This is a genomic window from Pseudoalteromonas sp. McH1-7 (assembly GCF_013366255.1).
GTDB lineage: Bacteria > Pseudomonadota > Gammaproteobacteria > Enterobacterales > Alteromonadaceae > Pseudoalteromonas > Pseudoalteromonas peptidolytica.
This window is the reverse complement of the sequence record NZ_JABWPQ010000038.1, coordinates 1-45,472: the sequence shown is the minus strand read 5'-3', so window position 1 is coordinate 45,472 and position 45,472 is coordinate 1. Positions and strand designations below refer to the sequence as shown.

Here is a 45,472-nt window from a genome sequence, read left to right as displayed (position 1 = left end):
TCCCGCTAGAGGTTATACATAATATGTAGGAGCGGTTTTATACCGCGATTTAATAAAATCTCACCACATAAAGTGGCGCCAACCTGAGTTTATACACTGCATGTGGGAGCGATTTTACATCGCGATATTTAGTAAAGTCTTGCCACATAAAGCAGCTTCCCGCTAGAGGTTATACATAATATGTAGGAGCGGTTTTATACCGCGATTTAATAAAATCTCACCACATAAAGTGGCTCCTACCAGAGTTTATACACTGCATGTAAGCGGTTTTATATCGCGATTTAATAAAATCTCACCACATAAAGTGGCGCCGACCTGAGTTACATACTGCATGTAGGAGCGATTTTATATCGCGATATAGCACAAAATCTCACCACATAAAGTGGCGCCGACCTGAGTTTATACACTGCATGTGGGAGCGATTTTACATCGCGATATAGCACAAAAGCTCGTCGCATAAAGCAGCTTCCCGCCAGAGGTTATACATAATATGTAGGAGCGATTTTACATCGCGACAGGCGCAACACCGCAACTATAAAAAGTTGCGTTCAAACCGTTTAAGCACAATAGGTTTGACCTTTGCAGTGGTCAATATTAGTACAATAAAAGCGATGATAAACCAGATAGGGCGATTACCATGCTCTGCATACCAGCTCACTCCATTAATTAGCTTCACATCAGTTTTCAGTGTATTCGCTTCGAATTGTGGAATGACATGCTGAACTTTACTAAGTGGATCGTACACACCAGTTATACCATTGTTCGTTACCCGGACTAATGGACGCTGCAGTTCTAAGGCACGCATGCGAGCGATCTGCATATGCTGATGTGGACCATGGGAGTCACCAAACCAAGCATCATTACTCACAGTAAAAAGGATATCTGACTCCGCTGTAAAGTTGCCCCTTACCAACTCGCTAAACGCAATTTCGTAGCAAATTGCGGGTAGTACATGTAAGCCATTTGCAAGTAAATTAGGCTGTACCGCTTCACCTCGAGTAAACGACGACATCGCTAAGTTAAACAGAGGTGCGATAGGACGTAGTAGGTCTTCAAATGGTACAAACTCACCAATAGGTAGCAGCTGATGCTTTTGATAGCGGTTTTTGTGCAGATAGTGATATTGCCCTTCGCTATCTTCTTTTTCTTTTTTACCAAGCGTTATCAGCGTATTGTACGCAGTTCTAGTATCAAATTGATAATCGGGAATACCAGTAATCAAGGCTGTGCCGTTGAAGGCTGCGGCTTTGTCTAGATTTTCTAAAAATGGATAGGCTATATCTTCAAATTCAGGAATAGCAGCTTCCGGCCACACAACTAGGTCAACGCCTTGCCAATTTGGCCTAGTCATATCTCGGTATTTAGACATGGTTGGCCAAAACTGCTCAGGCTCCCAACGTAGGCTTTGTTTGATATTACCTTGCACAAGCAAAGTGGTGACCTCGTCTCCTGAATATTTTAATGTGCCCTGAATTAAAGGAACACTGTAAAGCGCTGAAATACCCAAAAAACTTACAATAGCTAGATATATAGCGCGTTGTTTAAGTAAGTAATACAGGCTAGTTACCACTAGAATAATTAATAATGTCAGGCCAAACTCACCAACCCAAGGAGCTAAAGTATTCAGTGGTGAGTCTGTTAAGGTGTAGCCAAATCTAAGCCACGGAAAGCCCGTTAATAGGTGAGCACGTAACCATTCAGTAATCGCAAAGCCAGCAATAAGGGCGAGCACCCGTTGCCATGGTGTGTGAGTAAAGTAGCTGGCAAAAATAAATGCTAATGTTGGGTAGAGCGCCAAGTAAGCACAAAGTAGCGCCATTAACAGTACAGAGATCGCTAAAGGAAGACCTCCAAATTCGGCAATAGAGACATGTACCCAGCTGATACCAAGGGCAAACCAGCCAAAACCAAATAGAAAGCCATATTTAGCCGCAAGTTTTGGATCAGGCTTATCGGTAAGCCAAACAGCGATAAGCAAGCTCGCAAAGACAACGGGCCAAACACCAAAAGGGGAGTAAGCAAAAGTAAGTGCACAGCCAGAAAAGAGTGCTAGCCATGCGAACTTATCTTTTGCGAGGTTACTCAGGTCAGATACTAGAGTCTTCAACATGTTCAGATTTAGGGACACTTACTTGAATTTGTAAGATCCTCCGGTTGTCGGAGTTAGTAACCTTAAACTGAAGGGGATCTATGTCTATGGTTTCACCGCGGCTTGGCATGTGGCCAAACGCATGAAGAATGATACCACCAATGGTATCTGCTTCTTGGGTATCGTAGCTGGTTTTGAAGAACTCGTTAAATTCATCCAAAGGTGTAAGAGCTTGTACGGTATAAACATGTTTGGATAGCTGACGAATATCCTGTTGTTCTTCGTCGTCATCATGCTCATCTTCTATTTCACCAACAATGGTCTCAAGAATATCTTCAATGGTAACCAGCCCAGATACACCGCCGTATTCATCAATCACGATAGCCATATGGTAGCGCTTTTGACGAAATTCGTTGAGTAACGTATCAACACGTTTACTTTCAGGCACGACTACGGCTGGACGCAGATAATCACGGAGACTTGGCAAATCGCTCTGTTCACGCAAAATCAAAGGTAAGAGATCTTTGGCAAGTAAGATGCCCTCCACGTGGTCTTTATCCTCACAGATCACCGGGAAACGTGAATGTGAAGATTCTACCATCATAGGCAGTTGAGCACCGAGCGGCTCATCCACATCTAGTGTAATCATTTGTGAACGCGGGATCATGATATCGCGCACTTTCAGCTCTGATACACTGAGTACACCTTCCATCATGTCCTTGGTTTCTGGATCAATCAGCTGGCGCTCTTGCGCATCAGCAATGACCTCAGCCAGTTCTTCTTTATTTTGGGGTTCCCCTTGCAGCATCTGCGTGATGCGTCCCAGCCAGGTCTTGCCAGAAGAACCCTGACTACTTTGCGAGTTATCGTCGCTCATTAGTTGTGTCTGCTCCGTTATTTTAACAATCGTCTCTGTATGGATCTGCGATATGCAAAGAAGCGAGAATCTGCTTCTCTATTGTTTCCATTTCTACCGCGTCTTGTTCATTTATATGGTCAAATCCAAGTAAATGCAAGCAACCATGGATAACCATATGGGCGAAATGGTCATGAAAGGTTTTTTCTTGCTCTACGGATTCTTGGTATACCACTTGGGGACAGATAATTAAATCACCAATAAGTGGTAACTCGATCCCAGGTGGTGCATCAAATGGAAAAGATAATACATTAGTTGGCTTATCTTTGCCCCTGTACTGGCTATTTAGTTCTTGGCTTTCCTGCTCGTCAGCGATGCGAATCGTTAATTCTGCTTCTTCGCGAAATTGCGTTAATGCGTGTTCAGCCCATACTTGGAATTGTGCTTCGGATGGCAAGTTGTCAAACTCACAAGCCACTTGCAAATCTAGCATTAAGTCCATGGTTTATTCCTCAGAAGATTGCTGTTTTGCTTGTTGCTTTTCAGCTTTAGCAAAACGTTCTTGCTCTTCTTTCTTCTCATATGCTTCTACGATGCGAGCTACCACTGGGTGTCTAACTACATCGTGAGATTTGAAGAAATTAAATGAAATCTCCTCTACGTCATTGAGTACTTCAATGGCATGACGAAGACCAGAGCGCGCGCCGCGAGGTAAATCTATCTGCGTGATATCGCCGGTTATTACCGCCTTTGAATTGAATCCAATCCGAGTTAGAAACATTTTCATTTGCTCTGAGGTGGTATTTTGACTCTCATCTAAGATAATAAAAGCATCATTAAGTGTTCGACCACGCATATATGCCAAAGGTGCAACTTCGATGACGTTTTTTTCAATTAAACGCTCCACTTTTTCAAAGCCAAGCATCTCGAATAGTGCGTCATAGAGTGGACGAAGGTAAGGGTCGATTTTTTGTGTTAAATCACCTGGTAAGAAGCCTAACTTTTCACCTGCTTCAACCGCAGGGCGAGTAAGTAGAATACGACGGATCTCTTGTCGCTCTAACGCATCAACCGCTGCTGCAACCGCAAGGTAGGTTTTACCCGTACCGGCAGGGCCGACACCGAAGGTTATATCGTGTGTTAAGATATTAGCGACGTACTGGCTTTGATTTGGATTACGGGGCTTAACTACACCGCGACGAGTCTTAATATAGACTTCTTTATCCCACACGGTTGGAGCGTCTTGTTCCAGTACATTCGCTTCTGTGATTGCCAGATGAACCTGATCTGGCTCGATTTCTGTCATTTTTCCTTTCACAGGCTGAGTATCAACATATAGAGACTTTAGAATATCCACAGCAGCTTTTGCTGTTACTGCTTGCCCGGTCACTTTAAACCAATTGTCACGGTGGGCGATTTCAACTCCAAGGCGACGCTCTATTTGTTTTAAATTTTCGTCGAACGGACCACAAAGAGAGGAAAGGCGGTGGTTATCTGCGGGTTCTAAGTAAATTTCTATATTCTTAATCTGATTACTCAAAATGTCTTCCTATAAAAATGGCGCTAGCCGAAGCTAGCGCGCAATTTAAAAATGCTAGGGGGTAAAAGTACCAACACCTAATTCATTAATTTCAGGCTCTTGTGGCGCTTTGTTTAAGATATCCGCAGGTTTTACGTCACGACGTAAATCCATTTCAGCTTCAGTTCGGATAAGCTCACCACGTAACGAGTTTGGTAACGCCTCAGTAATACGTACATCGACGAATTGGCCGATCACAGAATGCGGGCCTTCGAAGTTTACAACGCGGTTATTTTCGGTTCTACCACGAAGCTCCATAGGGTTCTTCTTCGATGGACCTTCAACCAAGATACGTTGCTCGGTATCGTGCATTTTGCGGCTAATATCTTGCGCCATTTGGTTGATACGATTTTGTAGAATATACAGGCGCTCTTTCTTTTCAGACTCAGCAACGTCATCTGGTAAATCCGCGGCAGGTGTACCTGGGCGTGCCGAGTAGATGAAACTAAAGCTCATATCAAAACCAATATCATTGATAAGGTTCATCGTTGCTTCGAAGTCTGCGTTTGATTCACCCGGGAAACCAATAATGAAATCTGAGGACATGCTTAAATTTGGACGGATTTTACGTAGCTTACGAATGGTTGATTTGTATTCAAGTGCGGTGTGACCACGCTTCATCAGGTTCAAAATACGGTCTGAGCCGCTTTGTACTGGCAAGTGTAAATGGTCAACAAGTTCAGGCACATCAGCGTACGCTTCAATAATATCCGGCGTAAATTCTACTGGGTGAGAAGTGGTATAACGAATACGATCGATACCGTCAATTGCAGCAACATAGCGTAGCAAGTCAGAGAAATAGCAGATTTCACCATCGTGCATTTCACCACGATACGCATTTACGTTTTGGCCTAATAGGTTTACCTCTCGCACGCCTTGTTCTGCAAGCTGAGCAACTTCTAAAATAACATCGTCTAACGGACGGCTAACCTCTTCACCGCGGGTATAGGGTACAACGCAGAACGTACAGTACTTAGAACACCCTTCCATTATCGACACAAATGCCGATGGACCTTCAGCTTTTGGCTCAGGTAAACGGTCAAACTTTTCAATTTCAGGGAACGAAATGTCGACAACAGAGCCTTCTTTACTCTGCACCTGCTTAATCATTTCCGGCAAGCGGTGTAAGGTTTGAGGACCAAACACGATATCAACAAATGGAGCACGTTGTCGAATTGTGTCACCTTCTTGCGATGCGACACAGCCACCTACGCCGATAACGAGATCTGGATTTGTGTCTTTTAATAGTTTCCAACGACCAAGTTGGTGAAATACTTTTTCCTGCGCCTTCTCACGAATCGAACAAGTATTGAGTAGGATCACATCAGCTTGTTCAGCTTCTTCTGTGAGCTGATAGCCATTTGTTGAATCCAAAAGATCCGCCATTTTCTGGGAGTCGTACTCATTCATTTGACAACCCCAGGTTTTAATATGCAGTTTTTTACTCATTTAAATATTGCCTCGTTTACAACTCGGTGTTTAGCACTACGCTTTCTCGGGCAGACGATACTGAAAGTGATATCATTATGCCTAAAGGACGCGTATTTTATATGACCTATCTTGTCAAGCCAAGTATAGATTTTAACTTTCAAAATGTGGATCAATACAGTGCGTTTTAAGCAAACATCTGTTTTTATATGCGTTACAATGCGCAAAGACTCTAATAACGGGAATATGGCATGAAAAACAAGGCTCTGATAGTGGGAGGCGGCATGGTAGGTGCTGCTTGTGCGGTGAAGTTAGCTAAGCAAGGTGTTGACGTTACCCTGATTGAACATGCACCGATATCACCTGACGTAGTGTTGGCAAGTGATAAGGTCGATATTCGGGTGTCGGCAATCAACCGTTTTTCGGAGCATTTATTAGATGAACTTGGCGCTATGCCGCTACTAAGAAATACCAGAGCAGCCGTTTACAAGCAGTTAGAAGCCTACGAGGATAAGCCTGGGCAATTACTCTTTGATTGTGAAGAATTAAATGCGTCACATTTAGGGCATTTAATTGAAAATAACTTGATCCAGGCTGCACTTTGGCAGCAGTTTGACGAATTTAATATTAAAGTAGTGTCGCCAGAGGGACTCCCTACTCACATAACCCGAGACAATGATTCAATTACAATCCATTATTCACAACAAAACTATACTGCTGATTTATTGATCGCAGCAGATGGTGGTCGCTCGGTCGTACGTCAATTGAGTGGCATTGGCGTTACTGGGTGGCAATATGATCAACATTGCATGGGGTTGCTCATTAAATTAGATGCGCCACAGCAAGAAAAAACATGGCAGCAATTTAAGCCATCTGGGCCTATTGCATTTCTGCCCATGCAGTACCCCTATGCCAATTTAATTTGGTATGACAATGGCAATAAACTCAAGATGTTGAAGCAATTAGACAAGCAAGCGTTAAAACAAGAAGTACAGTCCGCATTTTTTGAATTACCGGGTGATTTTGAGATTGAAGATGTCGCTGTGTTTCCACTTGCCAGACAGCACGCCAATGCTTATGTTGCCGAGCGAATAGTGTTAGTTGGCGATGCGGCGCACACTATTAACCCATTAGCGGGGCAGGGCGTAAACCTTGGCTTCAAAGACGTTGTAGCGCTTGCCCAAGCGTTGGATCCTAGTGAAGATATAGGTGACAGCAGTGCACTTAATCATTACGAATCTAAGCGTAGAAAAGACAATCTCTTGATGATGAGTATGATGGATGCGTGTTATTTTGGATTTTCAAATCAAGTCACACCACTAAAGCATCTACGAAACCTCGCGTTGAATGTAGCGAATAAAGCAGGGCCGCTAAAAAAAGAAGTACTTAAGCACGCCATGGGGGGCGTGGGCTTTTAATTTGTTTGTAAACATCCTAAGAAAAGGGCAAACAGGGATAAGAGCGGTCGCACAATCTTTCGCTTTGCCTTTAAATTCTACATCTTTGTCAAACCCTCTGGCTAGACAAGGAAACAACTAAGTTGTGCTTTAGTAACAATGAGTTGGAACATCCCTTATCGAAACCTCAGGTTAAAACGAGTTTATCGCGATGATAGTTTCATATTGCTCAGCAGTAACAATAGTTCTTAGGTTAGCAATAGCAGAATATTCGACATTATCGATGCAGTATTGATTGGATATATTATGAAGGGTATAAAAGATGATATAAATGGTGCGGAAAGAGAGACTTGAACTCTCACATCCGAAGATACTGGAACCTAAATCCAGCGCGTCTACCAATTCCGCCACTTCCGCACATTACATTTTTCTTAGCTGCATCTCAAAGAGATGGCTGGAGTACCAGGATTTGAACCTGGGAATGGCGGGATCAAAACCCGCTGCCTTACCGCTTGGCGATACTCCAGCAATAGAGGTAAGTTCAAGTGTTTTTAATTCTACTTGAAAGAATATGGTGCGGAAAGAGAGACTTGAACTCTCACATCCGAAGATACTGGAACCTAAATCCAGCGCGTCTACCAATTCCGCCACTTCCGCAAATCTTTTAGCATTAGTTATTAGAACCTAAATCCAGCGTCTATATCAAGACAACTGCCAATTCCGTAACTTTCGCATTGTATTATCTGGAGTATTTGAAACGTAAATCCAGCGTCTATTTCAAGACATCTGCCAATTTCTCAACTTCAGAATGTTGGCTGGAGTACCAGGATTTGAACCTGGGAATGGCGGGATCAAAACCCGCTGCCTTACCGCTTGGCGATACTCCAACGAAATAAAATCTTTTTTAGTTCTGACTTAAAAGAACATGGTGCGGAAAGAGAGACTTGAACTCTCACATCCGAAGATACTGGAACCTAAATCCAGCGCGTCTACCAATTCCGCCACTTCCGCAAATCTTTTTGCATTGGTTATTGGAACCTAAATCAAGAGTCTACATCTAGACAACTGCTAATTCCGCTACTTCTGCATTTAAAGAATGGTGGCTATGCCCTGATTTGAACAGGGGACCCCATCATTATGAGTGATGTGCTCTAACCAGCTGAGCTACATAGCCATTGGCTGGAGTACCAGGATTTGAACCTGGGAATGGCGGGATCAAAACCCGCTGCCTTACCGCTTGGCGATACTCCAACGAAAACTTGATTATTTTAGTTCTAATCGAGAACATGGTGCGGAAAGAGAGACTTGAACTCTCACACCCGAAGGTACTGGAACCTAAATCCAGCGCGTCTACCAATTCCGCCACTTCCGCATTGTTGGCTGGAGTACCAGGATTTGAACCTGGGAATGGCGGGATCAAAACCCGCTGCCTTACCGCTTGGCGATACTCCAACGAAAACTCAAATCTAACTTAAATTGTTGAACCCAGGATTTGAATCTGGGGGGGATGAGTGAGGGATCAAAACCTCTCTCTTCTCTGCCTTACCGCTTGGCGATACTCCAACGAAATAAAATCTCTTTTAGTTCTGATTTAAAAGAACATGGTGCGGAAAGAGAGACTTGAACTCTCACATCCGAAGATACTGGAACCTAAATCCAGCGCGTCTACCAATTCCGCCACTTCCGCACATCTTTTTGCATTAGCTATTGGAACCTAAATCCAGCGTCTATATATAGACAACTGCCAATTCCGAAACTTTTGCACATCTTTTTTCTAGCTAGATGAGTTTTGGTAGTAGTTAAAATATGGTGGCTATGCCCTGATTTGAACAGGGGACCCCATCATTATGAGTGATGTGCTCTAACCAGCTGAGCTACATAGCCATCTTTTTAACTTCTCATCATCGCTGATGCGGGGCGTATTATGCGTATATGCCCCCAAGCCGTCAACACCTTTTTTGCAAAAAATCAGTTATCACAGTTTGTTTGCAGATAAATTAAGCGAAACGGCCTGTTTTTATATCAAATCCTAAGGGGGGATTGCAAATCTTTAACAATGCCGATTGAATTTTAAGCTAGGGTATTGTGTAAAACAGGTTGCGAGAAAGACATCAATTACCCAAAGCAGTAGTTATTTAGCGAGATAGTCTGATCTCACATTAATTTTTTCGGGTTTAGGAAACAAAAAAGGAGCCGAAGCTCCTTTTTATGGTATGTCGTATCGCTAAAACGTTTACACGTTAAATAAGAAGTTCATCACATCGCCATCTTTAACGATGTATTCTTTACCTTCTTGACGCATTTTACCTGCATCTTTTGCACCAGACTCACCACGGAATTCGATGTAGTCATCAAAACCGATAGTTTGTGCACGGATGAAGCCACGTTCAAAGTCTGTATGGATCTTACCTGCGGCTTGTGGTGCTGTTGCACCAACGGGGATAGTCCATGCACGCACTTCTTTAACACCTGCTGTAAAGTAAGTTTGCAGCTTCAATAGTTCATAACCACCACGGATAACGCGGTTAAGACCTGGCTCGTCAAGGCCTAAGTCGTCCATAAACTCTTTCTTGTCTTCTTCGTCAAGCTCAGACAATTCAGCTTCAATCGCAGCACACACAGGAATGACAACGGCATCTTCAGCAGCTGCTATTTCACGTACTTTGTCAAGGAAAGGGTTGTTTTCAAAACCATCTTCATTAACGTTTGCAATATACATGGTTGGCTTGATAGTCAAGAAGTTTAAGTAGCTGATTGCTGCCGCTTCTTCCTTAGTTAACTCTAACGAACGAAGTGTTAGGCCCTCATCCAAGTGTGCTTTTACTTTTTCAAGTACCACAAGCTCAAACTTTGCGTCTTTGTCGCCACCTTTGGCTTTCTTAGCGTTACGCAATACAGCGCGGTCAGCCGCATCCATGTCCGCAAGCACCAACTCAGTATTGATAACGTCAATATCTTCAGCTGGATCAATTTGACCTGCTACATGTACGATATTTTCGTTTTCGAAACAGCGTACAACGTGACCGATAGCATCGGTTTCACGAATGTTTGCTAAAAATTGGTTACCTAAACCTTCACCTTTGGATGCACCTTTAACCAAACCTGCAATATCCACAAACTCCATAGAGGTTGGGATAGTACGCTGAGGGTTGACGATTTCAGCTAGCTGATCAAGACGAGAATCTGGTACAGGTACTACGCCGGTATTCGGTTCGATAGTACAAAAAGGAAAGTTTGCGGCCTCAATGCCCGCTTTAGTCAACGCATTAAATAAAGTAGATTTACCTACGTTCGGTAAACCAACAATGCCACATTTAAAACCCATAGTGTTTATTCCTAAATTTCTACCGTATTATCTCAATCCACATTCGCGAACCGAGAAGCTTAGGTATGACTCAATTAAGTCGCAGCAGTGAACTGTTACGGTTTAAATGAATGTAGTCTATTTTGCGCCTTTAACACACCGTCTTTTGCGAGTATTTCCATACATCTGACTGCTTCATCAACAGCGGCCTCAATTTTTTCTTGATCCGCTTGTGGGGCTTTGCCTAAGACCCAACCAGTTACCTTGTCTCTGTGTCCTGGATGGCCAATTCCAACACGTAGTCGCATAAACTCTTTGTTGTTTGCCATTTTTGCTATGATGTCTTTTAGACCATTATGACCACCATGGCCGCCACCTTTTTTAAGTTTGGCAATACCGGGTTCAATATCCATTTCATCATGAGCAACGAGAATACTCTCAACGGGGATTTTATAAAAATTGGCAAGACTCGAGACTGCTTTACCACTCAAATTCATATAAGTAGTAGGGATCAGTAATTTAAACTCTTGATTGTTGATGAGCACTTTGCCAGTAAGGCCATGGTGCTTAGAGTCTGGTTTAAGGAGGCAGTTGTATCGTCTGGCTAGTTCTTCAATAAACCATGCGCCAGCATTATGACGGGTGTTTGCGTATTCGGGGCCTGGATTTGCCAGGCCCACAAGCATTTGAATATTATTCAAGGTGCTAACACCTGAATAATTACTCAGCTGCGTCTTCAGCAGACTCTTCAGCAGGAGCTGCTTTAGGAGCGTTTACTGAAACTACTGCTTGGTCGTGATCTGCACCTTTAGCAAGCTCAACTGACACAACACCTGCTGGAAGTGTGATATCAGATAGGTGTAGAGTTTCACCAGCAGCTACATTCGCTACGTCAACTTCGATGAACTCAGGAAGTCTTGCTGGTAGGCAAGTGATTTCGATTTCAGTTAGTTGGTGAACGATAGTGTTACCGCCTTTCGCTGCTTTTTCTTCATTGATGAAGTGAACAGGGATCTTAGTGTGTAGCTTCTGTGAAGCATCAACGCGTTGGAAGTCTAAGTGAGTGATCTTAGGCTTGTACGGGTGACGTTGGATATCTTTAAGAATTGCTTCAACAGACTCACCGCCGATGTTTAGCGTAAGGATGTGAGTGTAGAAACCTTCGTCTTCTTGCGCTTTTAATACTTTGTTGTGGTCAAGAGTTAGTGAAACTGCATCTTTACCAGCACCGTATAGGATTGCAGGAACTTTGTCAGCGCGACGTAGGCGGCGGCTCGCACCAGTACCTAGGTCAGAACGTACTTCAGCGTCTAATTTGTATACAGACATGGATGTCTCCAAAATAATTTAAGTTAATATGTCAGAGAGCTCGCGACCAAGCTCCCTGCCTAAAAAAGGCGCGCCAATATACCACTAACGCACCTGCAATGAAACCTATAAAACAAAAAAAGCACCAGAGGTGCTTTTTGACTAATCAGTTTTATTGCTAATTAGTGTTGAAACATCGCAGAGATAGACTCTTCGTTGCTGATACGACGAATAGTTTCAGCCATCATATCTGCAAGTGTTAGTACTTTGATGTTATCGAGTGCTTTTAATTCATCTGAAAGAGGTATTGAGTCAGTTACGATAACTTCGTCAATCACTGAGTCACGTAAATTCTCAGCAGCATTACCTGAAAGCACTGGGTGAGTCGCATAAGCAAACACGCGTTTTGCACCATGTTCCTTAAGTGCAGCTGCAGCTTTACATAGGGTGCCACCAGTATCAATCATATCATCGACGATAATACAGTCACGGCCAGCTACATCACCGATAATGTGCATCACTTGAGAAACGTTAGCTTGCGGACGGCGCTTATCTATAATAGCAAGGTCTTTGTCGTCTAACAGTTTTGCAATCGCACGAGCACGAACAACGCCGCCAATATCAGGTGAAACCACGACTACATCTTCAAATTTACGCTCTTTCATGTCTTCGATAAGCACAGGGCTTCCGAATACATTGTCTACAGGTACGTCGAAGAAACCTTGGATTTGTTCTGCGTGTAGGTCAACAGTAAGGACACGGTCAACACCAACACTTGATAGGAAATCTGCTACCACTTTCGCAGTAATTGGAACACGAGCAGAGCGCACTCGGCGGTCTTGGCGTGCATAACCGAAATAAGGAATAACGGCTGTGATACGACCAGCAGATGCACGACGTAGCGCATCAACCATGACGATTAACTCCATTAAATTATCATTTGTAGGAGCACATGTTGATTGGATGATGAATACATCTGAACCACGAACGTTTTCGTTGATTTGAACGCTAATTTCACCGTCGCTAAAACGGCCAACAACGGCATCACCTAACTCTATAAACAAACGTTTTGCAACTTTTTGAGCTAGCTCAGGTGTTGCGTTACCAGCGAAGAGCTTCATGTCGGGCACGGTAGGGTTCCTCAGGCACTGAATTTTTTTGGACTAACATGCAATGACCATGAAATAAAAAAGTCAAAACAAGCTAACTTAAACAATTTACTTCTAGTTTTGCCAAGCGCGTAATTGTCGATGACAAATTGACTCACTTGTATTTTGGGCAATAAAGCCCTGCCAAGATGATGGTAGAGTTTCGAGCACACGCAGCGCTGCCTCACGATTTTCAAACTCCGCGAAACAACAAGCTCCAGTACCAGTCATTTTGGTTGGTGCATATTTTAGCAACCACGTGAGGGTCTTTTCAACCTCGGGGTAAAGCTTTTTGACAAGAGTTTGACAGTCATTGCCTGTATCCGAGAGTTTCCAACCGTTTTTAAGCTTAGGAGTAGCACGAGGCAAATCTGGATGCGTGAAGACTAATGCAGTGCTGACATGAACCGGCGGGGCAACCACTAAATACCATTTTTGTGGAATATCCATTGGCTCAAGCTGCTCCCCAATACCATGTGCAACGGCTGTTTTACCTTCGACAAATACAGGTACATCCGCACCTAAACCTAAGCCTATTTTTGCAAGTTCTGAAATAGTAAGTTGACATTGCCAAAGTGTATTTAGTGCCAGCAATGTGGTTGCTGCATCCGAAGAGCCCCCTCCAACCCCTCCACCCATAGGTAGTTTTTTATTTAGGTGGATTTCGACTCCTGCTGTAACTTTTTTGTACGGCTCGAGTGTTTTAGCGGCTTTATAAATGAGGTTTTGCTCAAGTGGGATATCCGCAATGTCGCCAGTAATAATGATATTTTGATTGGTGCCGGTGAGTGTAAAGGCTAACTCGTCGCCAAAATCTAAAAAAGTAAATAAAGTTTCTAGCTCATGGTAGCCGTCTTCTCGACGACCGTTGATATGCAGAAAAAGATTTAATTTTGCCGGAGCGCTTAGTGTCAGTGTCTTCATTTGAACTGCCATGAAGTGATTAATACTTTGACCTCAATGTTGGTCGATGAGAGTTTCATACGGCTCGGTAACCACATGCCATCTTGCATTTTATATTGTTGATAGGTGATTTGCCACACTCGGCCTGATGGGCTTTGCCATTGTGTATTGCTTATTCTACCAAGATCATCAAGTTTGTTGGCTGGTGCTTGAACTTGTCCAGTTAACCACTGTGGAGCTTGGTTTACAGGTAGCGACAGTCCACTTAAGCGTTTGACTAAGTCACTACTGTCCATACCTTTGTGGACATTGTCTTCAAAGGTCAGTTCAGAGTGTGTGTCTAGCTCAGCAAGTTCAAATATACGGGTGCCGACAAAGCTAGTTAAGATCAGATTTTGTTTGTTTTCCTTTAAATACCAATTAAAGTTGGCTGATTGACGATTGTCTGGAGCAATGAATGCAAGTTTACCTCGAGCTTGCCAATTTTTTTGTTGTTTTAGCTTAGAACGCCAGTCTTGTGCCGCATTTTGCTGAGGTAATTGTTGCGCACAGCCTGTTAAAATTAATAAAAATATGAGTAAAATCAAATGAAGTTGTCTCAAAGGCCTTTCCTTACTTTCCATATTCGATTGATTTTTGGTAAAATTGCCGACTTTAAAGCAGGGCTCGAGCAATACTGGCATCTATGACCATCATCGCACTTGGTATCAATCACAAAACCGCGTCTGTAGAATTACGTGAAAAAGTGGCGTTTTCTCCAGAACAGCTTACAGAAGCATTGCACCAACTCCAACATTCTTCGCAGTTTAAAGAATCTGTGATTGTGTCGACCTGCAATCGAACCGAAATCTATTGTAGCCTTGAGTCTGCTGATCCCCAAGCATTACTCAATTGGCTATCTGAGTTTCATAACATAGAGCAACGAGCCTTAACGGAAAATGTCTATGTGCATATGAACCAAGATGCCGTAAACCATTTAATGCGTGTGGCTTGTGGGCTGGACTCTTTGGTACTCGGTGAACCGCAGATCCTTGGGCAAATCAAACAGGCGTTTAGTACAGCAAAGCAACATCAAGCTATTCATCCGACCTTTGAGAGACTATTTCAAAAAACATTTTCAGTGGCAAAGCAGGTGCGTACAGAGACAGACATTGGTGCCAGTGCTGTTTCAGTCGCCTATGCCGCGGTAAATTTAGCTAAGCACATTTATGGCCAGTTAGACAGAACACAGGTATTACTGATAGGGGCTGGTGAAACCATTGAACTGGTAGCAAAACACCTCTCGCAGCATAACCCTAAATCTATTACTGTTGCGAATAGAACCATTGAGCGTGCGCAAAACCTAGCAACAGAAATAGGCGGGAGTGTGATTTCGTTGGCACAGCTTCCTGAGGCGTTACCTGATGCCGATATTGTCATTAGTTCCACGGCCAGTACTTTGCCGATTATAGGGAAGGGTATGGTTGAGCAGGCGCTTAAAAAGCGTCGACACAAGCCAATGTTATTTATCGATATTGCAGTACCTCGCGATATTGAAAGTCAGGTATCAGAGCTAGATGCTGCTTACCTTTACTCTGTTGATGACCTTCAGGCCATTGTGAATGAAAATTTGGCAAGCCGTGAGCAGGCTGCTATTGAAGCGCAGCAAATTATTGATGTCCGTACCCAAGAGTTTTCTGAGTGGCAGCGCTCGCTGCACTCCGTAGATGTCATTCGGCAATATCGCCAAAGTGCACAAGAAATAAAAAATGAGCTCGTAGAAAAAGCGTTAAATCAGCTACAATCGGGCAAAGACGCAGAAAAAATTATTATCGAATTAGCAAATAAGCTGAGTAATCGACTAACCCATGCACCCACACGCGCCATTCAAGAGGCTGCGAAAGAAGGTAATATCGACAAGTTAGCGCAACTTAAGCAAACATTAGGAATTGAGCAGGAATAACAGTTAATGAAAGAGTCTGTATATCGTAAGTTAGAAACCTTAGTAGAGCGCTATGAAGAAGTGCAAGCCATGCTAAGCTCACCTGAGGTAATTAGCGATCAGAACCGCTTTCGCGCCTTATCTAAAGAGTTCTCAGAATTAGAAGATGTAGTTAAAGCGTTTACAGCCTACCAACAGGCTCAGGAAGACGTAGCAACTGCAGAAGAAATGCTAAAAGACTCAGATCCAGATATGCGAGAAATGGCGCAGGAAGAGTACAAAGAAGCCAAGGCAGCTATTGCAGCACTTGAAGATGACCTCCAGGTACTAATGTTACCTAAAGATCCAAAAGACAATAATAACGTGTTTTTAGAAGTGCGTGCGGGCACTGGAGGTGATGAAGCTGCCATTTTTGCAGGTGATTTATTCCGTATGTATAGTCGCTACGCGGAAACACAAAAATGGCGCGTAGAAATCATCAGTGCCAACGAAGGTGAGCATGGTGGTTATAAGGAAGTGATCGCAAACATTAGTGGTGACGGCGTTTATGGTAAACTTAAGTTTGAGTCTGGTGCGCACCGAGTGCAGCGAGTACCTGAAACCGAATCGCAAGGTCGGGTACATACTTCTGCGTGTACAGTGGCGGTGATGGCAGAAATTCCTGAAGCCGAAGCCATAGAAATTAATCCATCAGATTTAAAAATTGATACTTTCCGTGCCTCAGGTGCCGGTGGTCAGCACGTCAACAAAACGGATTCTGCCATCCGTATTACGCACTTACCAACAGGTGTAGTGGTGGAGTGTCAGGATGAGCGTTCACAACATAAGAACAAAGCTAAAGCCTTGTCAGTACTGAGCGCTCGTTTACAACAAGCTGAAGACGAAAAGCGTGCCGCAGCAGAAGCGTCTGAGCGCCGTAACTTAGTAGGTAGCGGTGACCGCTCTGAGCGTATTCGTACCTATAATTATCCTCAAGGACGTATCACTGACCACCGCATAAATTTAACACTTTATCGCCTAAACGAAGTAATGTCGGGAGAGCTTGGTGCGGTTATTGATCCGCTTGTGATTGAATATCAGGCCGACCTACTTGCAGCAATGAGTGATGGCGATTGATGTCAGTGCTCACTATTGCTCAGGCTATTGCTTGGGCAACCAAACAACTGCATGACTACTCCGAATCAGCAAAGCTAGACAGTGAAGTGCTGTTACTTCACGTCATTGAAAAAAACCGCACTTACCTCTTTACATGGCCTGAAGCGGAGCTCTCAAAGCCTCAACAATCATTGTTCGAAACTTACATCAAACGTCGCATCACCGGTGAACCAGTCGCACACATTACCGGTCAAAGAGAGTTTTGGAGCTTACCGCTTAAGGTTAACAACAGCACACTTATTCCAAGACCTGATACAGAAACATTAGTAGAGCATGTACTCACACTGACCATGCCAAATGATGCAAAAGTGCTAGACTTAGGCACAGGCACAGGAGCAATTGCGTTAGCTTTAGCGAGTGAATACCCCTCATGGGAAGTCACCGCGGTTGATGCTTCAGCGGCAGCAGTCGCGTTAGCTAAGGAAAATCAAACTCAGTTAGGCTTTGATAACGTGACCATTTTACAAAGTGACTGGTTCGACGCTTTGGCTGAGCAGCGGTTTGATCTTATCGTCAGTAATCCACCGTATATAGATGAGGAAGATCACCACTTATCTCAAGGCGACGTTAGGTTTGAGCCGCGCAGTGCGTTAGTCGCTGAGATGCATGGTTATGCTGATATTTTTCATATTATTACCTGCGCCAAAAGGCACTTAAACGCTGGCGGTTATCTACTACTCGAACATGGCTTTGAGCAAGCGAGTAAGATCCGTCAGTTTTTTGCAGAAATGGCGTATATTAATATACTTACCATAAAAGATATGGCAGGGTGTGATAGAGTGACGTTGGCAATGCTGCCTTAAAAGCCACGAATCCACACCAGAATTAGGCGCTACAATAGGATCCGCAATATGGATGATTTTTTGTTTTCAGATGAACCCGCTGATGTAGTAGAACCCGAAAAGGTTGGTACTTGGAAGGTCATTATTGTTGATGATGAACCTGAGGTGCATGCGGTGACTAAGTTGGCGCTCAGTGACTTTGAGTTTCAGAATAAACGGCTCGAGTTTATTAGTGCCTATTCCGGCGAGGAAGCAAAAAAAGTTGTGGATAGTCACCCTGATGCAGCGGTTGTACTGCTTGATGTGGTGATGGAAAGCGATGATGCCGGCTTACAAGTTGCTAAGTACATTCGTGAAGTAGCCAAGAACAACCACATCCGTATCATTCTAAGAACGGGGCAGCCTGGCCAAGCGCCAGAGCGCCAAGTGATTGTCAACTATGATATTAATGACTACAAGTCAAAAACTGAACTGACAGCGCAAAAGCTTTTTACCGTCGTGATGTCGAGTTTGCGTTCGTATCGAGATATTCTGGCTATTGACCAATCTAGACAGGGGCTGGAAAAAATTATTAAAGCATCTCGAGATATTTTCGCGACACATTCAATCGAGAGCTTTATAGAAGGAGTGCTTCAGCAGTTGACGTCGCTCCTTGGCACTGTTGATCAGGCAATGTATGCAACTTCCCTTGCAGCAGGTAAAGAAGCTGGACAAAGCAATGACCAGTTAGTGGTGTTTGCAGGGCGCGGTGAGTTTGAAAGCAGCGAGGGTAAACCTATCGCTGAAGTGCTAAGCAGTGACCAAATGGATGCTTGCCTAAAAGCGCTTCAAGAAAAAGATATTGTTTATAAAGATAATTATCTATTTGCGTATTGTTCTAGCGATTATAACCACGCTTCGATGCTGTTTGTGTCTGGGATCCCTGAGTTTTTAACTGAAACGCAAAGACACCTGATTGATATTTTTGCGCAGAATATGCAGTTAGCATACGAAAACGTGCAGCTTCAAGCTGAAATAGAAGATACCCAGCAAGAATTAGTGATCCGCTTGAGCGAAGCGTTGGAGTTACACTCTACAAACACAGGAAATCATGTGAAAAGGGTGGCTTATCTGTGTCATGCCTTAGCTAAGGAGATAGGTTTGTCCGACAAAGAGGCAGAGCTTGTCAAAATGGCATCACCTCTACACGATGTCGGCAAGGTGGGGATCCCCGATGCCATTTTAAACAAACCGAGTAAGCTTACAGATGAAGAATGGAAAGTAATGCAGACCCACACAGAAAAAGGGTTTGAATTACTCAAAGACTCACGCCGAGAAATTGTCAGTGCTGGCGCGTTGATAGCTAGAGATCACCATGAAAAATGGGATGGTAGTGGCTACCCTAAAGGGAAAAAAGGTGATGAGATCCACCTTTACGGCAGGATTGTAGCGCTGGCAGATGTATATGACGCACTACGCCACAAGCGCTGTTATAAAGAAGCATGGAGCAAAGAAGACGCACTGCGCGAGATTACCGCACAAAGAGGTAAACACTTTGATCCTACACTTGTAGATGTATTCAATCGCTGTATAAATGAGTTAGAATCAATCTTACAACGATTCCCTGACTAGAGATTTTTATGGATTATATGGCGTTAAAACACACGCATTTATTGTTTGTGGTATTGAGTATTGTGCTGTTTTACACCCGTGCATTTTCACGCTTGGGTTCTGGCAAGTTAGCAGCAAATAAAGGTGTGTTCATTACCAGTCACAGTGTTGATACTTTATTGCTGATCACTGCTGTTGTTCTAGCTGTGACTGCAGGGTTGAGCCCAGGGCAGCAGCCTTGGTTGTTACAAAAAATTATATTAGTGTTTGGTTACATAGCACTTGGTTTTGTGATTGCAAAAGCAGGAGCTAAGAAAATAAAAATAATAGCCCTTGGTACAGCAACGCTTGTATTGCTGGCAATCGCACAGTTGGCTGTTAGCAAGCAAAGCTTGCTTTTTTAACCGACATCATAGCGCTTCTATAGCACCTCTGTAATTAACCGAGATTCGGTTTAATTAGTTCGCGACTAGGATTACTTTTTTACGCCTTTTGGCAATATGACAAAAAGTGGTAAACTAGTCGCTCTTAATAAAAGCATTCAAGAGAAACTGAATTCTATGAAGAATGATATCTGGTTAGATGAGAATGACTTATCTCTCGATGACAATTCAGATGCATTTTCCTACCCACCCTTGATCCGTTGTATCAAGGCTGAGCAAAGTTGGGATGCACAAGCTGACACCAATGAAACGTTATGTCAGTTAGCTGAACTTGAATTTGCCGTGGATGAGATCCGCCAAAAACAAAAAAACCAGCATAAGTGTTTAGATGGCGTTTTAGATGCTTTTTATACTCAGTGGTTATTTAGTGGCAGTAGTCAAGACGTTCCTGAGTACAAACTCAACAGCGTATGTTATGCACTTTCAATGCGCAGCGGCACCAATACTGCACTAGGACTTATTTTAGTTCACTTACTTGAGCGCGCAAAACTCAATGCGAGCTTGGCCTTAAGTCAAGGTGAAATTATTGTTCATGTTGCACTGAGTGAAGAAGAAGGATATGTCGTTGAACCAAGCTCTGGTCATCAAACTTGGTATATTATGCCGGAGAATGAAAGTAAAAAAGACCAAGAGCAAGATCAAGAACCAATGGAGCTGATTTTCAACGAAGAATCCGTAAAGCTATACCTATCTCAGCAAAAATGGGCCTTTATTGCAGTAGAAAAGTTTGGTCATGCGTTGAGTTGTGTTGAACAACTAATGGATATATTAGGCGATGATCCTTATGAACGCCGTGATAGAGGTTATTTGTTGAATCAATTAAATTGCCCAAAAATGGCAAAGGATGATTTGCAATTTTTTATTGATGAATGTCCTGACGATCCGACTATTGAAGTGATCCAACACCAAATAAAAGAGTTGGCCGATCATAACAATATTCTGCATTAAAAATAGTGTCATAAAAATAATAACAGCGAGGAGTTATGGAGCAAAGTACTGCGCTTGTTACAAATAATGCGGTCATTATGGGACTGTTGGCCGTAATCCTAGGCTTCGTTTTTTACACCTCTAGCCAAAAGAGTGGCTTTTGGGCGAAGTTTTACAAGTATATTCCCGCGCTATTAATGTGTTATTTTTTACCGTCATTGCTCAACACATTTGGTATCGTTGATGGTAATAACAATGATGTATATACCGTTGCAAAGTATTATTTGCTCCCTGCTTGTCTAGTATTGCTCACTTTAAGCATTGATCTTAAGTCTATCGCTGGGTTAGGCAAAAAGGCAATTATCATGTTCTTGACGGGAACGGTGGGTGTGGTGATTGGTGGTCCAATTGCGCTTTTACTTACAGCTACTTTTATGCCAGAACTACTCGGTGTAACTGGTCCAGAAGCCGTATGGCGCGGTATGGCCGCGCTTGCAGGAAGCTGGATTGGTGGTGGTGCCAATATGGTGGCTATGAAAGAGATTTATGGTGCAGGCGGAGAAATCTTCACCATCATGGTAACGGTTGATATTGTTGTCGCAAATCTGTGGATGGCGTGCTTGCTCTATATGGCGGCGCGAAATAAAGAAATTGACGCTAAAACGGGTGCAGATACCTCCTCAATCAACCGACTAATTGACAAAGTCCAGGCGTTTGAGGCTGAGCACGCAAGACGTCCAGAGTTAAAAGACTTTATGATCCTTGTTGGGTTTGCCTTTGGCGCTACGGGGTTGGCGCACTTTGCTGCTGATCTACTTGTGCCATTTTTCAGCGCTAACTATCCAGAACTAAAGAAATTTTCACTTCATAGCAAGCTTTTTTGGATCATTGTATTAGTGACAACGATTGGGTTGGCGTTATCGTTCACCAAAGCTCGCCAGTACGAAGCGGTTGGCGCGTCAAAAATTGGCTCAAGCTTTTTGTACATACTCGTTGCAACGATAGGCTTACACATGGATATTACCAAGATTGTGGAAGCACCTAAATATGTTGTTATTGGTGTTATTTGGATGGCGGTGCACGTCGGGCTATTATTTATTGTAGCTAAAATTATTAAAGCTCCAGTGTTTTATATTGCTGTTGGCAGTAAAGCAAACATTGGTGGTGCAGCATCAGCCCCGGTAGTTGCTTCGGCATTTCATCCCGCGCTTGCGCCGGTTGGGGTGTTACTAGCGGTACTTGGCTATGCGCTTGGTACATATATGGCTTGGTTATGCGGACAATTGCTTCGTGTGATTGGTAGCTAAAGGATAAAAAATGAATACAGATATTATTAACGTCGCGGGACGTGAGGTTGCTAACGATAAGCCATTTGTACTGTTCGGTGGCATGAATGTGCTTGAGTCACGTGACTTGGCAATGCAAATCGCAGAGCATTATGTTGAAGTGACGAGTAAGCTTGGGATCCCATACGTATTTAAAGCGTCATTTGATAAAGCCAATCGCTCGTCAATCAATTCTTACCGTGGCCCTGGCATGGAAGAAGGCTTAAAGATTTTTGAAGAAGTCAAAAAGACTTTTAATGTACCAGTGATCACTGATGTACATGAGCCATTTCAAGCAAAACCGGTAGCAGAAGTTGCGGATGTTATTCAATTACCTGCCTTCTTAGCCCGTCAAACTGACTTGGTTGTCGCGATGGCAGAAACTGGCGCGGTGATAAATGTGAAGAAGCCTCAGTTTTTAGCGCCACACGAAATGCGTCACATTATTAAAAAAATTAATGAAGCTGGTAACGACAAGGTGATCTTGTGCGAGCGTGGAAGTAGCTTTGGCTACAATAACCTCATTGTTGATATGCTGGGAATGGATGACATGAAGCGTATGGCACCAGTGATTTTTGATGCGACACATGCGCTACAACGCCCTGGTGGCCGTAGCGATTCTGCTGATGGCCGTCGTGCTCAAGCAGCAGAACTTGCTCGAAGTGGTATGGCGCTGGGATTAGCTGGACTTTTTATTGAGGCGCACCCAAATCCAAATGAAGCAAAGTGTGACGGCCCTTGTGCGCTGCCGCTTGCTAAGCTTGAAGGCTATTTACAGCAAATGAAGGCAGTAGATGAGCTTGTTAAAAGTTTTGCGCCACTGGACACCAGTGCTGCTGATTTATAATCTATAGCCAAGCAATTTTGTGTGACTTGATTGCTTGGGTATATTAATTGCCCGCGTATTGCGGGTTTTTTTATAGGCATGAATAAATGTCACGACGAGTTCCACCATTAAACGCATTAAAGGCCTTTGAAGCGGCGGCACGGCATCTGAGCTTTACCAAAGCAGCAGAGGAGCTGTATGTCACGCAGGCAGCGGTTAGTCATCAAATTAAAATCTTAGAAGAACATCTTGGGCTAAAGTTGTTTTTACGCAAAAACCGCTCGCTACTGTTAACCGAGGAAGGGCAGGGCTATTACCTCGATATAAAAGATATTTTTTCACAGTTAATTGATGCCACTGAAAAATTGCTGGCGCGAGGTGCAAAAGGCTCGCTGACGGTGAGCCTGACGCCGAGCTTTGCGATTCAATGGTTGGTGCCAAGGCTCAGTAATTTTAATGAATTGCACCCAGAAATCGATGTACGGATAAAAGCTCAGGACCATGATGACAATTCATTAACCGACGATGTAGATGTAGCGATTTACTATGGCCGTGGTAACTGGAATGGTGTGCAAACCCATAAATTACATACTGAATATTTCGTGCCATTATGTAGCCCATTTTTATTAACGGGTCCAAAGCCGTTAAATCAGCCAAGCGACCTCGCGCAACATACTTTATTGCATGACACTACTCGGCGAGCTTGGAAGGCATGGATGAAAACCGCGGGAGTCAGAAACGTTGCGGTCAATACAGGGCCTATTTTCAGTCACTCCTCTATGGTATTACAGGCCGCAATTCACGGCCAAGGTGTGGCGCTGGGCAATAGCGTACTGGCAAGGCCGGATATTGATGCGGGTCGACTGGTTATTCCATTTAGTCATCACCTTGAAAGTAAGAACGCCTACTACTTAGTATTTAGAGAGTCGCAATCGGAACTGGGTAAAATTGTCTCATTCAAAGAATGGATGCTCGGTATGGTAGAACACGAACAAGAGTTAAATAGTTTATGAGCACAGTAAATATTGAATGGCACTATGCAGAAAACCCAGTTGCACAATTTATTTTTGCCCACGGTGCTGGCGCTGGCAGTGACAGTGACTTTATGCAAAAAATGGCTAAGTTACTTGCTGCGGCGGGGGTTCAAGTGGGCTTGTTTGACTTTGAATATATGCAGCAAGCAAAACGCGAAGGGAAAAAACGTCCGCCTGAACGCGCTCCAAAATTACTCGCTTACTTTGAGCAAGTCTTAGCGGCGGTCGAGCCTGATTTACCGCTATTTATTGGTGGTAAATCGATGGGGGGGCGCATGGCTTCGATGTTGGCCTGCGAGACATCAGTAAATCTTCAAGGTGTTTTGGCATTTGGTTATCCGTTCCATCCGCCGGGAAAACCTGAAAAACTGAGAGTAGATCACTTTCCTGAGCTAAACTGCCCAATGCAAATTTTACAAGGTGAGCGGGATACCTTTGGCAACCGCACTGAAGTGGATGCGATGTGCTTCCCAGAGCAAATAACGGTAAAGTGGCTAAAAGATGGCGATCACTCATTAAAGCCGCGTAAAGTAAGCGGTGTTAGTGAAGCTGAAAGTCGTGCCAATGCAGCAGCAATTGCTGCTAGCTTTATCAAGGAACATTGTCATGGCTAAACTTTATCTCATCGTGGGTAGTGTATTTTGCTTGCTGTCTGTGGCGCTTGGGGCTTTTGCTGCACATGGTCTAAAAGGCCGTCTAAGCGAGTATGCGATTGGCATTTTTAATACTGCTGCACAGTACCAAATGACCCATGGCCTTGCCATTATCGCGACTGCATTTTTAATCAAATGGGGGCTAAAAGTGCAGCTCGTAGGTGGCTTTTTTATCGCTGGCGTATTGCTGTTTAGTGGCAGTCTATACTTACTGGCGTTAACTAATATGAAGTGGCTGGGCCCTATTACGCCTATTGGCGGCAGCTGTTTTTTGATAGCTTGGATCTTATTGATTATTCAAGCTGCTAAATCTTCCTTTTAATTAAGTCTTACTGAGAATCTGATGTCGAGTATCGTTATCTATTGTCGTGGTGGTTTTGAAAATGACGCCGCTGCTGAAATTAATCATTATGCTGCAAAGCATGGTATTGCAGGTTATGTAAAAGCCAAACCTAATACTGCGTACGTAACGTTTGAGTGTTTTTCGCCTAATGATGCTGAGACATTAGCAAAGAAAATAGACTTTAAAAAGCTGGTATTTGCTAGACAGTGGTTTGTTGGTACTTTGCAAACAGATATGCCGATTGAAGATAGAGTCAGTGTGATAAAAGAGGCGGTGCAGGACTTCCCCTTGTGTGGTGAGCTGCGTGTAGAAACACCGGATACCAATGAGGGGAAAGAGCTTTCTAAATTCTGTAAAAAGTTTTCGACGCCTTTATCAAAAGCGCTTGAAAAGCAAAACAAACTGACTCGTGAGGTAAAGTCTGCCAAACCTGTGTTGCATGTGCTGTTTTTAGCGAATAACACAGCGTATGTGGGTTATTCATTCAGTGATAACAACTCACCTTTTTTTATGGGGATCCCGCGCCTTAGAATGCCTTCGGATGCGCCAAGCCGCTCTACTCTTAAGTTAGATGAGGCATTTCATGTATTTGTGCCAAAAGCTCAGCAAGAAACGCGTGTGAGATCAGGCATGCGAGCAGTTGACTTGGGGGCGTGTCCGGGTGGTTGGACGTACCAGCTTGTGCGCCGTGGTATGTTTGTTGCTGCGATTGATAATGGACCCATGAATGAAGACTTGATGGAAACAGGACAAGTGAAACACTTCCGTGAAGATGGGTTTAAGTATCGCCCAGAAAAGCGCAATATTGATTGGTTGGTTTGCGATATGGTTGAGAAGCCCACCCGAGTCGCAGACTTGATGGTAGATTGGGTAGTTAATGCGTTTGCTCGTGAGCTTATATTTAACTTAAAGCTACCAATGAAAAAGCGTTTTGACAGTGTGTATGAATGTCTCACTTTAATTCATGAAGAGCTGCAAAAATACAATGTTGACTACGAAATTCAAGCAAAGCATTTATATCACGATCGCGAGGAAGTCACGGTGCACATTAATGTATTGAAAGTACCACAAAACTTGTATAGCTGATTGGTAGATGCTTATTTGTGGTAGGTGCGATTTTACATCTCGAGACTTTTACAAAATCGCCGTGTAAAACGGCTCCCACCCCAAGTGGTTCGCTGATTTGTGGTAGTAGCGATTTTACATCTCGAGACTTTTACACCATCGCCGTGTAAAACGGCTTCCACACGAGAGGTTCGTTTATTTGTGGTAGGAACGATTTTATATCGCGAGCACTTATACAAAATCGCCGTGTAAAGCGGCTCCCACCCAAGTGATTAGCTGATTGGTAGGAGCGATTTTACATCGCGAGCACTTATACAAAATCGCCGTGTAAAGCGGCTCCCACCTAAGTGATTAGCTGGTTGGTAGGAGCGATTTTACATCGCGATTTTGTTACAGGAACACGACGTAAAGCTGCTCCCGTATGCGTTTAGTAGCTTGTCACTCGGTTGATTTCCGTCAGTGATGTCACGCCAGCTGCTGCTTTTTTTAAGCCAGATTTGCGCAAGTTATCAAACCCTGATTTTTCCGCTTGTTCAGCAATTTCCAGTGAATTTCCACCTTCCATGATTAAATGGGAAATCTCAGGGGTGATCTTTACGACTTCATAAATACCCACTCGACCTTTATAGCCGTCGGTGCAGCTGTCACAGCCTTTTGGTGCAAAAAGAGTGATCTCCTTAATTTGATCAGCGCTAAAGCCTTGTCCCAGTAGTGCTTCGTCAGGCAAGGTTTCTGGCGTCTTACATTTAGGACAAAGGCGTCTTGCAAGACGCTGAGCAATGATCAGGCTGACTGAGCTGGCTACGTTATAAGCTGGCACACCCATGTTCAAAAGGCGGGTAAGGGTCTCTGGAGCTGAGTTTGTATGCAGTGTACTTAACACCAAATGACCCGTTTGTGCTGCTTTGATGGAGATCTCTGCGGTTTCAAGGTCACGGATCTCACCAACCATCACAATATCAGGATCTTGGCGCAGAAACGCTCTAAGGGCATTGGCAAACGTCATATCTGCTTTAGGATTGATCTGAACTTGGTTTATACCTTCAAGGTTTATCTCCACAGGATCTTCCGCGGTACTGATATTTCGCTCTGGTTGGTTAAGAATATTCAAACCGGTGTATAATGATACTGTCTTACCTGAGCCCGTTGGGCCAGTAACCAAAATCATCCCCTGTGGTTGCTCAAGCGCATCCAGATACAGCTTTTTTTGTTCAGGTTCGTAACCTAGTACGTCAATCCCCAACATAGCGCTTGAAGAATCTAAAATACGCATTACGATTTTTTCACCCCACATGGTCGGGAGTGTACTAACACGAAAGTCGATACTTTTACGCTCAGATATTTTGAGTTTAATACGACCGTCTTGAGGCTTTCGCTTCTCTGCAATGTCTAAGTGAGCCATGACCTTGATACGCGCAGCTAGGCGTGTTGCCAATGTATTAGGGGGGCTCGCCATCTCATGTAGCAATCCATCAATACGAAAGCGCACTCGGTATTTCTTTTCGTATGGCTCAAAATGTAGATCCGATGCTCCTTTTTTTATCGCATCCATCAATATCTTATTGATGTAAACAATGATTGGCGCATCATCTTTGTCTTCACTGGTATTTTGGGGTTTTGGCTCCTCTTCAACGTCAAGATCAGCAAACTCTTTAAATTCAGCCTCTGAAATCGACAGTCCGCCGGTGGCATCAAACAATTGATCGATTTTAGTCTCGAGCTTTTTATAGTCTGCAACTAACACTTCACATTGTAGCCCAGTGCTAAATTCAAAGTTTTCAAATGCACCAAAATCAGTGGGATCTGATGCTGCAACATACAGTTTTCGACCTTTTTGTACCAGCGGCAAAATATGGTGTTTGCGGATCAATTTTTCTTTGACTAGTGCTTGTGGAACTTCACTGACATTAAAATGATCTAGATTAAAGTAAGGAACTTTAAACAACTCCAAACATTCTTCAGCGAGTTCTTTTGAACTCATTCCTGAGCTGAGGCATATCAATTCAGCAGTGGTGTTAGCTTCTGACTGGCGAGATTTTATTTGCTCGGCAGTGACTCGCCCGAGAGTAATAAACTTACGCAGTAGTGGGGAATGATGTTCCATAGTACCTCTTTGCCTTCACATTCAATGCTTGTTCAATATTTATTATTACGCTGAGTGTAGATTAAATTATGTCATTTTGACTACTTACCCAAGACGCAGTTCCTTATGTGTGCCGCTTCTGCTGTATTTTTGCTTCAGTTAAAAATGTCTGGTGTAGTGTGTCTAACGCTTGCAAACTTTCTTCGAGCGGACGGTCGTTGTTTAATATGTAGTCTGCTTTTTTCTGCTTTTCTTGCCGTGGCATCTGCGCTGCAATAATACGCTCTACCTGAGTAGGGTCTACATTATCGCGTTTTGTCGTTCTTTGTATTTGTGTTTCAACTGACGCATCAACGAGTAAAGTGGTATCGCAATAACGTTCTAGGCCATTTTCAAATAACAACGGTGCGGACAAGATAACATAGTCGCTTTGTGCTTCGTTTAGCTGCGTGAGCAGTGTGTTACGTATCAGCGGGTGTAATAGCGCATCGAGCCACTGTTTTTTATGATCATCTGCAAAAATAATCGCTCGTAATTTGGCTCTGTCTAACCCCCCATCTGCAAGGAGAATATTGTTACCAAACTTATTAACAATGGCCTGTAGTCCTTGAGAGCCTATAGCCACGACTTCACGGGCAACGATGTCAGCATCAACGACAGTAATCTTTTTTTGTTGTAAATGTTGGGTGATCGCAGTTTTGCCCGCACCAATGCCACCTGTTACCCCTAAAATCCAGTTATTTGTTTTTAGCATTGTTTTTCATCACATGATTAAGTTAACGTACCAATGCTGAAGCTGCTCGCCATACATCAAGGTGATCCAGCCAGCGATGGCCAAATAAGGGCCAAATGGAATCGGCGTGGCTTTGTCACGACCCTGAACACTTAATTGTATACTGCCAATAATGGCACCAACTAGGCTAGACAATAAAACGATGGTTAAGATGGCTTCCCATCCCATCAAGGCACCAAAAATAGCGAGCAATTTAAAATCGCCATAGCCCATGCCTTCCTTTCCGGTCAGCAATTTAAATAGCCAGTACACACTCCACAAGCTCAAGTAGCCAACGGCTGCGCCAATAATTGCCGTGCCAGGAGACACTCCCACACCTAAACTGCTGGCAATAAGCACCAACCATAATGTTGGCAAAGTAAGTTGATCTGGTAATAACATTTCATCGATGTCAATAACCGTGAGCGCGACCAACACCCATGTAATAACGATATAAAGGACAGCTTCAAGGCTTGCACCAAAGTGCCAAGCAACCCAAGTTGCTAGTATTGCGGTTATTAATTCAACAAGCGGATAGCGCACAGAGATAGACGCACTGCAATGGTGGCACTTGCCTTTTAATAGTATCCAGCTTAGCAGAGGTATATTTTGCCATGCTTTGACAGGTGCTTTGCAGCTTGGACAATGAGAGTTTGGCTTGACTAAATTAAATGTTTCGGTATCTGTGCTTGGTGGCGTTTTAAGCTCATCAGCAAGTAAAACTCGACATTCTGATTGCCAGTTGTTTTGCATCATTTTGGGTAAACGGAGTATAACCACATTTAAAAAGCTACCGATACAAAGACTAACAACAGCTACTGTCAGTAACCAATACCATAATTGTGTTTGCATCAAGTGAATAATGTCGTGCATAAGTCGTGCGCTTATTTTTATTTAAGTGAAACTTCCGAGTCGCGCTCGGTACCTATTTACTAGACTGTACTTGATGTCTAGATGTGCGGCAGTGTACCACATCAAGTTGAGAATAACGCAACACTGCCAAACGGTCTAAACCACAGAGCCCAGCTGGAAAATAGGTAAGTACATTGCGATAATGAGGCCACCAATAAGAACGCCTAATACGACCATAATAAGTGGCTCTAAAAGACTTGAAAGGCCGTCGACGGCATCGTCCACTTCCTGCTCGTAGATATTAGCGACTTTAGCAAGCATACTGTCTAACGATCCAGACTCTTCACCAATTGACACCATTTGCACTACCATATCAGGGAATACTTTGGTGTTGTGCATCGCCCAGTGCATTTGGTTACCGGCATTGACCTCGGCCTTAATTTCTCGAATGGCATTTTTATAAATGATATTTCCTGACGCGCCAGCAGCCGAGTCTAGTGCATCACCAAGCGGTACACCAGCGGCGAAGGTGGTTGAAAGGGTGCGTGAATAACGGGCAACGGCCGCTTTTTTTAAAATATCGCCTACAATAGGCAGTTTTAAGATCATGCGATCATTAAAATGTTTAACTGCACTACTGCGAATGAGCATTTCTTTATAGGTATAACCAAATAAGCCAACACCAATTAAAAATACCCACCAGTATTCTTGCAAAAACTCAGAAAAGCCTATCACCATTAGCGTGAAAGCTGGTAGCTCCGCACCAAACCCATTGAATATATCTTGGAATTGAGGAACAACAAAAATGAGCAAAATGGAGGTAACAATCAGCGCCACGACGATAACCGCAATAGGGTAGAAAAGTGCTTTTTTTATCTTTGATTTTAGCGCTTCGGTTTTTTCTTTATAGAGTGCTACCCGGTCAAAAATTCTGTCTAACGCACCTGATTGCTCACCAGAGTGGACTAAATCACAATAAAGTTCGTCAAAATATCTTGGATATGCGCGGAGCGCTTTTGCAAGGGGTTGACCGGCTTTGACTTCATCAGCGACATGTCCCATAAGTTTAGATAGAGACTTGTTTTTTGTACCTCGTGCCAACATTTCCAATGTTTGTACTAGGGAAACGCCAGCTGTTAGCATCGTGGCAATTTGTCTGGTGATAGTCGCAATGTCTTGCGAGGTGATTTTTTGTGTACCAGACAAACCAAATAGAGGTTTGGGCTTGCGTTTTACCTTGGAAGGAGTAATGCCTTGCTTTCGTAACTGGGCTTTGACTAGGGCAATGCTTGAACCTGTTATCTCACCTTCTAAGCGCTTACCTCTATTATTTACTCCGACCCAAATAAAGGTGTCTAAAGTATTGCTAGATTCGATAGATTTCTTATTCATGGATTAGAGTGTTTGATTGAAAGGTGAATGGGGAGAATAACCCTCCCCAATACTTAATTAGCAAAGGTTTGTGATGCTTGCTGTTGTACAAGATCCACTTTTTGTGAATACGTACGTTGAAGGTGCAGGATCTGCTGGATCAATTGTTGGTGGAGTTAAAATATATGTAAAACCACCTGCTACAGCATTACCTGTTGCTGTAATCACACCTGTAGTCTCTGTAATTGCTACGCTTGCTAAGTTAGTTGTAGCTGTTGGTGCTGCAATACCTAACTCACCAAAAGAGTCACATGCTGTAATGACATTATTGTTTGTCTGCAAACACTCAGTCATAGTAGTTCTTACTGATGCACCAGCGGTAACTACTTCAGTAAAGCGAGCTTTAACAGTGTAATCTTGATAAGCAGGCAGTGCCACTGCTGCAAGAATACCTACGATTGCAACTACAATCATTAGTTCGATTAGGGTAAAACCACCCTGTTGTTTTTGAGTCATGATGTGTCTCCTAAATTTTAAGTGACTTAACGTTACGATGTTTACGTTAAGCGTTTATTAAAACCTTTGCAATAATCACCAATCTATTCTATCAACAAACTGGCTGGTGCTTTATCTTACATACCAGAAGGTGGTGTTTAGCATTTGCTATTGATTTCACCTAACTCAATATATCTTCTTGAGATTTATCTGGTATGCCTGTGAGCCGTCCCTAATCTTTTATGAGTGTAGCACTTAATTAGTTCTCGCGTTCACAATTAACAAATACTTTAATAGTAAACGTTGAGCGCAGCAATCAAATTTTAATAATAAATTATTGATTTTTTTGCGGTAGCGCAAACTTTCCTAATATAGGTTCAAAAAAGAGATGGAACTAACCGTTACTGAACTTTAAGAACTTGTTACACTCTAATTCTTTTGTCGTATTTAACGGGTTTTCAGTAAGTTTGTCAATGAAATAGACAAGTTTCTCTATTACGCAGGATTACAGATAAACAGACGATTTAGGGCGTTAAAAACGCCCATAAAGATAACAATGATTATTCAAATCGCATTGACAGATCAATACTTTGCACGTGTTTGGTCAATGCGCCACTGGAGATAAAATCAACACCGGCTTGTGCGTAGGTTGTGAGCGTCTCTATTGTCATGTTACCAGACACTTCCAGTTTTGCTTTGCCTTGAGTAACCTCTACCGCTTGGATAATTTCATCCACGCTGAAATTATCCAACATAATAATATCGCTGCCAGCATCTAAGGCTTGTTGTAGTTCGTTTAGATTTTCCACTTCAACTTCTACCGGCTTGTCCGAGTGGTTGTTACGCGCAGTTGCAACAGCGGTGGCGATGCTGCCGCACGCTGCGATATGGTTTTCTTTGATAAGATACGCATCAAATAGACCAATGCGATGATTTTCACCACCACCGCACTTAACTGCATATTTTTGCAATGTTCTTAATCCTGGAATGGTTTTACGTGTATCTAATAGCTTGGTTTGCGTGCCAGCTAACACCGCAACATAGTTTGCAGTGGTGGTTGCAGTACCCGACAAAGTTTGGACAAAATTCAGCGCGGTGCGCTCAGCTGTTAAAATAGCTCGAGCGGAACCTGTGGCTGTGAATAAGCGAGTGTTAGCAACAACGAAGTCACCGTCGTTGACTAGCACTTCAACAGCGACACTTGGGTCGACTTGCTTGAAGACTTCTTCAATGATTGCTTTACCTACAAACACACAGTCTTCTCTGGTGATCACATAAGCATGAGCGTGTTGCGACTGAGGGATTAGGGCTGCGGTAATATCGCCATCATTTGGAGTTTGGTAGTTGAGATCTTCATCTAGTGCCATCGTTACCAACTGGCGGATCAGGTTTTGGTCAATCATAGAGTTGTCTTTTTGTTGTTTGCTGCAATAGTCGAATTTTACGCGCCTTTGCAAAGGAGTACAATTGATGGAGGCAATTTCATCGCACAGCATAAAGATATACCGGCAGATAAAAAGAATGTAATAACGTGGCTAAAATTTGCGCCTACCTTTTGTCTTATTTTGTCTTTATAATCGACGCTAACCCAAAGCATGGAATTAAAACTTTGAATTGGCTACCTTTTGCAGAACGAACGGCATCACCTCACTATAATGAACGCCCCATTGGGTGTGAGGTTGATTTGTTGGTCATTCACAATATCTCGTTACCTGCGGGGTGTTTTGGCACGCCTTATATCGACGCACTTTTTATGGGCAAACTTGATTGTCATGCTCATCCAACATTTGCTGATCTCAAAGGGCTTGAAGTGTCGGCGCACTGTGTGATCAAACGCGATGGCAGCATCACCCAATATGTCTCATTTAGTGAGCGAGCATGGCACGCTGGTGTGTCCCAGTGGCAGGGAAAAGCAGGGTGCAATGATTTTGCTATCGGGATTGAATTAGAGGGGACAGACACCATCGCCTACACTCAAGCGCAATACATGAGTTTAGTAAAAACAACGCGTTGGCTTCAGCATTACTATCCAAAAATCACAAATGATCGTATTGTGGGACATAACGATATTGCACCCGGGCGTAAAACAGATCCCGGCGCTGCTTTTGATTGGCAACACTATTTTTCCTTGTTAAATAACCAAGAGAGTTAAGTAAGCATGATTCTAATTTCTATCATTATTGCGCTTATAATTGAACGACTCGGCGCCCGTGCGCAGCACTGGCAAGCTGACTTTTATCTGCAAAACTATCACAGCAAAACCAAATCATGGACACGTTCAGGCGGTATATTAGGAACACATTTGGGTATTATGATTTGGCTTGTGCTGCCTGCTTTAGCGGTTGCGCTAATTTATAACTTTAGCGACTTTGCAGTTTGGCAGTTTGCAGTCAATATTTGTATTTTGCTGATTTGTTTTGGTTGTGCCAAATATCGCAAGCTGTACAAAGGATACTTAAATGCCTTAACTCGAGGTGATAACGAGGCGGCATCACTGTATGCGTGGCAGATGGGGCAAGATAAACTGGAAGATGAGCCTGGCGGCGAGACTTTTGGACAGACCCTTTCTTGGATTAACTTTCAACACTATTGTGGCGTGATATTTTGGTTCGTGGCACTTGGTGCTCCGGGGGCGGTGTTGTATGCGGCAGTTAGGCAGGTTGTACACTGGCAACACGAGCAAGAGGCTCCGCCTATGCAGCATGTATCTGAGCAACTATGTAGGCTGTTTTATTGGCTTAACTGGATACCTGCACGGATCGCCAGTTTTGGTTTTTTGATCATCGGTAATTTCACCAAGGGCACCTCCACTTGGCTAAAGCATGTATTAGATTTCAAAACCACAAATCGAAAGATAATCACAACCACAGCGTTAGCAGCTGAACAGATTGAACAGCAATTTTTAGGGTGTACCTTTGAGGCCAGTTGTATGATGCGTTTGGTTAAACGCAACATTTTATTTTATCTCGTTATTATCGCTATTTTAACTTTGTTTGGCTGGATAGAATAACCTCATTTTATATAACAATTAGAATCGACAAGAGCGGCCGTATGCGCTCGTTGCCACAACGTCATACGGCTAATGCTTAAAGTTGGCTTCTAGCCAGTGTTTTTTCTTTTCTTCCATAGCGTGAATAAGTGGTGCATCAAATCCCATGTTATTGATCACATATTCACTTACATCAACCAAATCACAGACACCTGTAATTGACCACAGCGCTTCTTCTAAGTCCTTGGCTTTATGAATCGCGTAATGACTGACGTAGCGCAATTCATTGGCCAAGTAATCCATATCTGGGCGACCAGTTTTTGATACGTAGAGCTGATATACGAATAATAGGTCGTTGCGCAATGCTTTTTTAGCGAATAGATATAAGCTATCAAGTGATTCCTCTTGTGCAATGACTTGTGAGCTTATCGCTTCATGCTGTGTTTTTTGCTCCGAGTCAAACTTGATAAAAACCAAAAATTTCAGCGGCTTATCCTGCCTAGTTTGCCCTTTTAACACGTCACTTAGCTTTTCTTCGACAAAGCGCTCAGGAAAAATCGCTTTTGCATCTATGGTGTTGTCACTGTTATCGCTAAAAGAGTGGAGCAGGTGGTGCAAGGATGTCGGGTACAGACCTTGGCCGATAGCACCAACGGTATTGTGCGATGCTTCTTTGTGCAAATACAGTGGAAACTGACATACTGATTTTGTCACCATATTACGTAGTGCTGTGGATAACCCCGGGACTTTTGGCGCCTCGTCACAGGCAACTAATTTGTCTTTGTTGTTGTCTATTAATACTTTAAAGAAGCTCATTGCATTATGGTCAAGCTGACCAATTTTTTGCACCTTTAAGTTGATAATAGTACTGGTTTTATTGACCATCATAACTTCATAGCGCAACTTGGTTAAATTGTGCTGCTTAGTTAGCTTCTGTAGATCCACTAAGTCAAGGTGAATAGAGTCTCCCTTTTTAACGGGGATCGCTTCTTCACACTCCACTTGCAATCCCATAACCGAAAAGTCACGGGTAACACAATTGAATACGCCATGACCATCAACCGTGACAATCGCTGCCGTTTTATAGAGATAGCGGCGATGCGCCCTGAGATTAACATACTCCAATGCAACGACTTCGAGCGAAGGTGGCGTTGATGACTTGCCGTGGCCAAACTTTTTGAGCTGATTGACTAGCGATTTTTCATAACTGAGGTGTAAAAAACGTTCGCTGATTGACGGGGTTGTGACGTCGGTCAATTGCATTAAGTATTTTACATTTTGGATAAACCCTTGCACTCGTGGTGACGGGCGTTTGTTAAGCTTTTCAACGTTTTTCCCCGCGCTCGCAGGCAAGGATAAAGGAATAAAGGCATCTTCATGATGACTTGGCATTAATTGCACTTTAAAGCTTTTAAAACTGTCTTTTTGGCTACCAAAGGCAAAAAACAGATCGTTAAGCTGCGGCAGTTCGGCTAACTCAAAATCAAACGCAGAATAAAAATACATTTTACCTTGGCTTGAGTGAGTGAATACATGGCATACCGCCTCTTTTACCGCACCAGTTAATTCAAGTAGGCGTTGCACTCGCTTTTGGTTGAATACGCTGTATAGTGCTGATTGTTTCTTTTCATCTTCAAAGTAATAATTAAGACCCGCATTATTTTCATTAGTGAGTACCATACTTGGAAACAGTTTTTGTTGCTTTTCACTTAGAAAAACAAACAAAGAGCACACTCGTGGCAAATAATACTGCTCATAACCTTTACAGACTACGGCATCTAAGGTGTTATCTAAATTAATTTTGTAGCGACGTTTGTTACCATGAATAAAGCTGTTTAAAAAGTCATCGAATCCCTGGTTTTTTTCGATAAACGTTCTTTTTAAACGCACTTGGTTATATTCTATGGTGCCAGGCTCAACAGCGACCACCTCATACTGGATCCCTTCTTTCAAACCAAGTTCAAAATCTTGTTCAAGGCCAACCAAACGTATTGAGATAATTTGACCAGGGTCAACTTGCTGATTGGTCGGTAATTTTATTTTTGCACCACTTAATGAAATATCTGAAGTTGTGGCTGAAATCTTAGGTTGGTTTTGTGCTAACTCAACCGTAATTTTAATGGAGTAATTCATTCGCTCTTCAGAGCGGCTCTCATAAGAAGCAAACCGAATAAGCTTTGTATAGTTATGGTTTTCAGCGTCTTTTTCTACTTCTTCTTCACGCTCTTTTGCTTGCTTCTGCATCACCTTGTAGTTGTTTTCGGTGCACATCACGGCTTCATAAACAGCTAGGGTATAGCCGCCATGTCTTGCCACTTCCTGCTCAAAAACATCGATAGCAACATCATCCATAAAATGCTGTTTGCCCTCGTATTCATAAGGCTTAACTTGACCAGCAACTTGTCCTCTGAGGTCAATAAATCTAGCCACGGGCTGAGACAACCTAGACATTTCCATTTTCAGTAGAAATTGATCTGGCTTGGACAGCTCCGCAGTGCGTTGCTTAAAAATGCGATCAAAAGCAGGGTCGCCAAGATCCAGCTTTAAATCATCAATTAAGCTCTGATATTTTTGTAATCTATCTTCAGGCATAAATAGTTTTACACGCGCTCGTTTTAATGTGACCTTAGGGTCACCGCCAATATTATGTCAACATTGGCATATTATTAGTTTATTCTTAACCGATTATTATGTTTAAGCAAGATATATACCTGTAATTTATGGCAAAAAAGAAAACAGCATTTGTATGTAGCGATTGTGGAGCAGAGTTTGCGCGTTGGCAAGGGCAATGTTCTGAGTGTAAGGCGTGGAATACGGTAACGGAATTTCGGGTTCCATCGGCTAAAGCTGCGCCACAAGGTGGCGTGACCTCAGGTTATGCAGGCTTTGTTGAAGCGAAAGTACAAACCTTAGATGAAGTAAACCTTGAGCAGTTACCCAGGTTTTCAACTGGTTTTACCGAGTTTGACCGTGTTTTGGGCGGCGGGGTTGTTCCAGGAAGCGCAATATTAATCGGCGGTAGTCCAGGTGCTGGTAAAAGTACTGTGTTGCTGCAAACTATGTGTCGCTTAGCCGAGAGCATGAATACGTTATATGTGACGGGAGAGGAATCCCTACAACAAGTTGCCATGCGAGCAACGCGATTGGGCTTGCCTACTAATAAACTAAAAACGTTAGCAGAAACCAACGTAGAAACCATCTGCCAGCTTGCGCTCAGAGAAAAGCCCAGCATCATGGTAATAGATTCTATTCAAGTTATGCACATGAATGATATTCAATCAGCGCCGGGTTCTGTTTCTCAAGTTCGAGAGAGCGCCGCATATTTAACACGCTTTGCAAAGCAAAATCAGGTTGCCATTATCATGGTTGGCCACGTGACTAAAGACGGAACATTAGCAGGGCCGAAAGTACTAGAGCACTGTATTGACTGTTCAATCTTATTAGAGGGCAGCGCTGACAGCCGCTTTAGAACGTTGCGAGGCAATAAAAATCGCTTTGGCGCGGTCAATGAGTTAGGTGTCTTCGCGATGACCAGTCAAGGCTTGAAAGAGGTAAGTAACCCGTCCGCTATTTTCCTTAATCGCGGTGAGGCACAAACTCCCGGTTCTTTGGTGATGGTGATTTGGGAAGGTACAAGGCCGTTATTGGTAGAAGTCCAGGCTTTGGTTGACTATTCGCAACTGGCGAACCCACGTCGCGTCACTGTTGGTTTGGAGCAAAACCGTTTAGCCATGTTACTTGCTGTGTTGCACCGCCATGGTGGATTACAAGTGTCGGATCAAGATGTTTTTGTCAATGTGGTGGGTGGGGTCAAAGTCACCGAAACCAGCGCTGATCTGGCCTTGATTGCAGCGCTTGTGTCGAGCTTTAAAAATCAATCACTAGATAGGCAGCTTGTGGTATTTGGTGAGGTGGGGCTTGGTGGAGAGATCCGCCCTGTACCTAGCGGACAAGAGCGTTTGCGTGAAGCTTCAAAACATGGCTTTACACGAGCCATTGTGCCAAAAGCAAATCAACCAAAAGAAAAAATTGAAGGGATGGAAATCGTTGCTGTCTCGAGCCTAAGTGAAGCACTTGAGGCGCTTTTTTAAAAACGGAGTAAAAAATGAATAAAACCACAGTAGTATTGGTGGCCGCAGCCTTAGCTGGCGCTGGATATGTTGGTGCAAACTATTATGTCAATGACCAGATAGAACAAGCGATCACTCAAAAGATAGCTGGTTTTGAAGCTGACACGGGTCTTGATGTTGATTTTGCCAGCAGCTCCGTTGATTTGTTGACACGGGATGTAGAGATCACACAATTACAGATTTCATCATTAGCGCAAAGTGCTCCAGAGTTGACTATTGATAAGCTAAGTATTGCCGGTTACGAGCAAGACAAGATAAGCCCACTCACTGAGCTCGAATTTGTTGGGATAAAACTCAACAGTAAAGCTGATGTATTTTCACAAGGTACTTCACCTGAGCTGCTCGCGGCAACATATCATGTGAAAACCAGCTTCTCCTTTGATGAAGCATCTGGCGACAGTGAGTTTGCGCTGATGGTCTTAGCTGATGAAGTAGCACAAGGAGACTTCACTATCTCTTTAGGCAACAGTAAAAAATTGATGGAAGTCTCGTTGGCGGCATCGAAGCTGGATAGTCAAACATTAAGCCTTGAGCAGGAATTGCAATTACAGTCGCAATTAATGGCCGCGATGCAGTCACTGCAATTTAAGTCTCTTGCGCTTACCATCAATAATCAGGGTAAGCTCTCAGAATTTATTGAGTCGGAGGTGGCTCAGCAGGGGATGACCTTAGCTGACTTTCGAGCTGCTGCTGCGCAGCAACTACAGATGATGTTTTTGCCACAAGAGGTACAACAGGCTATCAATGACTTTGCTTTGGGAATGAACGCCCTTTCGCTCTCTATCACATCAACACACAATCAAAATTTCATGGCGTTGAGTCAGCAGTTACCCGTTGCTATGTCACAAGACCCAGAGTTACTCGCTGAGTTAATCAAGGTAGAAGCCAGCGGCAAGTAAAACTGAGATAAAAAGCCACGCACTCACAACCTCAATGTAAAGGGAAGTGCAAAACTTTCCCTGTACACTGAGGTTGTAAAAAGTGGTGAATTTTAGTTCAGCTTTGAGGTTGATCATACAATTCGTTGGAGTTGCGCTGGCTGCGGTGGTAGCATTGGAGTATCAATTGCTTGGGAAAGTATCATGAGCGAATTCAAAGACTACCAGCAAGCTCAATTGCTATTAGAGAAACACGAATTATTTATTGCCCCTGCCGAAGTTCACGGCACTATATCTGGGCTATTAGCCTGTGGCCTGAATATCGAAGATTCTGAGTATTTAGGGTTACTAAGCGACGTATTTAATGACGGTCAAAAATTCTCAGCGCCAATACGGGAATTTTGCATCGACCTTTATAAGCAAGTCGCGGAACACTTCAACGACGGTGAGTTCCAGTTTGAACTATATTTACCGCCGGAAGACGAATCATTGCATGACCAAGCGAATGCCTTGATAGCTTGGGTATCGGGCTTTTTACTAGGCTTTGGTCTAAAGCAAAAAGACTATGGCAAGTTATCTTCAGACGTGAAAGAGGTGATCAACGACTTTAGCGAGATCACAAAGCTGGATACCGGCTTTGAAGACTCTAACGAAGATCAAGAAGCATTACTTGAAGTGATTGAGTATGTCCGAGTTTCTACACTGTTGTGCTTTGCCGAAATGGGTAAAGAATCGCAGTCTGTTGGCACATCAAAAACGATACATTAATTATGATTAAAAACAGCGAGTTTGTAGCACGCCGTGCGCGCCTTATTGCAGCACTTGATAATAATGCCGTCGCAATTATTCCTGCGGCTGTTGAATTAACCCGTAGCCGCGATACTGAGTTTCCGTTTCGTCAAGACAGTGACTTTTTTTATCTCACTGGCTTCAAAGAGCCTGATGCGGTTTTAGTATTAACAAAAGACCGCGAGGGCAACGGTCAGTCTACGTTGTTCTGTCGTAATAAAGATAAGGTTGCTGAGATTTGGCATGGTCGCCGTATGGGCTATGAGCAAGCTAAGTCGCAACTTGAACTTGACCATACCTTTGCACTTAGTGACTTAGACGATGAACTACTCAATCTTGTGAATGGCCGCAAGGTGTTGTTCTACGGTCAAGGCACGTACAGCGCATTTGATGATAAGGTTTGGCAGTTACTCAGCACACTACGTGGCGCGCCGAAAAAGGGCTATCGCGCACCTGAGATAATCAAAGATGTCCGTCCACTTGTGCATGAAATGCGTTTGTTTAAGTCAGATGCGGAAATCGCCGTGATGCGCGAAGCGGGCAGAATTAGCGCAGAAGCGCACATACGCGCGATGCAGTTTGCAAAGCCTAGTGCGACGGAATACCAGCTTGAAGCTGAAATTCACCACCACTATGCAATGAACGGTGCGCGTCACCCAGCCTATGGCACCATCGTGGGTAGCGGTATCAATGCAACGATTTTACACTACACCGACAACTGTGACGCGCTACAAGACGGTGACTTGATACTGATTGATTCGGGTTGTGAACTGGAAGGCTATGCGGCAGATATAACTCGTACGTTCCCAGTAAATGGCCAGTTTACTGATGCTCAGCGCAAAGTATATGACCTAGTATTGGCAGCACAATATGCCGCCTTTAACGAGGTTAAACCCGGTGGCACGTTAGTTAAAGCAAATCAAGTCGCGATGAAAGTATTGACTGAGGGACTTGTAGATTTGGGTATTCTTGCGGGTGACGTAAACGAGCTGTTAGATGCTCAGGCATGTAAAGCATTTTATATGCACGGTTTGGGTCATTGGCTTGGTCTTGATGTTCACGATGTTGGTGAATATAAGTTAGACGAAGCGGATCGTCCATTTGAACCTGGTATGGTGCTCACCATTGAGCCAGGTTTGTATTTTGACGAAGATGCGCAAGTTCCTGATGAGTATAAAGGAATTGGCATTCGTATCGAAGATGATTTGTTGGTTACAGACACCGGTTATGAAAATTTAACCGCGTTGGTGCCAAAAACCATCACAGAAATAGAAGCATTAATGAATAACTAGTGGACACATTGCGTGCAACAGTTTGATGTCGTCGTGGTTGGCGGTGGTATGGCAGGAGCCAGCGCCGCTATTGCCATGAAAAAAGCCTCTCCGCAGGCGAACATTGCGGTTATTGAAGCCTTCGCACCGAAAGGTAAACAGCACCCAAGTTTTGATGACCGCAGTATTGCACTTGCTGCACAGTCGGTTGCATTTTTGGGCAAGCTAAATCTATTTAATCCCCAGTGGCAATACGTTGAGCCAATCACACAGGTCAATGTTTCTGATAGAGGCCACTTTGGTAAAGCGTGGATCCGGCCTGAAGATTATGGTGAGCAAGCCTTAGGCTATGTGGTTGAAGTCAATCCTTATGGCAGCTTTTTACATGAGCAACTCGCAGGCCTTAACGTCACGCTATTTTGCCCAAATCAGGTGACTGAAATAACACAATGCCCTGAGCAAGTTTTTCTAACGCTTGATAATGGCGAGCAAGTATGTGGTCGTTTATTGGTCGTTGCCGACGGCGCAAACTCTCCTACGCGAACTAAACTCAATATCGGCTTTGATAGCATAGGCTACGAGCAAGGGGCGTTGATCGCCAATGTGCAGGTTGACTCAGCTCATGGTGGTCAGGCGTTCGAGCGTTTTACTGAACATGGCCCAATGGCGCTACTGCCAATGAGTGATAACCGTTATTCACTGGTGTGGTGTATGCCTAATGAAAAACTCAATGAGTTTGAAGCGATGGCGCCAGCTGAATTTTTGCAAGCATTACAACAAGCCTTTGGTTATCGCGCTGGGCGCTTTGTACAAGTGGGCATGCGAGCCAGTTATCCGCTGGTACTTGGTCGGGTAGAGCAGCTCACGCACCATCGCGTTGTGGTGATTGGCAACGCCGCGCATGCTATTCACCCCATTGCAGGACAAGGCTTTAATTTAGGCCTAAGAGATATTCAAGTACTTACCTCACAATGTCAGGCCGTTGCGCCCGAGAAGTGGGGGAGCTTTCAATTTACGCGTGCTTATCAACTGGCGCGAGCGCAAGACATTAACACGGTGATGACATTAACCGATGCGCTCGTTCGACTATTTTCAAACTCATCAAGAACGTTCGCCTTAGGCCGCAGTTTAGGTCTACTCACCATGGCGCTGTCCAAAACAGCAAGAGCGCCACTGGCTAAACAATTGATGGGGTATAAAGGATAAAGGAGTTGGCATGCAACAAGTGCAAGTATGTATTGTTGGTGGTGGATGTATTGGATTAACGCTGGCGCTGGGACTTGCGCAGCAAAATATCTCGGTATTAGTGTTAGACAGTGGTGAAAAGCCAGCCCCATTGGCACAAGAATACAGCGCGCGCGTAAGCGCAATAAGCGCTGCAAGCCAAGCGTTATTTGAGCGCTTAGGGGTATGGCCCGATATTAAAGCGCAGCGCGCCGCGGCATATACTCGTATGGATGTACGTGATAAAGATAGCTTTGGTAAAATCGCCTTTGACAGTGAATCGCTAGATTTACCTGAGCTTGGTCATATTATTGAAAATGACGCCATTCGCTATGCGCTGTTAATGGCGCTCGAAGCAGAGCAATCGGCTAAGCTGATGTGGAACACCAAATATCAAAGCCTGCATCAAACAGATTCTGATTTGCTGTTAACCTTAGCCACTGGTGAGCCGGTGATGGCAAAGTTAGTGGTAGCAGCTGACGGTGCTCGTTCTGCTATTCGTCAGCAGTTTAATATGCCAATCACTTATTGGGATTATGATCACCATGCGCTGGTTGCAACGATAAAAACCGCAGCGCCTCATGATGCAACGGCAAGACAAGTGTTCCTCCCCGATGGGCCGCTAGCTTTTTTGCCGCTTGATGACCCATACACCCATTCAATTGTGTGGTCTACCGCACCAGATAAAGCAAAGCAGCTACAAGCCATGTCGGGCGAGGCGTTCAATAAAGCTTTAAGCGCAGCAATTGATATGCAGTGTGGCGTGTGCGAATTGGTTGGCGAAAGGCATGTTTTTCCTCTGACCATGCGCTATGCAAAACAGTGGGTGCAAGGGCGTATCGTTTTGATGGGGGATGCGGCACATACCATTCATCCACTTGCAGGTCTTGGTATGAACCTAGGGCTAAAAGACGCTGCGTATCTGATCACTTTGTTATCAGCACCGCAAGAGCAATTTGCCTGCACACGGATACTGCGTCAATATGAGCGCAGCAGAAAAGCCGATGCCCAAAAGCACATTGCCATGATGCAAGGGCTTAAAGAACTGTTCGAAGGCAATCACCCGCTGAAAAAGTTAGTGCGGGGAGTGGGTCTAAGCTTGGTCGACAATCTCGGCCCTATTAAGCACCTGTTCGCTAAAGAAGCTGTCGGCGGTAAATAAAAGAAGGATCGCCGCGTAAAGCGGCTCCTACAGAGATTTCAGATTGTAGGTAGGAGCGATTTTACATCGCGATTACTTCAACAATCTCGCCGCATAAAGCGTCTCCCACAGAGGTTTTATATTGTTGGTAGGAGCGATTTTACATCGCGATTACTTCAACAATCTCGCCGCATAAAGCGTCTCCCACCGAGGTTTTATATTGTCGGTAGGAGCGATTTTACATCGCGATCATTTCAACAATCTCGCCGCATAAAGCGGCTCCCACAAAGGTTTTATATTGTTGGTAGGAGCGATTTTACATCGCGATCTTTTCCTAAAACAGGCATCACCAACTTTATAAATCCCCAATTCCATTACTTAAATAAATACAATTCCAGTAAGGGTAATCGCCAATCTGTTTTGCCAACCCAGCTCGAAGCGGGTTTGCAACTATGTATCTTGCTTGGTTTTTTAACATGGTGTTATGCAAAATACAGGTGTCATAAAAACCTTTTTGCCATAGCTGCCTAACATTCATTGTTCTTAACTTAGTTGCTATTTTTCCTTTTAACGACTTAATGGTATCAGATAAGGAACACACATCCTTTAGTTGAAACAAAAGATGTAAATGATCGGGCATCAGCGTATAGGCAATTAATTTGATAATGTTATCCTGCTCAAGGTGGTAAATTTCGCGAATAACAAGTTGATTGACTGCGAGGTTATTAAAAATAGCAGTTTTGTTTTTACAGCAAATGGTGATTGCATAATATTGACCTGCCGATGAAACCCGACCTTTTCTTAAACGGCAGCTATGTGGCATGACTCTCTCCTTGAGTTCGTTAATAAGTGCTAACGTAAGTATAGGACAAGATCGCCGCGTAAAGCGGCTCCTACAGAGGTTTTATATTGTAGGTAGGAGCGATTTTACATCGCGAGCTTTTCATAAGTCAGCTTCACCGCGTAAAGCGGCTCCCACAAAGGTTTTATATTGTTGGTAGGAGCGATTTTACATCGCGATCTTTTCTTAAATCAGTATCGCCGCGTAAAGCACCTACCACAGAGGCTTTATGTTGCTGGTAGGAGCGATTTTACATCGCGATCTTTTCTTAAATCAGTATCGCCGCGTAAAGCGGCTCCCACAGAAGCTTTATATTGTAGGTAGGAGTGATTTTATATCGCGATCTTTTCTTAAATCCGCTTCGCCGCGTAAAGCACCTACCACAGAGGCTTTATGTTGCCGGTAGGAGCGATTTTACATCGCGCACTTTTCTAAAATCCGCTTCACCGCGTAAAGCACCTGCCACAGAGGTTTTATATTGTAGGTAGGAGCGATTTTACATCGCGCACTTTTCTAAAATCCGCTTCACCGCGTAAAGCACCTGCCACAGAGGTTTTATA

Annotated in this window: 40 protein-coding genes and 11 tRNA genes; 21 read left to right on the top strand and 30 right to left on the bottom strand. The window is 43.6% G+C overall.

Annotated elements, in window-relative coordinates:
* Positions 1-532: 532 nt before the first annotated feature.
* Genes lnt through miaB form a run of 5 tightly spaced genes read right to left on the bottom strand, consistent with a single transcriptional unit; the run spans position 533 to position 5,973 of the window.
* Positions 533-2,110, bottom strand: a complete 1,578-nt coding sequence (gene lnt, locus HUZ36_RS20770) for an apolipoprotein N-acyltransferase (RefSeq protein WP_176033874.1) — start codon at positions 2,108-2,110, stop codon at positions 533-535.
* Entirely contained in the window at positions 2,088-2,966 is an 879-nt protein-coding gene (corC, locus tag HUZ36_RS20765; protein WP_176033873.1) for a CNNM family magnesium/cobalt transport protein CorC, read from the bottom strand. Before corC ends, lnt begins: the two co-directional genes overlap by 23 nt.
* Positions 2,967-2,988: 22 nt before the next feature.
* Positions 2,989-3,447 carry an rRNA maturation RNase YbeY gene (ybeY, locus tag HUZ36_RS20760; RefSeq protein ID WP_176033872.1) on the bottom strand — a complete coding sequence of 153 codons (459 nt, stop codon included), beginning with the start codon at positions 3,445-3,447 and terminating at the stop codon, positions 2,989-2,991.
* A 3-nt stretch (positions 3,448-3,450) separates the two neighbouring features.
* A complete protein-coding gene (locus HUZ36_RS20755; RefSeq protein WP_125250454.1) occupies positions 3,451-4,485 on the bottom strand; it encodes a PhoH family protein in 1,035 nt (344 codons plus the stop codon).
* Positions 4,486-4,539: 54 nt separating this feature from the next.
* The gene (miaB, locus tag HUZ36_RS20750; RefSeq protein ID WP_125250453.1) at positions 4,540-5,973 is read right to left on the bottom strand and encodes a tRNA (N6-isopentenyl adenosine(37)-C2)-methylthiotransferase MiaB; all 1,434 of its coding nucleotides are present in this window, start codon (positions 5,971-5,973) and stop codon (positions 4,540-4,542) included.
* 230 nt (positions 5,974-6,203) lie between these two features.
* Between miaB and HUZ36_RS20745 the strand changes: the two genes are divergently transcribed.
* Complete coding sequence (locus HUZ36_RS20745) at positions 6,204-7,370, top strand: FAD-dependent oxidoreductase (RefSeq protein WP_176033871.1); 1,167 nt, start codon at positions 6,204-6,206, stop codon at positions 7,368-7,370.
* Between the two features lie 311 nt (positions 7,371-7,681).
* Here the strand turns inward: HUZ36_RS20745 and HUZ36_RS20740 are convergent.
* The 17 genes from HUZ36_RS20740 to lolB all read right to left on the bottom strand — a co-directional run bounded on the left by HUZ36_RS20740 (position 7,682) and on the right by lolB (position 14,614).
* Positions 7,682-7,766: transfer RNA gene (locus HUZ36_RS20740), tRNA-Leu, on the bottom strand.
* 34 nt (positions 7,767-7,800) lie between these two features.
* Positions 7,801-7,875: transfer RNA gene (locus tag HUZ36_RS20735), tRNA-Gln, on the bottom strand.
* 46 nt (positions 7,876-7,921) lie between these two features.
* Positions 7,922-8,006, bottom strand: a tRNA-Leu gene (locus HUZ36_RS20730).
* Positions 8,007-8,161: 155 nt separating this feature from the next.
* A tRNA-Gln gene (locus HUZ36_RS20725) sits at positions 8,162-8,236 on the bottom strand.
* Between the two features lie 39 nt (positions 8,237-8,275).
* Positions 8,276-8,360, bottom strand: a tRNA-Leu gene (locus HUZ36_RS20720).
* A gap of 86 nt (positions 8,361-8,446) precedes the next feature.
* A tRNA-Met gene (locus HUZ36_RS20715) sits at positions 8,447-8,523 on the bottom strand.
* Positions 8,524-8,525: 2 nt separating this feature from the next.
* A tRNA-Gln gene (locus tag HUZ36_RS20710) sits at positions 8,526-8,600 on the bottom strand.
* A gap of 36 nt (positions 8,601-8,636) precedes the next feature.
* Positions 8,637-8,721: transfer RNA gene (locus tag HUZ36_RS20705), tRNA-Leu, on the bottom strand.
* 5 nt (positions 8,722-8,726) lie between these two features.
* A tRNA-Gln gene (locus HUZ36_RS20700) sits at positions 8,727-8,801 on the bottom strand.
* A gap of 150 nt (positions 8,802-8,951) precedes the next feature.
* Positions 8,952-9,036, bottom strand: a tRNA-Leu gene (locus tag HUZ36_RS20695).
* Positions 9,037-9,156: 120 nt separating this feature from the next.
* A tRNA-Met gene (locus HUZ36_RS20690) sits at positions 9,157-9,233 on the bottom strand.
* A gap of 349 nt (positions 9,234-9,582) precedes the next feature.
* Positions 9,583-10,674, bottom strand: coding sequence for a redox-regulated ATPase YchF (ychF, locus tag HUZ36_RS20685; RefSeq protein WP_125250451.1), 1,092 nt, complete (start codon positions 10,672-10,674; stop codon positions 9,583-9,585).
* 95 nt (positions 10,675-10,769) lie between these two features.
* On the bottom strand, positions 10,770-11,354 hold the full coding sequence (gene pth / locus HUZ36_RS20680; protein ID WP_125250450.1) for an aminoacyl-tRNA hydrolase: 585 nt from the start codon (positions 11,352-11,354) through the stop codon (positions 10,770-10,772).
* Between the two features lie 19 nt (positions 11,355-11,373).
* The gene (locus tag HUZ36_RS20675; protein ID WP_125250449.1) at positions 11,374-11,982 is read right to left on the bottom strand and encodes a 50S ribosomal protein L25/general stress protein Ctc; all 609 of its coding nucleotides are present in this window, start codon (positions 11,980-11,982) and stop codon (positions 11,374-11,376) included.
* A 161-nt stretch (positions 11,983-12,143) separates the two neighbouring features.
* Entirely contained in the window at positions 12,144-13,091 is a 948-nt protein-coding gene (locus tag HUZ36_RS20670) for a ribose-phosphate pyrophosphokinase (protein WP_176033870.1), read from the bottom strand.
* A gap of 93 nt (positions 13,092-13,184) precedes the next feature.
* Positions 13,185-14,033: a 4-(cytidine 5'-diphospho)-2-C-methyl-D-erythritol kinase gene (ispE, locus tag HUZ36_RS20665; RefSeq protein WP_176033869.1), complete on the bottom strand. Its 849-nt coding sequence runs from the start codon at positions 14,031-14,033 to the stop codon at positions 13,185-13,187.
* Positions 14,030-14,614: a lipoprotein insertase outer membrane protein LolB gene (gene lolB / locus HUZ36_RS20660; RefSeq protein WP_176033868.1), complete on the bottom strand. Its 585-nt coding sequence runs from the start codon at positions 14,612-14,614 to the stop codon at positions 14,030-14,032. Before lolB ends, ispE begins: the two co-directional genes overlap by 4 nt.
* An 83-nt stretch (positions 14,615-14,697) precedes the next feature.
* Here lolB and hemA point away from each other — a divergent pair, with 83 nt between their 5' ends.
* The 12 genes from hemA (at position 14,698) to rlmM (ending at position 26,097) form a co-directional block, all read left to right on the top strand.
* Positions 14,698-15,954: a glutamyl-tRNA reductase gene (gene hemA / locus HUZ36_RS20655; RefSeq protein WP_128731920.1), complete on the top strand. Its 1,257-nt coding sequence runs from the start codon at positions 14,698-14,700 to the stop codon at positions 15,952-15,954.
* Between the two features lie 6 nt (positions 15,955-15,960).
* Positions 15,961-17,049, top strand: coding sequence for a peptide chain release factor 1 (gene prfA, locus HUZ36_RS20650; RefSeq protein WP_125250445.1), 1,089 nt, complete (start codon positions 15,961-15,963; stop codon positions 17,047-17,049).
* A complete protein-coding gene (prmC, locus tag HUZ36_RS20645) occupies positions 17,049-17,891 on the top strand; it encodes a peptide chain release factor N(5)-glutamine methyltransferase (RefSeq protein ID WP_176033867.1) in 843 nt (280 codons plus the stop codon). Before prfA ends, prmC begins: the two co-directional genes overlap by 1 nt.
* Positions 17,892-17,939: 48 nt before the next feature.
* Complete coding sequence (locus HUZ36_RS20640) at positions 17,940-19,481, top strand: response regulator (RefSeq protein WP_125250443.1); 1,542 nt, start codon at positions 17,940-17,942, stop codon at positions 19,479-19,481.
* A gap of 8 nt (positions 19,482-19,489) precedes the next feature.
* The gene (locus HUZ36_RS20635; protein WP_176033866.1) at positions 19,490-19,864 is read left to right on the top strand and encodes a SirB2 family protein; all 375 of its coding nucleotides are present in this window, start codon (positions 19,490-19,492) and stop codon (positions 19,862-19,864) included.
* A gap of 156 nt (positions 19,865-20,020) precedes the next feature.
* On the top strand, positions 20,021-20,851 hold the full coding sequence (locus tag HUZ36_RS20630; protein WP_170178651.1) for a tetratricopeptide repeat protein: 831 nt from the start codon (positions 20,021-20,023) through the stop codon (positions 20,849-20,851).
* Positions 20,852-20,886: 35 nt separating this feature from the next.
* Positions 20,887-22,137 carry a DUF819 family protein gene (locus HUZ36_RS20625; protein WP_128731916.1) on the top strand — a complete coding sequence of 417 codons (1,251 nt, stop codon included), beginning with the start codon at positions 20,887-20,889 and terminating at the stop codon, positions 22,135-22,137.
* 10 nt (positions 22,138-22,147) lie between these two features.
* Positions 22,148-23,002 carry a 3-deoxy-8-phosphooctulonate synthase gene (kdsA, locus tag HUZ36_RS20620; RefSeq protein ID WP_125250439.1) on the top strand — a complete coding sequence of 285 codons (855 nt, stop codon included), beginning with the start codon at positions 22,148-22,150 and terminating at the stop codon, positions 23,000-23,002.
* Positions 23,003-23,088: 86 nt separating this feature from the next.
* Positions 23,089-23,994, top strand: coding sequence for a transcriptional regulator GcvA (locus tag HUZ36_RS20615; protein WP_010370478.1), 906 nt, complete (start codon positions 23,089-23,091; stop codon positions 23,992-23,994).
* Positions 23,991-24,629 (top strand): alpha/beta family hydrolase, encoded by a 639-nt coding sequence (locus HUZ36_RS20610; protein WP_176033865.1) that lies wholly within the window; start codon positions 23,991-23,993, stop codon positions 24,627-24,629. Before HUZ36_RS20615 ends, HUZ36_RS20610 begins: the two co-directional genes overlap by 4 nt.
* Positions 24,622-24,990, top strand: a complete 369-nt coding sequence (locus HUZ36_RS20605) for a DUF423 domain-containing protein (protein ID WP_128731913.1) — start codon at positions 24,622-24,624, stop codon at positions 24,988-24,990. Before HUZ36_RS20610 ends, HUZ36_RS20605 begins: the two co-directional genes overlap by 8 nt.
* A 21-nt stretch (positions 24,991-25,011) precedes the next feature.
* Entirely contained in the window at positions 25,012-26,097 is a 1,086-nt protein-coding gene (gene rlmM / locus HUZ36_RS20600; RefSeq protein ID WP_176033864.1) for a 23S rRNA (cytidine(2498)-2'-O)-methyltransferase RlmM, read from the top strand.
* A 406-nt stretch (positions 26,098-26,503) separates the two neighbouring features.
* Here the strand turns inward: rlmM and pilB are convergent, their stop codons facing one another.
* The 6 genes from pilB to nadC all read right to left on the bottom strand — a co-directional run bounded on the left by pilB (position 26,504) and on the right by nadC (position 33,052).
* Positions 26,504-28,180: a type IV-A pilus assembly ATPase PilB gene (gene pilB, locus HUZ36_RS20595; RefSeq protein WP_128732187.1), complete on the bottom strand. Its 1,677-nt coding sequence runs from the start codon at positions 28,178-28,180 to the stop codon at positions 26,504-26,506.
* Positions 28,181-28,283: 103 nt separating this feature from the next.
* A complete protein-coding gene (coaE, locus tag HUZ36_RS20590) occupies positions 28,284-28,913 on the bottom strand; it encodes a dephospho-CoA kinase (RefSeq protein ID WP_176033863.1) in 630 nt (209 codons plus the stop codon).
* Between the two features lie 9 nt (positions 28,914-28,922).
* Positions 28,923-29,804, bottom strand: a complete 882-nt coding sequence (locus HUZ36_RS20585) for a prepilin peptidase (RefSeq protein WP_176033862.1) — start codon at positions 29,802-29,804, stop codon at positions 28,923-28,925.
* Between the two features lie 135 nt (positions 29,805-29,939).
* Positions 29,940-31,175, bottom strand: coding sequence for a type II secretion system F family protein (locus tag HUZ36_RS20580; protein WP_217704725.1), 1,236 nt, complete (start codon positions 31,173-31,175; stop codon positions 29,940-29,942).
* A 57-nt stretch (positions 31,176-31,232) separates the two neighbouring features.
* On the bottom strand, positions 31,233-31,670 hold the full coding sequence (locus HUZ36_RS20575) for a pilin (protein WP_128732190.1): 438 nt from the start codon (positions 31,668-31,670) through the stop codon (positions 31,233-31,235).
* 539 nt (positions 31,671-32,209) lie between these two features.
* A complete protein-coding gene (nadC, locus tag HUZ36_RS20570) occupies positions 32,210-33,052 on the bottom strand; it encodes a carboxylating nicotinate-nucleotide diphosphorylase (protein ID WP_128732191.1) in 843 nt (280 codons plus the stop codon).
* Positions 33,053-33,258: 206 nt separating this feature from the next.
* Here nadC and ampD point away from each other — a divergent pair, with 206 nt between their 5' ends.
* On the top strand, positions 33,259-33,801 hold the full coding sequence (gene ampD, locus HUZ36_RS20565) for a 1,6-anhydro-N-acetylmuramyl-L-alanine amidase AmpD (protein ID WP_125250429.1): 543 nt from the start codon (positions 33,259-33,261) through the stop codon (positions 33,799-33,801).
* Positions 33,802-33,807: 6 nt separating this feature from the next.
* Positions 33,808-34,659, top strand: coding sequence for a beta-lactamase regulator AmpE (gene ampE, locus HUZ36_RS20560; protein WP_176033861.1), 852 nt, complete (start codon positions 33,808-33,810; stop codon positions 34,657-34,659).
* A 69-nt stretch (positions 34,660-34,728) separates the two neighbouring features.
* Here ampE and HUZ36_RS20555 read toward each other — a convergent pair whose 3' ends face one another.
* Entirely contained in the window at positions 34,729-37,230 is a 2,502-nt protein-coding gene (locus HUZ36_RS20555; protein ID WP_176033860.1) for a PilZ domain-containing protein, read from the bottom strand.
* Positions 37,231-37,358: 128 nt separating this feature from the next.
* Between HUZ36_RS20555 and radA the strand changes: the two genes are divergently transcribed.
* From radA to HUZ36_RS20525, 6 genes are all read left to right on the top strand, one after another.
* Positions 37,359-38,729: a DNA repair protein RadA gene (gene radA, locus HUZ36_RS20550; RefSeq protein WP_125250426.1), complete on the top strand. Its 1,371-nt coding sequence runs from the start codon at positions 37,359-37,361 to the stop codon at positions 38,727-38,729.
* Between the two features lie 14 nt (positions 38,730-38,743).
* The gene (locus HUZ36_RS20545; RefSeq protein ID WP_176033859.1) at positions 38,744-39,667 is read left to right on the top strand and encodes a hypothetical protein; all 924 of its coding nucleotides are present in this window, start codon (positions 38,744-38,746) and stop codon (positions 39,665-39,667) included.
* Positions 39,668-39,850: 183 nt separating this feature from the next.
* A complete protein-coding gene (locus HUZ36_RS20540) occupies positions 39,851-40,414 on the top strand; it encodes a UPF0149 family protein (protein ID WP_125250424.1) in 564 nt (187 codons plus the stop codon).
* A gap of 2 nt (positions 40,415-40,416) precedes the next feature.
* Positions 40,417-41,727, top strand: coding sequence for a Xaa-Pro aminopeptidase (pepP, locus tag HUZ36_RS20535; protein WP_176033858.1), 1,311 nt, complete (start codon positions 40,417-40,419; stop codon positions 41,725-41,727).
* A gap of 12 nt (positions 41,728-41,739) precedes the next feature.
* Positions 41,740-42,912 (top strand): 2-octaprenyl-6-methoxyphenyl hydroxylase, encoded by a 1,173-nt coding sequence (gene ubiH / locus HUZ36_RS20530; protein ID WP_176033857.1) that lies wholly within the window; start codon positions 41,740-41,742, stop codon positions 42,910-42,912.
* 10 nt (positions 42,913-42,922) lie between these two features.
* Positions 42,923-44,092, top strand: a complete 1,170-nt coding sequence (locus tag HUZ36_RS20525; RefSeq protein ID WP_176033856.1) for an FAD-dependent oxidoreductase — start codon at positions 42,923-42,925, stop codon at positions 44,090-44,092.
* 334 nt (positions 44,093-44,426) lie between these two features.
* On the opposite strand, the gene HUZ36_RS20520 is transcribed toward HUZ36_RS20525, so the two are convergent.
* Positions 44,427-44,894 carry an REP-associated tyrosine transposase gene (locus HUZ36_RS20520; RefSeq protein ID WP_128732783.1) on the bottom strand — a complete coding sequence of 156 codons (468 nt, stop codon included), beginning with the start codon at positions 44,892-44,894 and terminating at the stop codon, positions 44,427-44,429.
* Positions 44,895-45,472 lie beyond the last annotated feature (578 nt).

What these genes read in the sequence shown, in the direction of transcription:
- lnt (WP_176033874.1), bottom strand. Translation starts at nt 2,110, where the DNA reads ATGTTGAAGACTCTAGTATCTGACCTGAGTAACCTCGCAAAAGATAAG.
- corC (WP_176033873.1), bottom strand. Translation starts at nt 2,966, where the DNA reads ATGAGCGACGATAACTCGCAAAGTAGTCAGGGTTCTTCTGGCAAGACC.
- ybeY (WP_176033872.1), bottom strand. Translation starts at nt 3,447, where the DNA reads ATGGACTTAATGCTAGATTTGCAAGTGGCTTGTGAGTTTGACAACTTG.
- miaB (WP_125250453.1), bottom strand. Translation starts at nt 5,973, where the DNA reads ATGAGTAAAAAACTGCATATTAAAACCTGGGGTTGTCAAATGAATGAG.
- HUZ36_RS20745 (WP_176033871.1), top strand. Translation starts at nt 6,204, where the DNA reads ATGAAAAACAAGGCTCTGATAGTGGGAGGCGGCATGGTAGGTGCTGCT.
- ychF (WP_125250451.1), bottom strand. Translation starts at nt 10,674, where the DNA reads ATGGGTTTTAAATGTGGCATTGTTGGTTTACCGAACGTAGGTAAATCT.
- HUZ36_RS20675 (WP_125250449.1), bottom strand. Translation starts at nt 11,982, where the DNA reads ATGTCTGTATACAAATTAGACGCTGAAGTACGTTCTGACCTAGGTACT.
- ispE (WP_176033869.1), bottom strand. Translation starts at nt 14,033, where the DNA reads ATGAAGACACTGACACTAAGCGCTCCGGCAAAATTAAATCTTTTTCTG.
- hemA (WP_128731920.1), top strand. Translation starts at nt 14,698, where the DNA reads ATGACCATCATCGCACTTGGTATCAATCACAAAACCGCGTCTGTAGAA.
- prfA (WP_125250445.1), top strand. Translation starts at nt 15,961, where the DNA reads ATGAAAGAGTCTGTATATCGTAAGTTAGAAACCTTAGTAGAGCGCTAT.
- prmC (WP_176033867.1), top strand. Translation starts at nt 17,049, where the DNA reads ATGTCAGTGCTCACTATTGCTCAGGCTATTGCTTGGGCAACCAAACAA.
- HUZ36_RS20640 (WP_125250443.1), top strand. Translation starts at nt 17,940, where the DNA reads ATGGATGATTTTTTGTTTTCAGATGAACCCGCTGATGTAGTAGAACCC.
- HUZ36_RS20635 (WP_176033866.1), top strand. Translation starts at nt 19,490, where the DNA reads ATGGATTATATGGCGTTAAAACACACGCATTTATTGTTTGTGGTATTG.
- HUZ36_RS20630 (WP_170178651.1), top strand. Translation starts at nt 20,021, where the DNA reads ATGAAGAATGATATCTGGTTAGATGAGAATGACTTATCTCTCGATGAC.
- HUZ36_RS20625 (WP_128731916.1), top strand. Translation starts at nt 20,887, where the DNA reads ATGGAGCAAAGTACTGCGCTTGTTACAAATAATGCGGTCATTATGGGA.
- kdsA (WP_125250439.1), top strand. Translation starts at nt 22,148, where the DNA reads ATGAATACAGATATTATTAACGTCGCGGGACGTGAGGTTGCTAACGAT.
- HUZ36_RS20615 (WP_010370478.1), top strand. Translation starts at nt 23,089, where the DNA reads ATGTCACGACGAGTTCCACCATTAAACGCATTAAAGGCCTTTGAAGCG.
- HUZ36_RS20610 (WP_176033865.1), top strand. Translation starts at nt 23,991, where the DNA reads ATGAGCACAGTAAATATTGAATGGCACTATGCAGAAAACCCAGTTGCA.
- HUZ36_RS20605 (WP_128731913.1), top strand. Translation starts at nt 24,622, where the DNA reads ATGGCTAAACTTTATCTCATCGTGGGTAGTGTATTTTGCTTGCTGTCT.
- rlmM (WP_176033864.1), top strand. Translation starts at nt 25,012, where the DNA reads ATGTCGAGTATCGTTATCTATTGTCGTGGTGGTTTTGAAAATGACGCC.
- pilB (WP_128732187.1), bottom strand. Translation starts at nt 28,180, where the DNA reads ATGGAACATCATTCCCCACTACTGCGTAAGTTTATTACTCTCGGGCGA.
- coaE (WP_176033863.1), bottom strand. Translation starts at nt 28,913, where the DNA reads ATGCTAAAAACAAATAACTGGATTTTAGGGGTAACAGGTGGCATTGGT.
- HUZ36_RS20585 (WP_176033862.1), bottom strand. Translation starts at nt 29,804, where the DNA reads ATGCACGACATTATTCACTTGATGCAAACACAATTATGGTATTGGTTA.
- HUZ36_RS20580 (WP_217704725.1), bottom strand. Translation starts at nt 31,175, where the DNA reads ATGAATAAGAAATCTATCGAATCTAGCAATACTTTAGACACCTTTATT.
- HUZ36_RS20575 (WP_128732190.1), bottom strand. Translation starts at nt 31,670, where the DNA reads ATGACTCAAAAACAACAGGGTGGTTTTACCCTAATCGAACTAATGATT.
- nadC (WP_128732191.1), bottom strand. Translation starts at nt 33,052, where the DNA reads ATGATTGACCAAAACCTGATCCGCCAGTTGGTAACGATGGCACTAGAT.
- ampE (WP_176033861.1), top strand. Translation starts at nt 33,808, where the DNA reads ATGATTCTAATTTCTATCATTATTGCGCTTATAATTGAACGACTCGGC.
- HUZ36_RS20555 (WP_176033860.1), bottom strand. Translation starts at nt 37,230, where the DNA reads ATGCCTGAAGATAGATTACAAAAATATCAGAGCTTAATTGATGATTTA.
- radA (WP_125250426.1), top strand. Translation starts at nt 37,359, where the DNA reads ATGGCAAAAAAGAAAACAGCATTTGTATGTAGCGATTGTGGAGCAGAG.
- HUZ36_RS20545 (WP_176033859.1), top strand. Translation starts at nt 38,744, where the DNA reads ATGAATAAAACCACAGTAGTATTGGTGGCCGCAGCCTTAGCTGGCGCT.
- HUZ36_RS20540 (WP_125250424.1), top strand. Translation starts at nt 39,851, where the DNA reads ATGAGCGAATTCAAAGACTACCAGCAAGCTCAATTGCTATTAGAGAAA.
- pepP (WP_176033858.1), top strand. Translation starts at nt 40,417, where the DNA reads ATGATTAAAAACAGCGAGTTTGTAGCACGCCGTGCGCGCCTTATTGCA.
- HUZ36_RS20525 (WP_176033856.1), top strand. Translation starts at nt 42,923, where the DNA reads ATGCAACAAGTGCAAGTATGTATTGTTGGTGGTGGATGTATTGGATTA.
- HUZ36_RS20520 (WP_128732783.1), bottom strand. Translation starts at nt 44,894, where the DNA reads ATGCCACATAGCTGCCGTTTAAGAAAAGGTCGGGTTTCATCGGCAGGT.